The organism is Steroidobacter agaridevorans (assembly GCF_009932555.1).
Classification (GTDB): Bacteria; Pseudomonadota; Gammaproteobacteria; order Steroidobacterales; family Steroidobacteraceae; genus Steroidobacter; species Steroidobacter agaridevorans.
Window position 1 is genome coordinate 193081 of sequence record NZ_BLJO01000011.1, and the last position, 41075, is coordinate 234155.

The 41075-nt window shown below is 62.7% G+C and carries 35 protein-coding genes (1 of these 35 running past the window's edge); 20 read left to right on the top strand and 15 right to left on the bottom strand.

Annotated features, from left to right (window positions below; translation table 11 throughout):
* The 3 genes in view from GYH35_RS32210 to GYH35_RS32220 are tightly spaced (at most 30 nt apart) and all read right to left on the bottom strand, a layout consistent with a single transcriptional unit that may run on beyond the window.
* Positions 1–1539: the 5' portion of a hypothetical protein gene (locus GYH35_RS32210; RefSeq protein WP_161830506.1), read on the bottom strand. Its footprint begins 903 nt before the window's first position; only the first 1539 of its 2442 coding nucleotides appear in the window; it begins with the start codon at positions 1537–1539; its stop codon lies off the left edge, out of view.
* Positions 1536–3596, bottom strand: a complete 2061-nt coding sequence (locus tag GYH35_RS32215) for a M13 family metallopeptidase (RefSeq protein ID WP_161830507.1) — start codon at positions 3594–3596, stop codon at positions 1536–1538. Before GYH35_RS32215 ends, GYH35_RS32210 begins: the two co-directional genes overlap by 4 nt.
* A 30-nt stretch (positions 3597–3626) precedes the next feature.
* Positions 3627–5375 carry a homoserine dehydrogenase gene (locus GYH35_RS32220; RefSeq protein WP_161830508.1) on the bottom strand — a complete coding sequence of 583 codons (1749 nt, stop codon included), beginning with the start codon at positions 5373–5375 and terminating at the stop codon, positions 3627–3629.
* A 274-nt stretch (positions 5376–5649) separates the two neighbouring features.
* On the opposite strand from GYH35_RS32220, the gene GYH35_RS32225 reads away from it, so the two are divergent.
* Positions 5650–6822 carry an AAA family ATPase gene (locus GYH35_RS32225; RefSeq protein ID WP_161815643.1) on the top strand — a complete coding sequence of 391 codons (1173 nt, stop codon included), beginning with the start codon at positions 5650–5652 and terminating at the stop codon, positions 6820–6822.
* A 123-nt stretch (positions 6823–6945) separates the two neighbouring features.
* Positions 6946–7152, top strand: a complete 207-nt coding sequence (locus GYH35_RS32230) for a CsbD family protein (protein ID WP_161815696.1) — start codon at positions 6946–6948, stop codon at positions 7150–7152.
* A 54-nt stretch (positions 7153–7206) separates the two neighbouring features.
* Here the strand turns inward: GYH35_RS32230 and GYH35_RS32235 are convergent, their stop codons facing one another.
* Both GYH35_RS32235 and GYH35_RS32240 read right to left on the bottom strand, forming a co-directional pair.
* Positions 7207–8742, bottom strand: coding sequence for a M48 family metallopeptidase (locus tag GYH35_RS32235; RefSeq protein WP_161815644.1), 1536 nt, complete (start codon positions 8740–8742; stop codon positions 7207–7209).
* A gap of 316 nt (positions 8743–9058) precedes the next feature.
* A complete protein-coding gene (locus GYH35_RS32240) occupies positions 9059–9607 on the bottom strand; it encodes an RcnB family protein (RefSeq protein ID WP_161815645.1) in 549 nt (182 codons plus the stop codon).
* A 168-nt stretch (positions 9608–9775) separates the two neighbouring features.
* Between GYH35_RS32240 and GYH35_RS32245 the strand changes: the two genes are divergently transcribed.
* A complete protein-coding gene (locus GYH35_RS32245) occupies positions 9776–11371 on the top strand; it encodes a glucan biosynthesis protein (RefSeq protein WP_161815646.1) in 1596 nt (531 codons plus the stop codon).
* Positions 11372–11411: 40 nt separating this feature from the next.
* Here GYH35_RS32245 and GYH35_RS32250 read toward each other — a convergent pair whose 3' ends face one another.
* Positions 11412–14288 (bottom strand): TonB-dependent receptor, encoded by a 2877-nt coding sequence (locus GYH35_RS32250; protein WP_202624927.1) that lies wholly within the window; start codon positions 14286–14288, stop codon positions 11412–11414.
* A gap of 153 nt (positions 14289–14441) precedes the next feature.
* Between GYH35_RS32250 and GYH35_RS32255 the strand changes: the two genes are divergently transcribed.
* Positions 14442–15044: an MEDS domain-containing protein gene (locus tag GYH35_RS32255; protein ID WP_161830509.1), complete on the top strand. Its 603-nt coding sequence runs from the start codon at positions 14442–14444 to the stop codon at positions 15042–15044.
* Here the strand turns inward: GYH35_RS32255 and waaA are convergent.
* Positions 15020–16309 (bottom strand): lipid IV(A) 3-deoxy-D-manno-octulosonic acid transferase, encoded by a 1290-nt coding sequence (gene waaA / locus GYH35_RS32260; protein WP_161830510.1) that lies wholly within the window; start codon positions 16307–16309, stop codon positions 15020–15022. The genes GYH35_RS32255 and waaA overlap by 25 nt on opposite strands.
* 21 nt (positions 16310–16330) lie before the next feature.
* Between waaA and GYH35_RS32265 the strand changes: the two genes are divergently transcribed.
* Positions 16331–17299, top strand: coding sequence for an LpxL/LpxP family acyltransferase (locus GYH35_RS32265; RefSeq protein ID WP_161830511.1), 969 nt, complete (start codon positions 16331–16333; stop codon positions 17297–17299).
* Positions 17299–18225, top strand: a complete 927-nt coding sequence (gene lpxL, locus GYH35_RS32270) for an LpxL/LpxP family Kdo(2)-lipid IV(A) lauroyl/palmitoleoyl acyltransferase (RefSeq protein WP_161815650.1) — start codon at positions 17299–17301, stop codon at positions 18223–18225. The genes GYH35_RS32265 and lpxL overlap by 1 nt, the downstream gene beginning before the upstream one ends.
* On the opposite strand, the gene GYH35_RS32275 is transcribed toward lpxL, so the two are convergent.
* The gene (locus tag GYH35_RS32275; RefSeq protein WP_161830512.1) at positions 18222–18956 is read right to left on the bottom strand and encodes a 3-deoxy-D-manno-octulosonic acid kinase; all 735 of its coding nucleotides are present in this window, start codon (positions 18954–18956) and stop codon (positions 18222–18224) included. The genes lpxL and GYH35_RS32275 overlap by 4 nt on opposite strands.
* Positions 18957–18966: 10 nt before the next feature.
* On the opposite strand from GYH35_RS32275, the gene GYH35_RS32280 reads away from it, so the two are divergent.
* From GYH35_RS32280 to GYH35_RS32295, 4 genes are all read left to right on the top strand, one after another.
* Entirely contained in the window at positions 18967–20034 is a 1068-nt protein-coding gene (locus GYH35_RS32280) for a glycosyltransferase family 9 protein (RefSeq protein ID WP_161830513.1), read from the top strand.
* Positions 20035–20077: 43 nt separating this feature from the next.
* The gene (locus tag GYH35_RS32285) at positions 20078–20914 is read left to right on the top strand and encodes a glycosyltransferase family 2 protein (protein WP_161830514.1); all 837 of its coding nucleotides are present in this window, start codon (positions 20078–20080) and stop codon (positions 20912–20914) included.
* A gap of 139 nt (positions 20915–21053) precedes the next feature.
* On the top strand, positions 21054–22085 hold the full coding sequence (locus tag GYH35_RS32290; RefSeq protein ID WP_161830531.1) for a CDP-glycerol glycerophosphotransferase family protein: 1032 nt from the start codon (positions 21054–21056) through the stop codon (positions 22083–22085).
* Between the two features lie 9 nt (positions 22086–22094).
* Entirely contained in the window at positions 22095–22487 is a 393-nt protein-coding gene (locus GYH35_RS32295; protein ID WP_161830515.1) for a DUF6165 family protein, read from the top strand.
* 280 nt (positions 22488–22767) lie between these two features.
* On the opposite strand, the gene GYH35_RS32300 is transcribed toward GYH35_RS32295, so the two are convergent.
* Positions 22768–23319: a phosphatase PAP2 family protein gene (locus GYH35_RS32300; protein ID WP_161815656.1), complete on the bottom strand. Its 552-nt coding sequence runs from the start codon at positions 23317–23319 to the stop codon at positions 22768–22770.
* Positions 23320–23570: 251 nt separating this feature from the next.
* Between GYH35_RS32300 and GYH35_RS32305 the strand changes: the two genes are divergently transcribed.
* From GYH35_RS32305 to aceK, 4 genes are all read left to right on the top strand, one after another.
* Positions 23571–24257: a response regulator transcription factor gene (locus tag GYH35_RS32305; protein WP_161830516.1), complete on the top strand. Its 687-nt coding sequence runs from the start codon at positions 23571–23573 to the stop codon at positions 24255–24257.
* A complete protein-coding gene (locus GYH35_RS32310; RefSeq protein ID WP_161815658.1) occupies positions 24214–25509 on the top strand; it encodes a sensor histidine kinase in 1296 nt (431 codons plus the stop codon). Before GYH35_RS32305 ends, GYH35_RS32310 begins: the two co-directional genes overlap by 44 nt.
* A gap of 124 nt (positions 25510–25633) precedes the next feature.
* Positions 25634–26935, top strand: a complete 1302-nt coding sequence (gene icd, locus GYH35_RS32315) for an NADP-dependent isocitrate dehydrogenase (protein ID WP_161815659.1) — start codon at positions 25634–25636, stop codon at positions 26933–26935.
* Between the two features lie 163 nt (positions 26936–27098).
* Positions 27099–28862 (top strand): bifunctional isocitrate dehydrogenase kinase/phosphatase, encoded by a 1764-nt coding sequence (aceK, locus tag GYH35_RS32320; protein ID WP_161815660.1) that lies wholly within the window; start codon positions 27099–27101, stop codon positions 28860–28862.
* A gap of 1 nt (position 28863) precedes the next feature.
* Here the strand turns inward: aceK and GYH35_RS32325 are convergent, their stop codons facing one another.
* A complete protein-coding gene (locus tag GYH35_RS32325) occupies positions 28864–29373 on the bottom strand; it encodes a hypothetical protein (protein WP_161830517.1) in 510 nt (169 codons plus the stop codon).
* 231 nt (positions 29374–29604) lie between these two features.
* On the opposite strand from GYH35_RS32325, the gene GYH35_RS32330 reads away from it, so the two are divergent.
* The 4 genes from GYH35_RS32330 (at position 29605) to GYH35_RS32345 (ending at position 34854) form a co-directional block, all read left to right on the top strand.
* Positions 29605–30978, top strand: coding sequence for a metal-dependent hydrolase family protein (locus GYH35_RS32330; protein ID WP_161815662.1), 1374 nt, complete (start codon positions 29605–29607; stop codon positions 30976–30978).
* A gap of 154 nt (positions 30979–31132) precedes the next feature.
* Entirely contained in the window at positions 31133–31999 is an 867-nt protein-coding gene (locus GYH35_RS32335) for a LytR/AlgR family response regulator transcription factor (RefSeq protein ID WP_161815663.1), read from the top strand.
* 147 nt (positions 32000–32146) lie between these two features.
* Positions 32147–34369, top strand: a complete 2223-nt coding sequence (locus GYH35_RS32340; RefSeq protein WP_161830518.1) for a xanthine dehydrogenase family protein molybdopterin-binding subunit — start codon at positions 32147–32149, stop codon at positions 34367–34369.
* A gap of 8 nt (positions 34370–34377) precedes the next feature.
* A complete protein-coding gene (locus tag GYH35_RS32345; protein WP_161830519.1) occupies positions 34378–34854 on the top strand; it encodes a (2Fe-2S)-binding protein in 477 nt (158 codons plus the stop codon).
* Between the two features lies 1 nt (position 34855).
* Here the strand turns inward: GYH35_RS32345 and GYH35_RS32350 are convergent, their stop codons facing one another.
* A complete protein-coding gene (locus GYH35_RS32350) occupies positions 34856–35188 on the bottom strand; it encodes a DUF962 domain-containing protein (protein WP_161830520.1) in 333 nt (110 codons plus the stop codon).
* Between the two features lie 59 nt (positions 35189–35247).
* Here GYH35_RS32350 and GYH35_RS32355 point away from each other — a divergent pair, with 59 nt between their 5' ends.
* Positions 35248–35466 (top strand): hypothetical protein, encoded by a 219-nt coding sequence (locus tag GYH35_RS32355; protein ID WP_161815666.1) that lies wholly within the window; start codon positions 35248–35250, stop codon positions 35464–35466.
* On the opposite strand, the gene GYH35_RS32360 is transcribed toward GYH35_RS32355, so the two are convergent.
* The 4 genes from GYH35_RS32360 to GYH35_RS32375 form a co-directional block, all read right to left on the bottom strand.
* Complete coding sequence (locus GYH35_RS32360; RefSeq protein WP_161815667.1) at positions 35463–36455, bottom strand: LLM class flavin-dependent oxidoreductase; 993 nt, start codon at positions 36453–36455, stop codon at positions 35463–35465. The genes GYH35_RS32355 and GYH35_RS32360 overlap by 4 nt on opposite strands.
* Before the next feature lie 70 nt (positions 36456–36525).
* Positions 36526–38757: an outer membrane protein assembly factor BamB family protein gene (locus GYH35_RS32365; RefSeq protein ID WP_161830521.1), complete on the bottom strand. Its 2232-nt coding sequence runs from the start codon at positions 38755–38757 to the stop codon at positions 36526–36528.
* Positions 38754–40004 carry a carboxymuconolactone decarboxylase family protein gene (locus GYH35_RS32370; RefSeq protein WP_161830522.1) on the bottom strand — a complete coding sequence of 417 codons (1251 nt, stop codon included), beginning with the start codon at positions 40002–40004 and terminating at the stop codon, positions 38754–38756. The genes GYH35_RS32365 and GYH35_RS32370 overlap by 4 nt, the downstream gene beginning before the upstream one ends.
* Positions 40005–40179: 175 nt before the next feature.
* Positions 40180–40422, bottom strand: a complete 243-nt coding sequence (locus tag GYH35_RS32375) for a hypothetical protein (RefSeq protein ID WP_161830523.1) — start codon at positions 40420–40422, stop codon at positions 40180–40182.
* Between GYH35_RS32375 and GYH35_RS32380 the strand changes: the two genes are divergently transcribed.
* Positions 40399–40866 (top strand): hypothetical protein, encoded by a 468-nt coding sequence (locus GYH35_RS32380; RefSeq protein ID WP_161830524.1) that lies wholly within the window; start codon positions 40399–40401, stop codon positions 40864–40866. The two genes, GYH35_RS32375 and GYH35_RS32380, sit on opposite strands and share 24 nt — an antisense overlap.
* The last annotated feature ends 209 nt before the right edge of the window (positions 40867–41075 follow it).

Consider the following 41075-nt stretch of genomic DNA (forward strand, 5'->3'; position numbering starts at 1 on the left):
CGAGGCGATATTCGGCGCCACCTCCAGGAAATATCGTTTGACGCTCGCGCCGGGCAGCGATGGCTCGCGATGCTCGACCCGGTAGTTGTTCGCCGCCGTGAACGGCTTCGCCGCGACGATCGTGGTCATGAGCGCGTGCACCGGCAACCCGCTCGCCTTATCGATCAGATACAACTGCGCGCTGTGAACGCCGACTTCCGCCGCCGAAATCTCGAGCGGGATTTCGACAGCCTGATTGAATGGCAGCGACACCTCTTCGTGGGTCGTCTTGAACGTGCCGTCGTTGCCTTGCCACTGCAGCGAATAAGTCAGCGGCGTGTCCGCGCCGCTCTGACGAAGCAAAGTGATGTTGCGCGTGTCCTTCTGGCGCGCCAGCCACCCTTCGCGTTCATACAAACCTTGTCCGACGCCGGGCTCTGGCAGGAAACGCGACAGATATGTCTTTACCGGCGCGCGCGTTTGGATATCGGGCAAATCCAACTTCCGATCGCGCAACTGCTTCAGCAGCTCCAACGCGCGTGCGGTATCGATGACCCCGAAGCCCTGCTCATGCGTTTGCAGACCGTCGACTCGCCGCGCACTCATACGAAGCGCCCAAGCGATATGACGCGCATCGGCAGGAAGGCTCTCGGCTCGCGCGGCGGCGATCAGCGCTTCGGCCTCGCTCGCCGCGTTTGCAAAGTCACCCGGCGAAAGGACATCGGGCTTCAACGCGCCATCCGCAGCTGGGCCGAGCGAGGCGGTCACCGGAACACGATTGTCTGCAACCTCGCCAACAGAGATCACGCGTCGCCCGCTCGACGCGCCAGTCACACTTTCGACACCGCCAAACGCGCCGGCGGCAAATAACAGCGGCGTGCTGTGAACTTCGAAAGCGCGGTTGGCCATGAGCGCGAACAGATCGAGACCGCCGCCCGGCAAGCGCCCGCCGTCATCATCGCGCGCCAGAACTTTGTTTTCATTGCTGACCGCGGCAGTCAGTAACGATTCGATCTGGATGGAGAGTGAAGCAGAGGGAGAGCCGACGTCGTTGCCGAGCAAGGTGTCGGTGGACTGGCTGGGAGTTGGAGGCGGGGACGAGCCGCTCAAAGGATAGCGGACCCGATCGCGATCGTTGGCGTACAGGCCATGCGCACCGCCACCGTCGAGATGGGCCATCAGCACATTGGGTAACGCACCGACGTCGGCGAAGCGATCCAACGCGAGCCTCACTCGCAGATAGCCGACCTCGTCGAAGCGTGTCTGAATATCGCCGCCGAGCGCGACGATCGCGGCCGCCACGTCCTTGGTCTTGCCGACCTCGGTGGCCACCATGACCATGGCCTCGGTGTCGCCCTTGGCCGTGGCGTTGGCGAGCAGCAGGCGATCGTGCAGGTCGGGGCTCGCCGCTTTCCAGGAAGACAGCGACAACCCTTGTTTGCTGAGCGGCGGAGGCGCCGGCGGCGGTTCGGGAGGCGCTTTACTGCAGGCGGCCAGCGCGGCGATGCCTAGCATCGCCGCGGGCCAGGCCCGGCGCATCCACGCCGGGCGCAACCTCACCAGATCTTCACTCGCTGCTCCGGCGCCAGGAACAACTTCTCGCCAGGCTTCACGTCGAATGCGGCATACCATTCGTCCATGTTACGCACGGCGCCGTTGACTCGGAAATACGGCGGAGCGTGCGGATCCGACAGCACCTGCGCCCGCAGCGCCTCGTCGCGGATCTTGGTTCGCCACACCTGCGCCCAGGACAGGAAGAAGCGCTGGTCGCCCGTCAGGCCGCCGAGCACCGGCGCCTGCTTGCCTTGCAACGAGTTGTGATACGCCTCGTAGGCCATGTTCAGGCCGCCGAGGTCGCCGATGTTCTCGCCGAGCGAGGTGGCGCCGTTGACCTTCAGGCCGGGCAGCGCGTCGAACCCTGAGTACTGCTCGACCAGCACCTTGGTCTTGGCGCCGAACGCCTCGGCATCGGCCTTGGTCCACCAGTCGGTCAGGCTGCCGTCCGGCGCGTACTTGCGGCCTTGATCGTCGAAGCCGTGGCCGATCTCGTGTCCGATGACGGCGCCGATACCGCCATAGTTCACCGCGTCGTCCGCGGCCGGATCGAAGAACGGCGGCTGCAGGATGGCGGCCGGGAACACGATCTCGTTGTTGAGCGGGTTGTAATAGGCGTTGATGTCGGTGACGTTCATGAACCACTCGTCGCGATCGACGGGCCGATCCAGCCGCGCGACCTGCCGGTGCCAATCCCAGATCGACGCACGACGCACGTTGCCGATGACATCGTCACGCTTCACTTCCAGCGCCGAGTAGTCCTTCCACTTGTCGGGATAACCGATCTTCGCCACGAACGTGTTGAGCTTCTCCTCGGCGCGCTGGCGCGTCTCCGGGCTCATCCAGCTCAAAGTGGCCAGTCGTTCCTTCAGCGCGGCGCGCAGGTTGGCGACCAGCACTTCCATCTTGGCCTTGGAATCGGGCGGGAAATATTCCTTGACGTAAACCTGGCCGACCAGCTCGCCGAGCGCGTCGCTGGTTATGGCGACGCCGCGCTTCCAACGCTCACGCTGCTGCGGCTGACCGCGCAGCTGCTGGCCGTAGAACGCGAAGTTGGCTTGATCAAAGCGCTTCGGCAGGAACGGCGAATTCGTGCGCAGCATATGGAACGTGAGGTAATCCTTCAGCGTGTCCACCGAGGTCTTGTCGACAACCTTGGCGCTGTCACGGATCGCGGTGAGCGGACCGAGCACGAAGTTTTCACGAGCGCCGACATCGGACGCATCGAAGAAGGCCTGCCACTCGAAGCCCGGCGCATAAGCAAGCAGCTGAGCTTTGGTGCGCGGGTTGTAGGTCGCCTCGGCGTCGCGACGCTTTTCCAGCGGCCATTGCACTTTGGCCAGCGCCGTTTCGAATTCCATGATGCCGCGCGCCTTCTTCGCCGCATCCTGCACGCCGCCGAGCGTCAACATCTGCTCGATGAATGCCAGGTACTTGGCGCGATGCTCTTTGAGCTTGGCGTCGTCTTTCAGATAGTAATCGCGATCCGGCAGACCCAGCCCGCTCTGCCCGATGTCGATCGAATAGCGGCTGGGGTTCTTGCTATCCGGCGAGATGCCGACGCCGAACGCGGACATGAAGCCCGGCAAGCCGAACAACGTCGCGATGTCTTTCTTGGTCTTCGCGGCCTGGATGCGCGCGAGATCCGCTTCGATGGGCTGGAGTCCCCGCGCCTCGATGCCAGCCTCGTCCATGTAGCTCGCGAAGTAATCGCCGACCTTCTGCTCCGGCGTGCCGGCGGCCGGATTGGCCTGCGCAGCCTGCTCGATCAGCTTCTTGACCCGCTCTTCGGCCAGATCGTTGAGCTTGTGGAACGGGCCGTAGGAAGAGCGGTCCGGCGGAATCTCGAAGGTGTCGTACCACTTGCCGCTGGCGAACGCGAAGAAGTCGTCGCCAGGCTTGATCTGAGGATTGCCGGCGGTCAGGTCCAAGCCGAATTCTCCCAGCTCAACCTTGGGCGCGGCCGGAGCATCGGCGTTGGCGTCGGCCACCGGCTTCGGCTCCTGTTTGGCACAGCCGGAGCTCAGCGCCAGCGCCACGATCAGCAGCAATGATTTTTTCATGCCCTTCCAGATTCCTGTCAGTGTTATCCATCATGCATTCACCACCGCGGGCTGCACCTGCTCGTCCGCTACAGCGATGCGTCCATCCCGCAAGTATTCATGGACATCGCCCAGGATGGAAAGTGCGGTCGGCCAGCGGCCCGCGCCCTTCCCCGCCAGACGCACTATCTGGCCGTTTCCTGCCACGATCTCGACCCGATTCTGTTCGGCACGCGCCCCTGCCAGGAAATCGCTCGCCGGCAGCTCATGCAGTTTTACTACACCCCGGACGTGCCCTTCACTTCGCTCGCAGGCGCCGACCAGCTTCAGGCTCAGTCCTTCCTCGCGCACCAATGACGCCTGGCTGGCCGTCACTCCTACGATGCCGCGCACATTGAGCTCGAAGTGCGAGGCCTCGCCGAACGCCGCCCGCGCGATCAATTCCAGTTTGCGCGCAGCATCCAGTCCCACCAGGTCGTCATGCGGATCGGCTTCGGCAAAACCGTTGGCCTGCGCATGCGCGAGCGCGGTGTCGAAGTCTATCCGCTGCTCCAGGGCGTCGAGTATGAAGTTGCACGTACCGTTGAGGATGGCGCGCACCTGCACGACGCCAGCATGACGGGCCAACGCGCTCACTGTTTCGAGCACCGGCACGGCGCCGCCGACGGCAGCTCCGAATTTCAGGAGCGGCTGTTTGCCCGTCGCGAAACGCGCCAGCTTTTCCCACCAGCGGGACGCAATCAACGCTTTGTTTGCTGTGACCACCGCTCGACCGCGCAACAGCGCCGCATGCACGATCTCGCCGGCCGGCTCGAGGCCACCGATAGTCTCAATGACCAGATCTGCGGGCTGCGTGACGGCATCCCAAGGGTCGATCGACAACAGCGACTTGGGCGCTTCCAGATTGGCTTCGTCGAGCCGGCGCGGCTTGTCCAGATCCCTGACGACGATGCGCACGACCTGAAACAAATCCGGCCGGCGGAGCAAATGTGCATACACACCGAGCCCGACCGTTCCCAGGCCGAGCAGTACGACGCGCACCGGCTGGATGTTTTCGTGCAGAACGGTCGCAATCTCGTCCGGGCCATGATCGACCAGCGTGGACAAGTTCGAGCCGACACACGCGACTTCGAACGATTGCCCATGCGACTGCGCGAACTGCAGCGCACGCGGTTGAATGATCCGTCCGCCGATCTCCAGCGCCGTGCGCCAGCTCAAGCGATTGAAACGTTGCGCGTGATTCTCGACGACCGCCGGATCGCTTTCATACACACCGTCGACGTCTTTCAACAAGCGACAGCGCGCTTCCAGATTTTTGGCAAGGAACAACGCCGTGAGATCCGAGCCGCCGCGACCGAGCAAGACTGTACGCCCTTGAATGTCGTGCGCGATGAAACCGGGCACGACCAGCACCGCATGATCGCGCAGATGGTCGTGGAGATAACTGGCATTCAATGAAACCGGCGTGGACTCGTGCGGTTCACCATGCGCGCGCAGCCCCGCTTCCCGGGCATCGACGTAACGCGCCGACACACCGTTGGCGATCAACGCCGCAGCCAACTTTGTGCCGGACTCTTCTTCGCCGCCTGCGACCCACGCGGCCTGCTCATGCAAATCGTTCGTGACAGCGCGCGTCTGCGCAAAGCGCTGATCCGTGACGCCCGCAAACGCCGAGACGACAGCGATCACTCGCCGGCCAGCGCGCCACTCGCGGTAGATCTCATCGATCGCCTGCGGCAGATCCGCTTCGGTCTGTAACACCGAGCTGCCGAATTTGAGCACGACAATGGAAGGATTCACGCCATTCTCCAGCCTGTTCCGTTGGTCAAAGCGTCGACGAGCGCTGGCGGGAAAGAGACGGCGACCGGAGGTCCGGGGTCGGCGAGCAGGCATAAAAAAACCCGCTCGCCAAAGCTCAAGCAGGGTTTGCTTCGCTTTAGCCGTATTTCTTACGCGCCCGCAAGCTGAACTCAAATCGGCGCAAGGGCGAACGCTAAAGGCTCCGGGCGGGGCCTGTCAAGAATGCACTGGTCCGCTGCGCATCAATATGCCAGTCTGCCCGGCGAGGGACCTTATGTTGACCACGCTGGCCATCGCCAACTACCGCTCGCTGCGCTCCGTCATCGTGCCCCTGACCGAACTGAATATCGTCAGCGGCGAGAACGGCACCGGGAAATCGAATCTGTATCGCACGCTGCGGCTGCTCGCCGATGCCGCGCAGGGCAATGTCATTGCCTCGCTGGCTCGCGAAGGTGGATTGCCGTCGACGCTGTGGGCCGGGCCGGAAACGGTTGCCGCTTCGGTGAAGCGTGGCGAACATCCAGTGCAAGGGGGGCCACGGCGTGAGCCGGTGAGCTTGCGGCTGGGGTTCGCATCCGATGCCTTCAGCTACAGCATCGATCTCGGCATGCACAGCAACCCCAAGAACGACCCGTCCATGTTCGCGCTCGATCCGGAGATCAAGCGTGAATGTATCTGGTCAGGCCCCGTGTTCCGGCCATCGTCGCTGCTCGTCGATCGCCGCGGCCCTGTCGTGCGCACACGCGATGCTCACGGCGAATGGCGCATCATCGCTTCGAGCCTCGCGACGTTCGACAGCATGCTGACGCAAGTTCTCGATGCCGAACGCGCGCCCGAAATTCTCACGGTCCGCGAGCAGATCCGCTCCTGGCGCTTCTACGATCACCTGCGCACCGACGCCGACTCGCCCATTCGCCAGCCGCAACTCGGCACGCGGACCCCTGTGCTGAGTCACAACGGTCACGACCTCGCGGCCGCGTTGCAAACGATTCGTGAGATCGGCGACGTGGGGCAATTGAACCAAGCCGTCGCCGACGCCTTCCCGGGCGCGTCGATCGACATCGGTCAGGTTGGCAATGCCTTCACGGTGGAATTCCACCAGCACGGTTTGTTACGTCCGTTGAGTGCCGCCGAGCTCTCGGACGGAACGCTGCGATATTTGCTGTGGATCGCCGCACTCCTCACGCCGCGTCCACCGCAACTCATGGTGTTGAACGAGCCCGAAACCAGCTTGCATCCCGATCTGCTGCCCGCACTCGCCCGCCTGATTTCTGCCGCGAGCCAGTCGACGCAACTGTGGGTCGTCTCCCACTCCGCTCGCCTGCTCTCCGCGCTTCAACAAGACGGACGCTGCAACGCCATCCAACTCAGCAAGGATTTCGGCGAGACCGTCGTGCAGGAACAAGGCCTGCTCGATCGCCCGTCCTGGCATTGGCCCGAGCGCTGACTCGAGCGTCCGCAAATATCCCACAGTTGACGCAGTTGAACTTTGCGAGGTCACGGGTCGTTATTACGGCGCGCGGCGCATCAGTGCGGCGCGGACCAGTTGATACCGGAGACTATCATGGGCATGAACAGAGACATTGCAGGCGGCAACTTCAAGCAGCTGAAGGGCAAGATCAAAGAGCAGTGGGGCAAGCTCACGGACGACGAGATCGATCAGATGGAAGGCCACGCCGAGATTCTCGCCGGCAAGCTGCAAGAACGTTATGGGCTGGAGCGTGCCGATGCGGAACGCCAGGCGCGCGACTTCCAGACTCGCAACAATTGGCAGTAACCGTTTGGCGTAATGCGTCGACGCTTCGACCGCCGTGGTCGAGGCGCGACGCTGTCAATCGGTGAGCGAGTCCCGCATATGACGCGGGTTCTCGTATAGATCCTGCGCCTTGCCCCAGAAACGTTTCGCTTCTTTCTCCCGACCCCGGCGCATCAAGTAGACATAGCCGGCGCGACCCGCCTCGTCGGTCAGCTCCAGATCCTGCTCGATCGCGAGCAGCAGATGTTTCAGGCCGCGGTCGTCGTTACGATCCAGCAGCATCCGGCCCATCAACAGATGCGCCTTGGGGTACTCACCCTCCCGCGACAGGATCTGCTCGAGCGTCTCCATCGCCTCCATGTCCCGGTCGATCTCGAGCAGCAGCAGGACTTTTTCCCAAACCTCCTTGTCGTTGAGCGCCGCGTTCTCGGCATCCTCGAGCAACGTGAGCTTGGCCTTGGCTTCGGCGATTTCGGTGTGACGCTTGCGCCACTTCGGCGCCGTGTCCTGCTGCCATTCATCGTCGAAGAACTTCACCAGCGACGGCGTCGCCGGATTGAACAACGTCAATGCCGAACGTTCCGTGTCGTGCACCGGCGTGGCCGGCTCGATATCGAGTGCCGCCAGGCGCTCGGCGAGACTGGGATGGGTGTCGTCGTCGGCGGCATAGCGCCGCAGGCTTTGTTGTAACCAATCCGGCCGCGCCCACTGCTGCTCCGCTGCTTTGAACGCCCGCGGCATCAGGGCGTGCGGCTTGTAAGGTGGATCCGGCTGTCGCTCGACTTGATCGTACAAACGTTTCCAGAACACTTCGGACAGAAATCGCCCGGCCAGCTCCAGCTTGGTCAGCGCAGCGGCGATTGCAGCGGGGCTGGTAACGTTCGCGGCCGCGCGATCCGCAACGTATTCGTGATTGCGCGCGAGCACGAAGCTGTATGCATAAAAGTACGGCGCGTACCAACCATAGAACGCGCCGAGGATCTGGTCGAAGATCCCCACGGGATTGCTGAACTTCGATTCCAGCGCATGCCACGTGACACGCTGGCGATAGATCCACGCGCCGAACTTGCCATGCGCCTGCGACAAGTGCCCCATTTCGTGCGCGATCACCGCCTTCAGCTCATCGATGGTGAGCACCATCGCGAGCGGCAAGCCGATCTCCAGATGATTGCGATAGTTGCCGAAGATGCCCCAGCTCGGCGTCTGCACGATGCATGCGTTGAACTCGGCGCTGACGGACACGGAATCGACTCGCACGCCGCCGATCTTCGCGGCGACTTCATCGATGGCCTCGAACAGGCGAGGAGTTTCTTCGCGAGTGACACGCAATCCCGCGGGCTCGGCGATGCGTACCCACAGCGCGCGGATCATTCCAACCAATGTGACGAGGCCGACGGCGCAGGCGACCACGAGCGGCGCACGGAAACGCTCGCCCGAGAGCAAAGGACTGAAGGTGTACCAGAAGGTGACGAGGATGATGACGGCGAGAAGGAAAATCGACGCGTAGCCCAGCGCTGCGAGCGCGCCGACTTTCATCGCATAAAACTGCGGATTGTCGTCGGCCTGGCGTTCCAGGCGCCCGATCAGGGCCGAGAACTCATGTCTTTCCATAATCTGTCGCCAACGGCGGTGAACCGAGGCGAGGTTACGGAATTCGGTCACGTTTGCCGCGTGACGCGGTTCTCATTATTGCTTTATGTGTTTCAGCGGGCGGAAGACCCACCCCCTGCCCCCTCCCGTGTACGGGAGGGGGAAACTATTCTTATTTTTCCTCCTGCGGAGGGCCCGGAACATCCGATCTGTCGCCAAATTCTCTTGAAGCGAAATCTCCGGGAGAAAAAACTCTTTTTTTAAAAATTGAGTTCCCCCTCCCGTTCACGGGAGGGGGTTAGGGGGTGGGTCTTCCGGCGCGATGAGCCACACCGCGTTAGTAGAACAATCCGTTGACGACGCTCACCACCAATCCACTCGCGACCGCCGCAAGCACCACATCATTGTTCACCCGCACCCAATGATGCCCCCGCGGGGGCGCGTGCAAGTGATAGCGACCGTAGTCGCTCACGATGTACCGGCTCTCGCAATAAGAGCGCGGCAGGTACTCGCCATGTCGCCAAGAGCGGACATAGTAGCCACGCGGGGCGATGTAGCGGCCTCGGTCGTAGCGACGCTGGTCCGTGCGGCCGTTCCAGTAGCCGGCGCGATACGCATCCCGGCGGTCGTAGCGGGCGTGGTCACGACGATAGTCCCGGCGATCCCAATCGCGTCGATCATGGTCGCGACGGTCCCAGTCGCGGCGGTCATGATCGCGGCGATCCCAGTCCTTGCGGTCGTCGCGGTGGCCGCGATAGTCGCGCCGATCCTTGCCGTGGTCGTCGTAGCGACGCTCGTGACGGCCGCGATCGTTGTCCGCATACGCCGTGGCCGCCGTGCCCATCAGCATCGACACCGTAACCGCAGCAGCAAACAGGGTCTTCATCGCGATCTCCTCGTAACACCGGCAGTGCCGGGTTGGGAGACACTATTGACCAGCCCATCTGATCGGAAGCTGAACGACCCACCATAAATTATTGTCAGCTTGCGTTCAGCTGGTACTCTTCGGGCGCCTCAGACGTTGAGCCTTTCTCGTCAGCCACTTGGACCACTCATGATCCGACGCCGCGACTTTCTGCAATCCGCCGCCCTGCTATCCACGCTGTCTGCCTCAGGCATTGTCTCCGCCGCCGAACAGGCCTTCCGCGGGCCCGCCCGCCCCTTCGATTACGCCGTGCTGAAAGGCCAGGCGCGTGCGCTGGCGAGCAAAGCGTATGCGCCGCCGAGCAAGCTGGCGCCGAGGGCGCTGCAAGAGCTGGGCTACGACGAGTATCAATCGATCCGCTTCAAGCGCGAAGACGCGCTGTGGGCCGATGTCGAAGGCAACTTCCGTTTGGAATTTTTTCACATGGGCCGCGGCTTCAAGGAGCCGGTGCGCATGCACGAGATCGTCGACGGTCAGGCGCGCGAGATTCTGTACCGCCCCGAGCTGTTCGACCTGAGTCGCAGCGGCATCACTCCTCGGTCGCTGCCGAAGGATCTGTCGTGGGCCGGCTTCCGTATTCACACCGCCACCGATTGGGAAAGAGACGTGGCGTCCTTCCTCGGCGCGAGTTACTTCCGTAGCGTCGGCAACGATACGAGACAGTTCGGCTTGTCAGCCCGCGGCCTGGCGATCGACACGGCGCTCGATCCCGAGGAGTTTCCGCGCTTCTCCGAATATTATTTCGAGCGCCCGTCGCCGGACGCGCGCACATTGGTGATCTATGGGTTGATGGATTCGCCCAGCGTCGCCGGCGCCTATCGATTCGCACTGACGCCGGGCGCCCCGCAGATCGTCGAAGTGGATGCCGCAATCTATCCGCGCAAAGCGATTCGACGTCTCGGCATCGCGCCGCTCACCAGCATGTACCAGGTCGGCGAGAACGATCGCCGCATGGGCTACGACTGGCGGCCGGAGATTCACGATTCGGACGGCCTGTCGATGTATCGGGGCAATGGCGAATGGCTGTGGCGCCCGATCAGCAATCCGCCGCTGCTGCGGTTCAATTCGTATTTCGACGAGAACCCGCGCGGCTTCGGGTTGCTGCAGCGGGATCGCGACTTCAACAACTACCAGGACGACGGCGTGTTCTACGAGCGCCGCCCGAGCTTGTGGATCGAGCCGAAGTCGCCCTGGGGCAAGGGCTCGGTGCAGCTCACGGAAATTCCCACCGTGGATGAAACGTTCGACAACATCGTCGCGTTCTGGAACCCGGCAACGCCCATCCGCGGGGGTGAGGAGCTGCTGTACAGCTATCGCATGTATTGGGGCACGCAGATGCCGGTGTCTTCAAACCTCGCCGAAGCGGTCGCGACGCGCACCGGCCTCGGTGGTGTGGTGGGACAGCGGCGCCGATATTTCTCGTGGCGCTTTGCCATCGACTTCAAAGGCGGCGAGCTCGCAACGTTGCCCGAGCGAGCGAAGGTCGAGCCGGTCATCACCGTGTCGCGAGGCGAAGTCGAGATCACTTCGGCGCGCCCGCTCAAGGAGATCGGCGGCTATCGAGCGATGTTCGATGTAAAACTGCCCGACGAGAGCATGGACCCGGTGGACATCCGCCTGTTCCTGCGCATCGGCCACACCGTACTCACGGAGGTTTGGACCTATCAGTGGTCGCCGCCGGCGATGAAGGATCGCTTGCTTATGCTGCAGCAAGCTGGCCACTAAACCTGAAGGGGCCTCCAACTGGAGGCCCCTTCTTCTTGGATCAGAACGAATAACGGAAGCCCGTCTTACCCGTCCACGAGTACTCTTCATACTGCAGCAGTCGCTTGCGGCCGCCCAGGTTCTGATACGCCACGTACGGCTCGTCGCCGAGGTTCACGAACTCGGCGAACACCTGGAACTGCGGTGTCACGCGATACTTCGCGCTGAGATCGAACTGGATGTGATCTTCGACGAAACGATCTTGTTCGGGATCGTCGCCCAGCTCGTCGAGATATTTGTCTCGAAACGCCGCCGTCAGCCGCAAGCTCAGCGGCCCCTTCTCGTAGCCCAGCGACGCGTTGAACGTATTCTCCGCCGACGCCGGCAGCGAGATGGTCCGATCGCCAATCTCACCTTCCGCGTCCGTGTACGTGTAGTTGAAGCCGACGATCACCCCATCGAGCACGCCTGGCAGGAAGCTCAGGGCCTGCTGATAGCTCAGCTCGAAGCCCTTCACCTTGGCTTCATCGCCATTCTGCGGGATCGTCGCTTCGCTGAACTCGACGCCGAGGAACTCCGAATCCTCGAACACCACGTTGACGATGAAGTCCTCGATGCGCTTGTAGAACACACCCGCCTGCAGCACGCCGCTGTTGCCCAGGTACCATTCCGCGGACACATCGACGTTCCAGGCGTCGTAGGGTTTCAGCTCGGGATTGCCGAACTCACCCTCACGCAACACCACTTCCTCGCCGTTGTCGTCCTCGTCGGTCGTCTGCTCGACAACGAAGCGCGGCGCGAGCTGGCCGATCTGCGGACGCACGAGGCTGCGATACACGCCTGCGCGCAACAACACATCCTCGGCAGCCTGATAGCGAACATTCAGGCTCGGCAGCACATCCGTGTAGTCGCGTTCGAACCGGGTCGGCGTGACATTGACGTCGGTATCGTCCTCGCCTTCCACCATCTCGACGGCGTTCGCGCGAATGTCATTGCGCGTCTGCTCGACGCGCACGCCACCGATGAGTCGCAGCGGGCCCCGATCGAGTCGCCCGAGCACGTAGCCTGCGTAGATATCCTCGTCCACGCTGTAGTAGGCGATGTTCGATTCAAACGCCGTATCCACATCGTTCAACTCGAAGTCGGCGATGTTGCTATCGATGAAATCACGCACGGCGGGCCCGCTGGGCACCGGGCCGATGCCGGCCAGACCGTAGCTGGGCGAGCCCGCCACGTCGGCGAGCGTGAAGTCGCCATCGAAGCCGTCGAAGATGTCGGCCTGTTTGTCGTAGGTCTTCTCGCGCAGCCGGCCCTTGGCGCCGAACTGGAACGTGAACTGACCGTTGCTCAATGCAAAGTCGCGCGCGATATCGAAGCGCGCCGCGAACTCCTCATCTTCAGCCAGGCTGAAAGTAGTGCGCTCGATCTTGTCGAACTCGAACTCAGCGGGATCGCTGAACGCCGCGACGTTGTTGCCGCTCAGCGTGTAGCGCGGCAGGCGCCAGTCGCTGTAGTCGAAGCTCACATCGAGTTCGTCATCGCCATCGAACTCGCGCTGGAAATCGACCGGATCGAGCGAGCCGGCCTCGCGCTCCCTGGCGGCCGACCAGGAACCGTTGTACTTCAGCGTCCACGCACCGGCGAACGTTTCGCCGCCGAGATTGAGCGACGTAATGGTCTGCTTCTCGAAGCGATCCTTGATGTCGCGAACCGCCTGGATCTCGCCATCCGCATCCGAGAAGTTGGCCGTGTTCGCCTCGCCACTGTTCGGATCTTCGTCCATCTCGAAAATCAAGCGGCCGCGATATTCCTGATCCTCGAACTCGCTGCGCAGGAAGCGCGCATACAAGGTCGTGGTGTCGCTGGCGCGAAAATCGAGTGACAGCGAGCCACCGAGACGGGTCCGCTCCACATCGTAGTCGCGATACTCGACGGTTTCTGCAAACGCCACGTCGTCATCGCTGAGCTTCCAGCCGTCCATCTCGATGTTGTCGGTCGAGAACTCGCGCTTGTAATAGGACAAGCCGCCGGCGATGCCGAGACGGTCGTTGATCGTCGTGGAAAAATCCAGGCTGCCTTTCGGCGACCACTCGTTGTTCATATCGTTGAACGAGCCCTCGCCCGAGAACGACAGGAATGGCTCGTTGCGATCGAAGGCGCTGGTGGTGTTGATCTCGATGGACGCACCGATGGTGTCGGCATCCATGTCGGGCGTCAGCGACTTCTTGATCTCGATGGATTCGATCAGCTCGGCGGGAATCACGTCGAGCGCGACGGAGCGCACATCCGATTCAGGCGCCGGCACGCGCGCGCCATTGATGGAGGCGGCGTTCAGATCCGGCGACAAGCCGCGCACGGCGACGAAACGACCTTCGCCCTGATCGTTCAGCACATTGATGCCAGCGACCCGGCGCAACGATTCTGCGGCGTTCTGATCGGGAAACTGACCGATGCCGTCGCGGCTGAGCACGCTTTCGACACCATCGGCGGCACGCTGACGAGACAAGGCGCTCGCCAGGCTGGCGCGCTGACCGACGACCAGCACGTTGTCGATATAGCCGCCGTCGGCGCGAGCGGCGCGAGCGGCGCCGAGCAGGATGTCTTCGCTGCGCGTATCGCCGGCAACGTTAACTTTTATTTCGACCGGATCGGCGCCGACATACTGCGTGCGCAATGTGTACGAGCCGTCGGGAATATCGCTGAAACGAAACGAGCCATCGTTGCCGGTCTGCGCGCGACGTTGCAACTCGACGATTTCAACCTCGGCGCTCTGCAACGACTTGACGCCGGAAGCATCGCTCACGCGACCGGACAAAGAGCCCGCCAGCGCCGCCGACGTCACACACGAGCCGGCCACGACCAGGGCCGTCAAGCTCACCGGTGTGGACCAAATACCACGGCCATCTCTGCGCCAATCCGCGCCTTTGTTAATTTTCACGACATTGCTCCCCGATCTGTAGCGGCGATTCGCGGGAGGCTTTATGAAGCGCAGTCGTGACGGTTTCGTTGCACGCAGATGACGGTGCCGAGAAGCGACACCTGGCGACCGGAATTGTCACTTCGGAAAGCAGCACTGCTCGGGGCGACTGTCATGCAACTATCATCTGTACCGAGCCGCAAGGACAGCATGGGAATCAGCGGCCCGTCATACCCGGCCCCCATGAGCAACTCCGCCCACATCGTTCATTTTTTCCGCAGCGACGAGGAATACGTGCGCGCGGCAGGCTATTTCCTGCGGGAAGGCCTCGAGGCGCACGAGACCTGCGTGGCGGTCGCAACGGCCGAGCATCACCGCCAGCTCGACCGATATCTGCGTGAGAGCGGATTGGATCCCGACCTGCTCTCGGCCGAGTATCGTTACGTGCCGCTGCAAGCCGAACAGATGCTGCCGACATTCTTCGATGCACAGGCCGGTATCGACCAGGACCGTTTCCATCGACAGTTCAACCAACTGGTCATCCAGGCCGCCTCGCGCGGGCAACCGGTGCGACTTTTCGGCGAAATGGTCTCGCTATTGGCGGAGCAAGGCCGGCCGGCGCTGGCCATCCAGCTCGAAGAGCTGTGGAACGAGCTGAGCCGTCAGCACAGCTTCAGCTTGTTCTGTGCCTACAAGGTGTCGCCGTTCACCGAGAATCCGCGTTACCGCAAGCTCCTGCACAGCATTCACAGTCACGTGGTCTGCGAAGGCGCCTGAAGCAGCGGCTCGATCGACTCCATCACCCGACTCAGCGCGCCACGATTCGCGGTCACGATCGCACTCGCCTTCGCGCCCATGTCGGCGCGAGCCGCCGGATTCGCGCATAGCTCCAGAACGGCTGCGGCCAGTCGCTCCGACGAGCTCACCTCTCGCGCAGCGCCGCTCTCGATCATCAGTTGCGCAATGTCGGGCGCGTTGAAATTGTGAGGCCCGACCAGCACCGGACGCTCGAGCACCGCCGGCTCCAACAGATTGTGACCTCCGACGGTCGCAATCAAACTGCCGCCCACGAACGCGATGTCGGCTGCGGCATAAAACATCATCAGCTCACCGAGCGTATCGACCAGCAACACCGAGGTTGCCGGCGTCACCGATTCATTCCGACTGCGCGAAGCAAACTCGACCTGCTCGCTCTTCAACCAGGCGCGCACGGCGTCGAAACGATTTGGATGACGTGGCACGAGCACGAGCAACGCATCGGAGCGTGAAGCAGTCACTGCGCGATGCGCGGCGAGGATCTGTTGCTCCTCACCATCGTGAGTGCTGCCGGCGACCCAGACGGGACGATTTGCGAACTGCGCAGCTCGCAATGTTTCTCCCGCCTCGCGCGCTGCCTGCGGCACTTCGATATCGAATTTCACATTGCCCGTGACCAGGACTCGCTGCGCGCCGATCGAACGATATCGTTCGGCGTCCTGCGATGTCTGCGCCGCCACGGTGACGTTGCCAGAGAGTGCGTCACGAAACAGTGTCGCGAACTTCCGATGCCGGACCGCGGAACGCTCCGAGATGCGCGCGCTCGCGAGCAGGATGGGAATGCGGCGACGTTCGCACTCGCTGAACAGATTCGGCCAGATCTCCCGCTCCATCACGATGGCCAGCGACGGTCGCACACGATCCAGAAAACGACGCACCGCGCCCGGCAGGTCGTAGGGCAAATAGGCATGACGCACCGAGTCCCCGAACAATGCCCGCACACGCTGCGCGCCAGTAGGCGTCGCAGTCGTGATCAACAGCGAGTGCTGCGGGTATTTCTTCAGCAGCGCACGGATCAGAGGAGCGGCGGCCTGCACCTCGCCCACCGACACCGCGTGGATCCATAGCGGACGGATGCCGCTCCCCGGCTGGAATGCCTGAGTGAATCCCAATCTTTCCGACAGCCGGTCGCGATAGGCGGGATCGCGCAGCCCTCGCAAGGCGGTGGCCGCCAGCGCAATGGGCGCAAATACATAAAGGAGTGCGGTATAGACGGAACGCAGCATGTTGTGGTGTTCTTCTATAAGATGGTACCCGCAACCGCTGCCATCTATGAAGTGATGACTACATCACCGCCGGCTCCATCCACTCAAGGCGTCCCGCTCTACCGATTTCTCGGACCCAGGTTCTGGCCCATCTGGCTGGGGCTGGGCATCGTGCGCGCCCTGAATGTTTTGCCATTGCGCATGCAGCTGGCGGTGGGCCGCGCGCTCGGACGGCTGGCTTTTCGCTTCGCGCGCCGGGATCGCCGCATCGCTTCGATCAATATCGCGATGTGCCTGCCGGGCTTGTCCGCGCAGGAGCGTGACGAACTGGTCCGCGAGCACTTCGAATCGCTGGGCTGCACGCTGCTCGAGACTGGCCTGGTCTGGTGGGCCCGCGACGCGCGCCTGCGCAAGCTCATTCAGTTCGAAGGCGAGGAACATTTGCAGGCCGCGCTGGCCAAGGGCCGTGGCGCGCTGATGCTGAGCGCCCACTTCACCACCTTGGAAATGGGTGCGCGGGCGCTGACGCTGCTTGGCCCGACCAGCGTCATGTATCTGACGCCGAGCAATCCGCTGATTGCCGAACTGTCGCGCCGGAACCGCGAAAAACATACCGTCCAGGCGGTCACCAGCGAGCAGATCCGCGAGCTGCTGACCAATCTGAAAAACAATCTGCCGGTCTGGTACGCGCCCGATCAGCGCTACACCGGCAAGAACAGCGAGATCGTGCCGTTCTTCGGCGTGCCGGCGGCGTCCAACGTCGCCACTTCACGACTGGCAAAGATCTCCGGCGCACCGGTGCTACCCTACTTTCCTGAGCGCCGCGCGGACAATTCCGGCTATGTGATCGTGATTCATCCGCCGCTGAAGAACTTTCCTTCCAGCGATCCGGTGGCCGATACGCGCCGCTTTCACGAGCTGATCGAAGATCATGCCCGCCGCAATCCGGCGCAGTACCTGTGGACCTACAAGCGCTTCAAGCGCCCGGACTACGACCCGTATCGACGCTGATGAAGACCCTGTTGCCCCTGCTCCGCCCCCACTATTGGCCGACCTGGCTGGCCATTGGCACGCTCAAGGCGCTGCAGCCGTTGCCGGTTCCCGTGCTCACCGTGCTGGGTCGCGCGCTGGGCAGCCTTGCCGTGCGCCTGCCGCTTTCGTTCGTGCGCATCGCGCGAACCAACATGGGCATCTGCCTGCCGGAGCTTTCCGACGCACAGCGCGAGCTGCTGCTCAAGGAACATTTCAAGAGCCTGGGGCTGGGCATATTTGAAACGGCGATCGCGTGGTGGGGCTCGCAGCGGCGCATCGCCAAGCTCACGCAGCTCGAGGGCATCGAGCATTTGCGAACGGCGCTGGAACGAGGCAAGGGCGCCATCCTGCTCAGCGCGCATTTCACGACGCTGGAAATCGGCGGCCGCGTGTTGTGCGACCAGCTGGCGCATGAGGTGAACATCATGTATCGCCCCACGTCCAATGCCGTGCTCGAGCGGTTTCTGATGCGCAATCGCAGCCATCAGGCCAAGCGAGCCATCCCTCGCGATGACGTGCGCACCCTCATCACGTCGCTGAGGACCAATGAGCCGGTGTGGTATGCACCCGATCAGGCGTATCGCAAGAAGGGCGCGGAGATGGTGCCGTTCTTCGGCATTCCGGCGGCGACCAACACAGCGACTTCGCGCCTCGCCCGCATGACCGGCGCCGCCGTGCTGCCCTACTTTCAGGAGCGCTTGCCGAGCGGCAAGTACCGCATGGTGATCTATCCCATGCTCGAGGAATTCCCCAGCGACGATCCGGTCGCGGACGCGAAGCGCTTCAATCATCTGATCGAATTGCAGGTGCGTCGCACGCCCGAGCAGTACCTCTGGATCCACCGCCGCTTCAAAGGGCTCACGCCGGACTATCCGGACTACTACAAGCGCAAAAAAGCGAGCTAAACCGCGGCTCCGTGCAGCCACTGCCACTGCTGTTCGCCGAATCTCACATCGGCACGCTGGCCTTTGATCTTGTCCAGTGAGCGCCGCAAGCGCGCCAGCACCGCCTGCTCCCAAGCGCCGCGAGGCTCGATGCGGCCGCGGTCGAAGTCGAGCACATACACTTCGGGCTGGCTCCCGGCCAGCAGAATGTTGTTGGCGTTGAGATCGGCGTGATGCACGCCTTCGCGATGGAATGCCGCGATGGTCTTGCCCACTACGCGCCAGCCCGTCTCGGACAGATCGTTGCCAGTAATGACATCGGCGAGCGTGCGAGTGCCGGGCAGCAGCTCGGTGATCAAATCGGCGCGATACGTCACCCAGCCGCGAACGTAACGAGCTGCGACTGGCGCGGGCACCGGCAACCCTCGTCGACGCAGCTCGGCGAGCAAGCGCCATTCGGCAAAGGAGCGGGTGCGGGCGGCGCCAGTCCACAGGTAGCTGTCTTGCGACAGCTTGGCGATGAGGCCGCCGCGACGATAATGGCGCAAGACCCAGCGGATTCCCGTTGAATCGGCACGTGCCGCCGCGACGTTCAACACGGCAATCGAGCTGCGACCGCCGGCGATCTCCTCCAACGCGCCCAGCGACGCCCAGTGAGATCGCGAGAACAATTCTTCGTCCGGCTTACTTAGACGCGAGGCGTCGTATAGGATGCCGCCGCCGGCGGTGGCGATGAATTGCTCGTCGGTCATTCGGACAGCAATGTATAACGACACTCATCCACCTGCCAGCGTCTGCATCCTGCGGCTCTCGGCGATCGGCGATACCTGCCACGTGCTGCCGGTCATCCGCACTTTGCAGGGGGCCTGGCCGAACACCCGCTTCACCTGGGTGATCGGCCGTCTGGAAGCGAAGCTGTTCGGCCATCTGCCCGATATCGAGTTCATCGTGGTGGACAAGCGCGAGGGCACGCTGAAAGCACGCGCCAAGCTGAAAGAACAGCTGCGCGGCCGGCGCTTCGACGTGCTCATGCATATGCAGCTGTCGCTGCGCGCGAGCATTCTCTCGACCGCCATTCCCGCGAAAATCCGGCTTGGCTTCGATCGCAGCCGCGCCCGCGAGATGCAATGGCTGTTCACCAACCTGAGCATCGCGCCGGCAGCGCGCCAGCACGTGATGGACAGCTTGTTCGGCTTCGCCGAGAAGTTCGATGTTTATGACCGGCTGCTGCGCTGGGATATTCCCCTCAGCGACGACGCGGTCGCCTATGCCAACCGGGTCATTCCCGAGCCCGGCAACACCGTCATCATCAGCCCCTGCTCCAGCCATCAGCTGCGCAACTGGCGGCCCGAGTACTACGCGGAGGTCGCGGACTATGCAGTCGCGTCGCTGGGCTTGCGGGTGGTTCTGTGCGGCGGGCCTAGCGAAATCGAGCGGCGCACCGGCGAGCAGATCGTGAGCCTCATGAAGCAGCAATGCCTGAACACCATCGGGCAGGACACGCTGCTGCAATTCTTCGCGACCCTGGAACGCGCGACGCTGCTGATCACGCCCGATTCCGGCCCGGCGCACATGGGCACCGCTGCCGGCATCCCCGTGATCGGCTTGTATGCAGCGACCAATCCGGCGCGCAGCGGCCCTTATTTGAGCCGTCAGTGGTGCGTCGACAAATACGACCTCGCGGCAAAACGGTTGTTGGGCAAGGCCGCCGCCGAGATCCCCTGGACGACCAAGATCGAGCGGCCCGGCGTGATGGACCTGATCACCCCGGACGACGTGATCAAGAAAATGCACTCGCTGCTGCTGAGCCTGGCGCGGCACAAGAAATAACCCGCTTATTGCCCCACCTCACGCGCGCTGCGAAACTGGCGACATGGCCGTCGACCCCAGCCAGCTCCCGAAGCTGCCCATTACGCTCCTGATCATCGCGCGCAACGAAGCGTCCGCGATCGCCCGCTGCCTGGACAGCGTGCCGTTCGCTGCGGAAAAACTGGTGATCGACTCGGGCAGCACCGACGGCACGCAGGCAGTCTCAGAGCGCCATGGCGCCCGGGTGGTCCATCAGGACTGGCTGGGCTTCGGACCGCAGCGCAATTTCGCCAGCACCCAGGCCAGCCATGACTGGATCCTGGTGCTCGATGCCGACGAAGCCTTGTCGCCCGAGCTGGCCCGCGAGCTGCGCGAACGCCTGCCCCAACTCATGCAGTCGTCGAACGCCGGCGCGATTCTGCGGCGGCAGACCTGGTACATGGGCGCACCGATGCGCTGGTATCGACCGATGGTTGGCGAGCGCATGGGCCGCCTCTATCATCGCGGCCGCGCGCGCTGGACCGACGTGCGAGTGCATGAGTCGCTGCGCTTCGAAGGCCCTGCCGCGACCCTCAAGCACCCGTTCATTCATTTGAACAACCCGACCCTGGTGCACAAGCAGCTCAAGACGCTGCGCTATGCCGAGTTGAAGGCGCGCGACTGGCTGGATCGCGGCAAGCCGGTGAACATGTGGCTGACGCCGTTTGTTTATTTGAGCGCGTTCATCAAGGACTACTTCCTGCGACTGGCGTTCCTGGATGGCTGGCGCGGTTTCGTCGTGTCGCAGACGGCGGCGACGTACGCAGCGTACAAGCGCATGCGTTATTACGAGATGCGCCGCAATCCCGAGTCGAAAGACATGGCTGCGGAGCTGTTGCATGGATACGGACTAGACCCGTGAACCGAACATTTTCTACAGAGCACCACGGGTACATGGATGTACCCCGCCGCCATTGGCGGCGGCGAGCGACAAAAAGTCACGCCTTTTTGACCGCTCGCATGAGGGTCGTGGCAGGATGCCCGATCCCGAATTTTATATGATGAGCAAACATTACCTCTTATACGGTTCGGAGCGTTACGCGCTCGCCATCTTGCGCCCTCTGCAGGAAGCGATCTGGGCGCGCGGACACAAAGCCGCCTGGTTCTTCGACGGCCCGGGCGCCGAAGAGCTGCGATCGAATGAAACGTTCCTTCGCACGACGCGCGAGGTGCGTGAGTTCGCGCCGATCGCGGTGCTCACCTCCAGCAATGCCGTGCCGCATTTCTTTCCGGGCGTAAAGGTCGAAGTGTTCCACGGCTTCGATGCCGGCAAGCCGCGTCATATATACATTCGCGGCTTCTTCGATCTGTACTGCACGACCGGCGCGCGCGACACACAGGCGTTCACCGAGAAGTCGCACGAGTTGGGACATTTCGCCGTGAAGGAAACCGGCTGGCCCAAGCTCGATCCGTTCATGCGCGAGCATGGCTCGCCCGAGCCGCCGCCGGTGCGCGCACAGCCCGTGATCCTGTATCACTCGACGTTCTCGCCTTCGTGGAGTGCGGCGCCCATCCTTTACGACAACATCCGTGACATGTCGCGCACCGGACGTTGGCGCTGGATCGTGACATTGCATCCGAAGAGCGCGCCCGAGACGGTTGCCATGTACAAGGCGTTGGAGAACGAATATCTCCGCTTCGCCACCGAGGACAACATCCTCGACCTGTTCCCGCAGGTCGACATGATGATTTCCGACACCTCGTCCGCGCTCAACGAATTCCTGCTGACCTACAAGCCGGTCGTGACGTTCAAGAACCGCCGGCCCGGTCCGCAATTGATCGACATCGATTCGCCGGACCAGCTGCTGCCTTCCATCGAGCGTGCGCTGTCGCGGCCGCCGGAGCTGATGCAGGCGATCCGTGAATACGCCGATTCCATCCACCCGTACCGCGACGGCCGCTCCAGCGAACGCGTGCTCGACGCGGTGGACGACTTCATCGCCGCCGGCGCCCGCAATCGCAAGCCGAAACCGGGCAACTGGTGGCGTAAGATCAAAATCCGCAAGCGCCTGGGCTATTGGGGTCCGGCCTGAGAGTTCACCATGAGCACCGAAATCAAAGTTCCCATTTCGCCGGGCGAGCTGATCGACAAGATCACCATCCTGGAGATCAAAGCCGCCAACATCAGCGACGCCACCAAGCTGGCCAACGTCAAAGTGGAGCTGCAACTGCTCCAGGAGACCTGGCGCAATTCACCTCACGCCACGACTGACATCGACGCCGAGTGGAAACAGCTGCGCGACGTGAACAAGAAGCTCTGGGACATCGAGGACGACATCCGCGACAAGGAGCGTCAGAAGCAATTCGATCAGCAATTCATCGAGCTGGCTCGCGCCGTGTACATCAGGAACGACGAACGCGCGGCGGTGAAGAAGACGATCAACACCAAGCTCGGTTCGAAGATCGTCGAAGAGAAGAGTTACGCGAAGTATTGAGTTCCGTCCGAGAACGCCAAGAGGTTTCGCATGGGATGAAGAGCCATCCTCTTGGGTCGGAGCTGAGTCACGCGCCAATGCGCAGCTGACGTTTCGGCGGCGTCGGGAGCGACCTACCTCCTTCCGGCAGCTTTGTGGCACAGGGATGGGGCCACAACAGCAGGGCTCATCATGGACGTGACCCGAGGAGCGCACTGCGCTCCGGCGGGCGCCCGGTGCCGGAAGGAGGCAGGTCGGTCCCGGCGACGCGAGCCACCAAGGCTCCCATCCGAACTCTCAATCAAACGACCGGGAACGCCACCATGCTGACCATGGCCAGGGTCGCGCCGATGATGGCGCCAGCGGCCACATCGGTCGGGTAGTGCAGGCCCAGCACTACGCGTGACGCCGCCACCAGCGTGGCGAACGGCACCAACAACCAGGCCAGCTCCGGGAAACTGGAGATGGCCAGGATCGTGAAGCTCACCGCGTGCAGCGTGTGGCCCGACGGAAAGCTGTAGCGGTCCAGCGCCGGCGTACCCGGCACGATGCCGGCGAGCGAAATATAGGGACGCTCGCGCACCAGCCGCGACTTGAGATACTTGTACAGCAGCACGCCGACGATGCCGACCACAGCCATGCGCACGGAAGGCATCACGGCCGTTTCGCCGTAGATCGCCGGCAACAGGAAGATCAGGACGTACCAGAACACGCCGTCGCCGAGCTTGCTGACCGCGGCGAACAGGTCACGGACGAAGCGCCGCTGCTGGCAACCCCGGTTCAGACGCAGGCACCACGCGTATTCGTACGCGTCGACCCGGCGAAATATTCCGTCCACACGTGCGGTAGTCATGGCAACTGCTCCTATGATCGAAAGCGGCCGAGGCCCTTTCGATACGCCCATCAAAAGGCGTGACTTTTGCTGGGCTACTCGCGCGATACCTTCGCGCAGTGTCAATTTGCGCTCCGAGTGCTGCGAAGCCTTGACGCCGGCGTGACAGTTGTGTGATTTCGCAGCGGTTTTCTAGGTATTTCCCGGCAGCCGGCCGCGTTCCCGTACAATGTGACAGCTATGTGTCGTTGCAACCGCCGATATTTCGTCCCATGCGCCTGCTGCTGATCGAAGACCACCGTGACATCGCCGCCAACATCGCCGAGTTCTTCGAGGCGACCGGCGACACTGTCGAGCATGTGCTCGATGGCGATCGCGGGCTGCAACTGGCGCTGAATCAGCCGTACGACGCGATCGTGCTCGACCTGATGCTGCCCGGCATGGACGGCTTGTCGCTGTGCCGTCAGCTGCGCCAGGCCGGCCACACGCGCGTGCCGGTGCTGATGCTGACGGCGAAGGACACGCTCCAGGACAAGATCGAAGGCTTCGAAGCCGGCGCCGACGATTACCTGGTCAAGCCGTTCTCGCTCGCCGAGCTGGACGTGCGCCTGAAGGCGCTGCTCCGTCGCGCCAACGTGCCCCCGGCGCAGCGTCTGCTGACCGTCGGCGATCTCACATTCGATCTGGACACGCTCGAAGCCGAGCGCGGCGGCGAACGCATCAAGCTCAATCCAACCACCCGACGTTTGTTGATCGTGCTGTTACAGAACTCGCATCGCGTGGTCACGCGCCAGGAGCTGGAGAAGGAACTGTGGGGCGATCAGCCGCCGCAGGGAGACTTCCTGCGCGCCCACATGCATGCGCTGCGCACGGCCATCGACAAGAACTTCACGACCAAGTTGTTACATACCGTCCATGGCACCGGTTATCGACTTTCGGCGGAACCGCCTCGTCCGTAGGGCGGGCGAGTGGTTCGCGCAGCTCAGCCTGCGCGCACGCATCGCGGGGACGATGATCGCGCTGCTCGCCGGCGCGGGCTTGATCCTGAGCGCCTGGGCCTATCTCGCCGACGAGCGCCTCAAAAGAAACATCACGCTCGATCTGCTTTCCGAAGAGCTGACGCACTTCGAACAGCGCCTGCATGCGGATCGAGGCGCCGAGCCCCTGCGCTCCGCGCGCCTGAGTATTTATCGATCGAGCGATCTCGCCGAGCTGCCGCGGCACATCGCCATGCTCAAGCCCGGCGAAATGCATCGCGTGCGCTCGGGCAAACGTTTGCTCGACGTGCTGGTGCGCGATGGCAACTTCGGCCGGCTGTATATCACTTACGACGTGACCAGCTACGTCGTGCAGGAAAGGATTGCGTTGTTCGTGCTGGGGCTCGGCGTGGTCGGCGTCGTCATCGTGGCCGGCCTCGCGGCCACCGCGATCTCGCGCCGATTGGTGGAGCCGGTGACCGTGCTCGCCGATCGACTCACGCAGATCGATCCAGGCCAGCGACACGTCCGCATCGGCGCGCAGTTCGCGGGCAACGAGCTCGAGCCGATCGCCCGCTCCATCGACACCTTCATGGAACGGCTCGACGGCTTCGTCGAACGCGAGCAATCGTTCACGGCCACCGCCAGCCACGAATTGCGCACGCCGCTCGCGGTCATGCGCGGAGCGGTCGAGCTACTCGAAACGCAGACCGCCGGCCGGCCAGGCGCGGCCAAGGCCCTCGCCCGCATTCAACGCGCCGTGCGGGAGATGACTGAATTCACCGACGCGCTGCTGGCCTTGTCGCGCGAGCCCCAGCTCATCGCGCCGGCCGAGACGACTTGCGATGTCTATGCGGTCCTGGCGCGCGTGGTCGAGGACCAGCGCAGTGTTGCACCAGAAAAGCACATCGTCGTCGAGCTTCGTGGCGGGCCGTTGCGGGTCGCGGCCCCGGAAAGCATGGTCGCCATGACCCTGGGCAACCTGGTGCGCAACGCCGTCCAGCACGGCACGGGCAGCGAGATCCTGTGCCGTTCTCAGGGCCGCGAACTGGTGGTCAGCAACGCCGGCGCCCTGCCCGCCGGCCAGCTGGAAAACATCCCGCCGCGCTTTACGTCGCATCCCGGCGGCCACGGCATGGGCCTGTACCTGGTCCGGCGCATTTGCGAGCGCTATGGCTGGGCGATCCGACTGGAAAATGCCGGCAACGGCGTGACCGCGACCGTGAATTTCTGAATGTCAGCCTGAGCGCACACGGCCGTCCCGAGCCCGGCCGCGCCCCACCCGGTTGTGATAGCATGCCGGCCCCCAAAATACCGGCAACTATCCTTCTTACGAACCAGCTCCACGGAGTTCGTCGATGTCGACCGCAGTAAAACTGAACGTGCCCCCGCAGGGGCAGAAAATCACCATCCAGAACGGCAAGCTCAACGTTCCCGATCAACCCATCATCCCTTTCATCGAGGGTGACGGCACCGGTCCGGACATCTGGCGCGCCTCGGTGCGCGTGATGGACGCAGCCGTGCAAAAGGCTTATGGCGGCAAGCGCAAAATCCATTGGATGGAGGTGTACGCCGGTCAGAAGTCGAACGACATGTTCAATACCTGGCTGCCGGACGAAACCGTCCAGGCGTGCCGCGACTACCTCGTGTCCATCAAGGGCCCGCTGACCACGCCGATCGGCGGCGGCATCCGGTCGTTGAACGTCGCGCTCCGTCAGATGCTGGATCTGTACGTGTGCTTGCGCCCGGTGCGCTGGTTCAAGGGCGTGCCTTCGCCGGTGCGCACTCCGGACCGCGTCGACATGACGATCTTCCGCGAGAACACCGAAGACATCTACGTCGGCATCGAATTCGAAGCCGGCTCGCCGGACAACAAGAAGTTCCTGGAAGCCTTCAAGGCCGCGTTCCCGAAGCAGTACGCGAAGATCCGCTTCCCCGAGACTTCGGGCATCGGCCTGAAGCCGGTGTCGCAGGAAGGCACCGAGCGTCTGTTCCGTGCCGCCGTCGAGTACGCCATCGTCAACAAGCGCAAGAGCGTGACGATCGTGCACAAGGGCAACATCATGAAGTTCACGGAAGGCGCGTTCCGTAACTGGGCGTATGCGCTGGCGGAGAAAGAGTTCGCCGCCCAGACCTACACCTGGGATCAGTGGGAGCGCACCAAGGCCGCCAAGGGCGAGAAGGCCGCGAACGAAGAGCAGGATGCGGCCAAGAAGGCCGGCAAGATCATCATCAAGGACGCGATCGCCGACATCACGCTGCAGCAGGTGCTGACGCGCCCCGAAGAGTTCGACGTGATCGCCACCATGAACTTGAACGGCGACTATCTGTCGGATGCGCTGGCCGCGCAGGTCGGCGGCATCGGCATCGCGCCAGGCGGCAACGTCAACTATGTGACCGGCCACGCGGTGTTCGAAGCGACGCACGGCACGGCGCCGAAGTACGCGAATCTCGACAAGGTGAACCCGGGCTCGGTGATTCTCTCCGGCGAAATGATGCTGCGTTACATGGGCTGGACCGAAGCGGCCGACGCCATCATCAGCGCCATGGACAAGACCATCGCCCAGAAGACGGTCACTTACGACTTTGCACGCTTGATGGAAGGCGCCAAGGAAGTGAAGTGCTCCGAATTCGGCGACGCTTTGATTCGGAATCTGTGACGTCCCTATAAGCATCCCCTCGCAGGGGAATGCTTATTCCTCGCTTAAGGGTCGCCCTCTCCCACCGGAGAGGGCGCTTCCCGCCGGACTTCCCACCTAACCGGCTGTCGCGCCTGCATAGCGGCGCGCTAATATCTCAGACATCTTCAAGGACCCATTGAATATGTCAGCATCATCCGCTTCCGTTCTTTCTCGTGACGCATTGGTCGATACATGCGCAGGCGCGCTGGTCCAATCGTTCGCGGATTACAACGCGGAATACCGTTCCATCACGCGGCGGGCGCCCCAGAAGTTCGAAGCTCGCGACTGGCGCGGCAGCCTGCGCGATGCCGTCGAGCGTATTGAGCTCTATGACAAATGCGTCGATCGCGCCGTGCACCAGATGCAGGCACGGCTCGGCGACGATGTCACCGAGCGCGCGCTCTGGAGCAGCATCAAGCGCCGCTTCACCGAGCTGATCGACGCCCTGCCCGACCTGGAATTCGACAAGACCTTTTTCAACTCCGTCACCCGTCGCACGTTCGGCACGATCGGCGTCGATCCGGCGGTGGAGTTCGTCGCGCTGGATCTGGATCCCATCGCCTCCGTCACCTCCGCGATCGAAACAAACGTTTATGTGAACCGCGGCTCGCTCGAGCTGCTGTTTGAGGAAGTGCTCGCGGACTTCCGCTTCCGCACCCCGTATGTCGACTTCGACCGCAGCGTCCGCACGATCAGCAACGAAGTGCGCGCCCAATGCGAAGTGGATGCCGATGCCTCCAAGCCGCCGCTGCAGGTCGAGCAGATCGAAATCATCCGCACCGTGTTCTTTCAGATGACCCGTGCGTACCTGGTCGGCCGCATCTCCGGGCCGGGCTGGCAGCTGCCTTTCGTGCTGGCTCTGCAAAACACCGAGAGCGGCGTGCGCATCGATGCGGTGATGATGGACGAGAGCACCGTCAGCATCCTGTTCAGCTTCACGCGCTCGTACTTCCATGCGGACCTGGCGCATGTCGGCCAGGCCATCGTGTTCCTGAAGAGCATTCTGCCGCGCAAGCCGGTGAGCGAGCTGTACACAGTGCTCGGCCGCGCCAAGCAGGGCAAGACCGAGCGCTATCGCGAGCTCTTCAAACATTTGCAGAAGAGCGACGACCAGTTCGTGCACGCGCCGGGCGACAAGGGCCTGGTGATGATCTGTTTCACGCTACCGTCGTTCGACGTGGTGTTCAAGATCATCCGGGATCGCTTCGCCTATCCGAAGAACATCCTGCGCGAAGAAGTGCAGAAGAAATACGAAATGGTCTTCAAGCACGACCGCGCCGGCCGGCTGGTCGACGCGCAGGAATTCAAACGCTTGAAGTTCCCCGCGGCCCGCTTCTCGAAGGAGCTGGTCGCCGAGCTGCAGGATGAAGCCGGCAACACGGTGCACTTCGAAGATGGCGACGTGATCATGGATCACGTGTACATCGAGCGCCGCATGACGCCGCTCAATCTGTACATCCGCAATGCTTCGCGCGAAGACGCCGAGAAGGCCGTGCTCGACTACGGCCAGTGCATCCGCGACCTCGCTGTCACGAACATCTTCGCCGGCGACTTGCTGCTGAAGAACTTCGGCGTCACGCGCCACGCTCGCGTGATCTTCTACGACTACGACGAGCTGTGCGCCGTCACCGATTGCCGCTTCCGAGACGTGCCGCAATCGAAGTTCGACGAAGACGACATGCGCGCCGAGGCCTGGTTCCACGTCAACGACAACGACGTGTTCCCGGAAACGTTCATGCAATTCCTCGGCTTCGACGCACACCTCAAGGAAGTGTTCCTGAAGGTCCACGGCGAAATCATGACCGCCGAGTGGTGGCGCGGCATTCAACAGCGCCTGCGGGATGGCGAAGTGCTCGAAGTGCTGCCTTATCACCGCCACCGCGTGCGCGTGTTCAGCAGCATTTGAATCATTTGGGGTCGACGCAGTAGCCACTGAGCAATTCAGCGTGCTCCTGCGTCGACGTGCGCAGTTTCGCGCCCACGATCAGCTCGGCCATCCTGCAGGGCGAGTACTTGGTGACGGCGCGAATCTGCGAGCCGACGCGCACCAGGATGTGATCCGTCCAGCCGCGCTCCGACAACACGATGCGGATCTCATTCACCGGCGTGAACTGGTGTGTCCGGTGGTACGCCACCATCAGCTTCACGTCGCGCGCCGGATCGAACAAGGCGTGCACGAATCTGGGCTGGGAGAGCGTTTTCTTCCAACGCTTTTCGCACTCCACGTAACCGGTCGACTCGACACTCGCGGATTCCGCCAGGGCGATGACCTTGGCCGCCAGCTCCTCTTGCCGAGCGGGGGTTTCTTGCCGGGAATCGATATCGACCCCCTGCTGGACAACGTGGACTTCGTCGCCCTCGGCAGCGCCCAACACCAGCATTGCCGCGATGAACACGCACCCGATGAACAATTTCACGGTTGGACTCCATTCGGACGACGTCGGAACCCTGACTCGGATGTTCCCCCCGGGCCCAAGATCTGGCAAGCCAACGGCGGCGACCTGACCCGGCACGTCACAATTCACCGCGATCCGGCAGTTTCGTGCATGAGCTATGCAATCGCCAGGGACGGGTTCCGGCGAACTGGATGACCCCGCAGCCGTTGCCTAAGATCGGCCGCTTCGCGCTCTCCTACAAGGACTCAAAACATGCATCGATCGCTTCTGTCTCGATCCTCCCTGGCACTGGCCGGCGCCATGGCCCTGCTGAGCTCGGTGTCGAGCACAGCTCAGGCGCCGACCCCCATCGGTAAAGTTGTTTATATCCACGCTGGGACACTGCTCGATCGGCCGGACGCCGCGCCCCGCGGCAACTCGACGCTGATCGTGCGCGATGGAAAGATCGAAGCGATCCGCGATGGCTTCGTTGCACCGGAAGGGGGCGCGAAGCTGGTCGATCTGAGCAAACAGTTCGTGCTGCCGGGCCTGATCGACATGCACGTTCACATCTTCAACGACGATAACAAGATGCGCGCCCGCATCGAGCAGAACAATCGCGATGTGGAAGACAGCTTCGTCATCGGCATCGACAACGCACGCCGCACGCTCGAAGCCGGCTTCACGACGCTGCGCGACCTCGGCTCCGACGTCCACAGCGTCACGGCGCTGCGCGATGGCATCAACAACGGCGTGCTGGCCGGTCCGACGCTTTATGTCGCAGGACGCAGCATCTCCATCACCAGCGGCCACGGCGATTCATCCAACAACACCAATCGTGACATCGCCGAAATGGTGCATGAGCACGCCAACAACACCTGCAACGGTGCAGACGATTGTCGCCGCGCCGTCCGTGCGCAGATCTCTCAAGGGGCGGACGTGATCAAGTTCGCCGCGACCGGCGGCGTCAACAGCAACATCGCCGGCGGCCTGAATCAGCAAATGTTTGCTGACGAGATGAAGGCCATCGTCGACACCGCGCACATGTTCGGTCGCAAGGTGGCCGCGCACGCTCACGGCAATAACGGCATCAAGGCGGCGCTCGAAGCCGGCGTCGACTCGATCGAGCACGGCACGTACACCGACGCGACCACGAACGCACTGTTCAAGAAGCGCAATGCCTGGTTCGTCCCGACCATGGTGGCCCCGCACGCCGCTCTGGCTCAGGCGCAAGCCGGCGCTCGCTCGCAGAACACCTTGCTCAAAGCTCAGGAAGCCGTCGCCAGCCACGCGAAGAACACCGCGGCCGCGATCAAAGACGGTGTGAAGATTGCGTTCGGCACCGACTCGGGCGTCGGCGACCACGCGAAGAATGCGAAGGAGTTTGCGCTGCTGGTGCAGGCAGGCATGACGCCCGCCGCCGCGATCCGCTCTGCGACTCTCGATGCAGCCGCCCTGCTGGGACAGGAAGCCCGCATCGGCTCGCTGGCGCCGGGTAAGGACGCGGACATCATCGCCGTCGGCGCCAGCCCGCTCGAAGATGTGACCCGCCTCGAGAACGTCAACTTCGTCATGCGCCGGGGCGTCGTGCACAAGCTCGACGGCCAGCGCCAGGCGTTCCCCCCGGAACAACTTTCGAGCACCTGATGCTCCGGGTGGCGCTGGCCGCAACGCCAGCGCCACCACGACACGGAACAAAATAACGCCGCGAAAGTCATCACTAGCGACCGGTGCGTTGCTTCATCCGGCCGCCGGCTATGTTAATTTCGGCATTATTTCCGATCGGTCAGGGAGACTCGCCGTGTCGGCTCGAACGCTTCATCTGCCCCGTGACGCAGCCTGGCCGCTGCGGAGCGACTTCAAGACCTCGTTGATCGGCTGGGGCGGCTTCATCGCCCTGCTGACGTGCTATTGCATGGCCTACCAGGTCATCGTGGACAACATCCCGGCGGAGCGGGCATCCGCAATCTCGATTACCGAAGTCTTCAAGAACTGGGGCGTCTGGCTCGTGACCACGCCCGTGATCTTCGCGACGCTTCGTAAGTACTCCACCAAATGGCACGACCGGGCGGTCGAATTCGTCGCACTGGTCGCGATTGTGGTGTTCCTGTCGACCGCCGTGCCGGTCGCCATCGATTTGCTGACGAACGCACGGGATGCGGCGACCAGCCTGATGATATTTCTGCCCCGTTATGTGGCAGTCGTCGGCGTCGTGTATCTGGTCTGGCACGTCTTCTTGAGAGATCGGCGAGCGCTGACCGAGAGCGTCGATGTCGCGCCGGCTATTGAGCTCGAACCGGCGCCCCTGACGCCGGAGCCCGAGCCGGCCGCGGCCGGGCAAGACGCCCTGCTGGTCAGCAAGGGCGCCGACCAATGTTTGATCCTGATCAGTCGCATCGAGTGCGTCAGCGCCGCCGGCAACTATGTCGAGATCGTCGAGCGCGGTCAGCGCTATCTGATGCGCGCCACGTTGAAGCAGGTCGAGGACTTGCTGCCCGCCACCGATTTCATCCGCATCCATCGCTGCCATCTGGTCCGGCGGGACGAAATCGAGCGCATCAAGACCCAGCCCTCGGGCAACGGCACCGTGCAATTGCGCGGCGGCCAGGCTCTGCCCATGAGCAAAAAGCACAAACAAGCCCTGCAGCGCTACCGCCCGGCGGAATAACAGCCCCGGACGTTCGTCCCAAGGCCGGCCATTCGTCCCTCGGACGCCTCCCATTCGTCACATCGCGCCCTCGGTCATCACATTTCGCTCGCGGGCCTCGCGCGCCCTCGCTTCAATGGGCTCACCGCCAAGGAGAGCCCGCCCGTCATGCGCCCGCCGGCCACAGCGACTCATCTGGACCGTCGTAGTTTTCTGAAAGCGTCGCTCTCCGCCGCCGGCGCGCTGCTGATTTCGATCCCCCTGCCTCCCCGTTCGTCGCTGGCTGCGCGAACGGCGGGGGCGTCATCCGCCTGGTGCGTCTATTTGACGCTGCATCCGGACAACACCGCCGAGCTCATGTCGCCGGTCATGGAGATGGGCCAGTTCATGCGGACCACCGGCCCGATGATCCTGGCCGATGAAATGGACCTGGACTGGTCGCGGGTGACGGTCACCAAAGACGAGCCCGTCCGGATGATCCGGAACGACACAGGCGAGGTCGCCTACGAGTTCGGTCAATCCAGCGCCGGCGGCAGTCAGACCGTCCGAAACAACTGGGATTACATGCGCCGCGCAGGCGCGACTGTTCGCCGGATGCTGTTGGAAGAAGCGGCGGCCCGGTGGCAGGTACCGGCAGACACGTTGATCGCCCGGGATAGCTTTGTCATCGACCCGAACGGCGACCGTCGCCTCAGCTATGGCGAACTCGCCGCCAAGGCTGCCAGCCGCCAGGTTCAACCCGAGCAGATCGAGCTCAAACAACGCGCCGACTATCGCATCATGGGCAAGGACGCGGGCGTCGTGGACATTCGCGACATCGTGATGGGACGCCCGCTGTTCGCCATCGACGAGGATTATCCCAACGCGTTGCAGGCAGTGATCGAGCGCGCACCGGCGCTCCACGCAGAGATCGCGAGCTACAACAAGGATGCCGCGCTGGCGATTCCCGGCGTCCGCCACATCATCGAGCTGCCGCGCAAAGTCGAAGACCATTGGCCGGGCGGCGATGCGCAAGTCCTGGCAGCGGGAATTGCCGTGCTCGCGGACAGCCTGTGGGCCGCGATGCAAGGTCGCAAAGCGCTGCAAGCTCAATGGAAGAATGCCACCACCGACGACTCGACTCAGCAGATCCAGGAGTTTCATCGCCTGGTCGCCGGCAACGGCGTAGCAAACAAACTCGTCGATGACGGCGACGTGGACGCCGCGTTCGCCACCGCCGATCTGGTGCTCGATCACACGTACGAGAAACCGCTGTTCGCGCATGCGTGCATGGAGCCGCACAACTGCATTGCCGACGTTCGCAGCGATAGCGCCACTGTCATCGCCGGCCATCAGGTTCCGCATTGGATCGCCCGCGAGGTCGAACTCATCGCGGGCATCGATGCATTGAAGGTCAAAGTCATCGGCAAACGCATGGGCGGCGGCTTCGGCCGACGCAGCGAGCTCGACTTCATCCGCGAAGCCGTGACGTTGAGCCATCGGATCAAAGGGCCAGTCAAAGTCACCTGGACGCGCGAAGATGAGATTCAGCGCGATTTCTTCGATGCCGCCGCCGTAATGCGCGTGCGGGCAGCGATCAAGGACAAGCGCATCGTCGGATGGCAGCATCGCCAAGCCCAAACCCGCGGCCGACCCGAGGCCAGCGACTATTTTCCCGCGAAGGTCGTATCGAACTATCGCGTCGAGCAGTTCGCTGCTACTTCGAACATTCCCTGCGGCCCATGGCGCGCGCCCACTCAGTTGCAATGGGCTTTCGCAACCGAGTCCATGCTCGACGAACTGGCGCACGCAACTGGCCAGGATCCACTCGCGTTTCGTTTGCAATGGCTGCAACCGTATCGGGAATATGAAATCAAGAACTGGGCGGCGAAGAGCATTCATTCCGGCCGCATGGCGAAGTGTTATGAAGCCGCCGCACGGCTCGCGGATTGGAAACGTCCACGCCCCAAGGGCACGGGGCTGGGCATCGCCGGCCACTTCACATTCGGCACTTATGCAGCGTGCGTGCTGGAAGTCAGCGTCGGCGACACCGATGAGCTGAAGATCCTGCGCGCCTGGGGTGCGATCGACTGCGGTTTCGCCATCAACCCGAATCACATCCGCTCGCAAATGGAAGGCGGCTTCGTCGACGGACTGAACGCGGCGCTGTTCAACGATGTTCAGGTCAGCGCAGGCCGCGTCGTCAACGATAACTTCAACACCTTGCGCTGGATGCGCCTGCGCGAGGCGCCGATGTCCATCGAAGTCGAAATCGTCGACAGCGGTTACGACCCGACCGGCGTCGGCGAACCGCCACTCGCGCCCGCCGGCGCGGCGCTGGCGAATGCCATCTTCGCGGCCTGCGGTAAACGAGTGCGTCGCATGCCCATCGCGGCCAGCTTCAAAATCTGAGCGAACCCATGCCCATCGAATTCACCCTGAACCGCCAACCGGTCGCCGCGCCCGATGACAAGGCAGACATGCCGCTGTTGTGGTTCTTGCGCGAGGACTTGCGACTCAAAGGCACGAAGTTCGGCTGCGGCATCGGACAGTGCGGCGCTTGCACGGTGCTCGCCAACGGCAGCGTCGTCCGCTCCTGCCTGATGCGCCTGACCGACGCGAAGGGCCTGTCCATCGTCACCATCGAAGGCCTGGCGCGCGACGAACAACATCTGCATCCAGTGCAGCAGGCCTGGATCGAAACCGATGTGCCTCAATGCGGCTATTGCCAGGGTGGCCAGATCCTGTCCGCCGTCGCCTTGCTCGAACGCACGCCCCATCCCAGCGACGCCGACATCGACGCGGCCATGACCAACATTTGCCGCTGCGGATCCTATGTGCGAATCAGAAAGGCCGTGAAGGCCGCGGCCCTGCGGAGCAAGACGACTCAGCTGTAACTCAGATCTTGATTTTGCCGGCCCAGATATCCCGATACATCACCCAATCGCCGCGGAAGCTGTAGAGGGGGCGGCTGAAGCTCGCCGGCTTGTTCTTCTCGAAGGCGAAATGGCCGATCCAGGCGAAGCCGTACCCGCACAACAGACCCACCAGCAGCCAATAACCGTCGCCCGTGCCGATCAGCAGCACCAGGCAACCGAGCGCCAGGGTCGAACCGATGAAGTGCAACAGCCGACAGGTGCGATTGCTGTGCTCGCTGAGGTAGAAGGGATAAAATTCCTCGAAGGTCTGGAACGACTTCGGGTCGACGGCAGTCGCGGGCTTCGTGTCCATGCGGCTTCCCCCGGCAATCGATTTACCGCATACCTTGCGCCTCTGCGCGGCAAACAGCAATGAGTTACGACGATATCCCCGACGTCCGCGATGGCCTGACCCGCAAGGAACGAATCGTGCTGTATGTGCTCCACGAGACGCAGAAGGAGCGCGGCGACCACAACGTACCGACCCCGATGCTATGGGGTCGCGTTTGTGAGTATTTTTATATCAGCCCCGAAGAGCTGTCGAAGATGCTGGCCCGCCTCGGCGCGATGAAATACCCGGGCCAGCGCTAGCCCAGGGTCGCATTCGCCTCCGCTGCGATCTGATACGACCGCAAGCGCGCAGCATGATCGTAGACCATGGACGCGACGATGATTTCGTCCGCGCCCGTGACTTCTGCAAACGCCTTCAACTCACGACGCACCGTCTCGGGCGAGCCGATCGCCGAGCAGGTCAATACCTCGTCCAGAATCGACCGATCGTGCGGATGCAGATTTTCGTAATACCCCGGCACCGGCGGCTGTAATTTCTTCGGCGTACCGGAGCGCAGATTCACAAACGCCTGCTGCATCGAGGTCACGAGCACCTTCGCTTCCTCATCCGTATCCGCGCCGAATACATTGAACCCCACCATCGCGTAAGGCTTGTCCAGATACTGCGACGGCTTGAAGCGCGCCCGATAGATTTCCAACGCATGCATCATCTGCGCGGGGGCGAAATGCGAGGCGAACGCGAACGGCAGGCCCAAGGCCGCCGCCACCTGCGCACCAAACAGGCTGGACCCAAGAATCCAGAGAGGAACATTCAATCCCTGCCCCGGCACTGCCTGCACTCGCTGACCTTCCTGCAACGGCCCGAAGTACGCCATCAGCTCCAGCACATCCTGCGGAAACGCATCCGGATCCGAATTGAGCGTGCGGCGTAGCGCACGGGCCGTGGCCTGATCCGATCCTGGCGCGCGCCCCAATCCCAGATCGATCCGACCTGGGAACAACGATTCCAACGTGCCGAATTGTTCGGCCACCGTCAGCGGCGAATGATTCGGCAGCATGATGCCGCCCGCCCCGACCCGGATGGTCGACGTGCCCGCCGCAACGTGACCGATCACAACCGCCGTGGCCGCGCTCGCGATGCCCGGCATGCTGTGATGTTCGGCGAGCCAGAACCTGCGATAACCCCACCGCTCCGCGTGCTGGGCAAGGTCGAGCGAATTGCGCAGGGACTGCGCGGCGTCACTGCCCACCGGGATCGGCGACAGGTCGAGTACGGATAGAGTAGCCATGGCCGCAGAATACTTGAGCCGCGGCCCCCAGATTCAAGCCATGCAGGAACGACTGAAGTTCACCGCGGGGCTACCGTGCCGGCAAGCCTGCGACCACGAACGCGCTGATGTCCTGAATTTGCTTATCGTTCAGCAGGGTCTGCATGGGAGGCATCTGCACGCCGCCCATACGTACTTTGTACAGCACCTTCTCCGGCTCGTTCTGCCCGAGCAACGACGGCGCTCCATCGTTCACTCCTTCCCCCTTGGCGCCATGGCAGGCGGCGCAGTGCTGAGCGAACAAGGCGCGACCTCTGGCGACTTCTGCGCTGTTCATCACCGGGCGCGATGCTCCAGCGATCGTGGGAATCGGATCACTTTGTCCCTGGGGCTTTCGACCGCCTGGCAGCGCAAGCGCCACCAGTTCCGCCGGATGCTGCCGCGTCGACACTGCTATCACAATGTACTGCCGCCCCTTATGCATATAAGTCATCGGCGCACTCGTGCTCTTCGAGGGCAATTCAATCTCGGCCACGACCGAGCCGGTCGTCTTGTCGTAAGCACGGAACATCCTGCCGCCCGGATCGCCGCTCAACGAGCCGCTCTCACCGAGAAACAACAGGGATTTCGTTACCAACGGGCTAGGGCGAATGGACGTCTGCCCCATGCTGGAAAAATCCAATCCCAGTCCCTGCAGGTCTGGATGATTGCGGACGTGCTCCGGCGCCGGACCGATCGCGCGAGACCAGCGGTGCTCGCCGGTGTTCATATCCGTTGCAGTGACCTTGCTCCACGGCGGCCTCACGACCGGCAATCCTCGCGGCCCTTGCACCGTCGCCGTAGTTGCACGCACGTAGTCGAAGTTGGTGAGCTTGCGATCCGCCGGCGTGAGCGCAGCGATCATCGGAGAGTTCTTCGTCGGCACATACATCATGCCGCTCTCCGGATCGAACGCCGCTCCATTCCAATTGGAACCGCCGCCATACCCCGGACTCACCCATGTTCCCTGCGTGCCGCCCTCGATGACCCGACTCGTCGGCGTGTACATCGGCCCGCGCACATACTTCGACGCAATCGCAAGCGCCTCGCTCCGGAGCTGCGGCGTGAAATCGATGAGATCGTCTTCGTGATAACCCAGCCGCTCATACGGCGCGGGCTTCGTTGGGAATGGCTGCGTCGGTGACAATCGCTCGCCGGGCACATCGGACTGGGGCACCGACCGCTCTTCGATGGGCCACACCGGCTTGCCGGTCACGCGATCGAACACGAATGACATCGCTTGCTTGGTCACCAGCGTGACGGACTTGATACGACGGCCATCGACAGTGATGTCGCCGAGAATCGGCGCCGCAGGGGGATCGTAGTCCCACACACCGTGATGAACGATCTGGAAATGCCAGACGCGCTTGCCGGTCCTGGCATTCAGGCAGACCAGGCTTTCGGCGAACAGGTTGTCGCCCAGCCGGTGGCCGCCGTAGAAATCGTGCGATGGCGTCTCGACCGGCAGATACACATATCCCAGCTCGGGATCCGCACTCATCGTGGTCCATACACCGGTGTTGCCGCTGTACTTCCAGGAACCGTTCTCCCAAGTCTCCACACCGAACTCATCTTCCTGCGGAATGGTGTGGAAGATCCACAGCCGCTTGCCCGTGCGCACGTCGTAGCCGCGAATGTGACCCGGCACCGCCTCTTTGTTCACGGCTGTGACTTCGGAAACGACTTGCACCACGACTACATCGCCCACCACGATGGCCGGCGACGACGAGCCCACCATGGGCACCGGCCGATCGGTGAGCTGTTCCTTCAACAACACCGTGCCATTGACGCCGAACTTGGGATCGACCTTGCCCGTGCGCGCATCGATGGAAATCAACCGGCCGTCGAGCGTGTTGTGGAATAAACGTTTGTTCTTGCCATCGGTCCAGTACGCAAGTCCGCGCCCACTCGCAGGGACACCGCCGCGGCCTTGAATTTCTTTCGGCTCTGGCGTGAACACCCACAAGGTTTCGCCGGTTTCGGGATCGATGGCCGCCGCTTGATGCAAACCCGTGCTCGTGTACAGCACCCCGTCGACCATCAAGGGCGTGGCCTTCAGATTCGTGTCTGCAGACTTGCCGATGGGCAGCGACCGCCACCGCCATGCGATCTGCAGATCCTTCACGTTGGAGCGATCGATCTGAGACAACGGCGCGTAACGGGTCGAGCCCGCATCGCCGGCGTAGTGCGGCCACTCGCCGTCGCTCGTGCCTTGTTGAGCCATGGCGACGTGGGCTACGCCCAAGAGCGCCAGCGCGAGCTTTGCGGTGACAAATCGTTTCATGGCGTCGCCACCGTCGCGGGCCGCTCAAAGCCGGGCTCGAGCTGGACGCCGAAACTGTTGATGGCCAGGCCCGTCATGGTGTAGCCACCCACGGTGTAGATGATCTCGACTCGCTGCTTGGCGTCGTAATACTTCGACAACAACTTCCAAGTGTCGTCTCGAATGAACGCCTCGCGACGCAATTCATCCGCTGCCTGCAGCACGGACGCTTGCTCATCGTTCCAGCCGGTCGCCTGCGGCCCCTTCGCTATACGGCGAATGTCGTCATCCGATAATCCGGCCGCCTTGGCTGTCGCGACGTGATGTCCCCACTCGTAATCACTGCGAATCAGCCACGCTGTGCGCAGGATGAGCAATTCCCGCGTTGCCGGCGGCAATGAGGAGTCCCGTTGCACATAGCTGCCAAACTTGAGGCGCGGCCCATACAAGCCCGGGTGATGAATCAGCGTCGCATACAGATGGGGAAGCTTGCCGTCCTTGATCTGCGGTTGAACGATCTCACGTTGCTCCGGCGTCATCTCCGTCAGCGCGAGAGGCTTCAGGCGCGGCGCTGACAAACGCGGCGACTGCGGATATGAAGCAAGGCGCGGCGGCGGCAAGTCCTTGGGCAGGCGATCATCCAGCTCAGGATCGAGCTGCACACCGAGGCTGTTCAATGCCATCGATACCAACTGATACTGCGCGGCCGTGAACAGCGATTCCATTACTTGTTGCGGCGAATATTTCGTCAGCAACGCACGCCAGGTCGCATCGCTGATCATCGTGTCGTAGCGCAGCTCATCGACCAGTTGTATCAGCGCACGCTCGAACGGCGCCCAACCGGCATCCGGCCCTTGAGCAATGCGACGAATCTCGGCATCGGTCAGCCCAGGCGCGCCCTTCGCTATGCGAGCGTGTTGCGACCATTCGTATTCGGACTGGCACAGCCATCCCATCCGCAACATGACGATCTCCCGCTCACGCGGCGGCAGGCTGGAACCGCTCAACAGGAACTGCCCCAGAGGACTCCAACGGTTATAGAGATCGACGTGGTGCGCGAGCGTTTTGTATATGTTGTAGTCGGCCCGACGCGCCAGCATGGCCTGCTGCTCGGGCGTTGCTTTGGATTTATCGAGCGGGGCGAGCCGCGGCGCGCTCAAGCGCTTGGAGAATGTTTCAGGCGCGTCCGCCGCGACTGCAGGAATGCTGATCGCCGACACAGCAAGCATCATCGCGACCGCCAGACCGCGCATTCCATTTCTTTGCATTGTTCCTCCCCCTACTGCAGTCCATAGCATCGTAGGTCGGGCCGCGACAGCGCAGCAGTCAAGAAGCGTGAAGCGTTCCGTTCCGCAGCTCGGACCTGTAGCCGTTCCACGACGAAAAAAAGCCCGCGTCCTTCCGGAAGCGGGCTGGCTTAGCGTCGGGTCGTGACAGCGCGAATTACTGTCCGCGAGTCTCTTCGTTGTGCTTGGCTTCGTGGATGTCGCGGCTCTGCTGATTCATGTCCTGATGCAGGTCGATGCGCTCGTCCCGGGTCAATGTGCCATCGGCCTTGTACTGCTGTTCGGTCTGACGAATCTCCCGCCGCCCATCCCGCAGCTCGCGAGCTTCGTCGTGGGTCAACTCGCCTGTCTTCACGCCATTGACGATCCGACCGGTTTGATTCACCTGCCGATGATTCACGCCCGGATCGCGGGCCGCTACTGGTGTCGCTACGGGGCGATCCTGGGCGTCGTGCTTCTGTTTGTAGATGTCGCGGCTGGCTTGGTTCTGCTCATGATGGAGATCAACGCGCTCGGCACGGGTCAGCTGACCATCGGACTTATAAGCCCGCTCCAACTGGCGAATATCACGTTGGCTCGCCGCCAGGTTTCGAGTCTCTCGACGAGTCAGCTCCCCGGAACGAACGCCCTGCCGAACGCGCTGATGTTGATTCTGCTGCCCAGCATTGACGCCAGGACCCCGCACCCCGGCCTCGGCCTGACTCAAGCTGGCGACACCCAGAACGCCGGCAACCATCAACACCAAAGTGAAGCGACTCTTAGTGACGTTGAAGACCTGCATACGACCACCCTCGTGTTGTTCCCTGAGGCGTATAACGCGGGGCGCGCTGGCGGGTTGACGTGAGGTTTATGGTTAAGTGTTGCGGTGGCTCGCTGGCGACTAAGAGTGCGTTCGATGTGGCAGTGGCTCGGCGGGGGAAGCTCGCGCCTTGGCTGGTGACGTGACGTTTTCTTTAAGAGCGCGTTCGATGTGGCAGTGGCTCGGCGGCGGCTGCCGCGGGGGTCTCGGGAAACTCGCGAGCGTCTTCACTGTTGGCGGGCTTTGCGTTCGAT

Coding starts and splice junctions, on each gene's coding strand:
- GYH35_RS32295 (WP_161830515.1), top strand. CDS start 22,095: ATGAGCACCGAAATCAAAGTTCCCATTTCGCCGGGCGAGCTGATCGAC.
- GYH35_RS32365 (WP_161830521.1), bottom strand. CDS start 38,757: ATGAAACGATTTGTCACCGCAAAGCTCGCGCTGGCGCTCTTGGGCGTA.
- GYH35_RS32345 (WP_161830519.1), top strand. CDS start 34,378: ATGCCCATCGAATTCACCCTGAACCGCCAACCGGTCGCCGCGCCCGAT.
- GYH35_RS32230 (WP_161815696.1), top strand. CDS start 6,946: ATGAACAGAGACATTGCAGGCGGCAACTTCAAGCAGCTGAAGGGCAAG.
- GYH35_RS32355 (WP_161815666.1), top strand. CDS start 35,248: ATGAGTTACGACGATATCCCCGACGTCCGCGATGGCCTGACCCGCAAG.
- GYH35_RS32235 (WP_161815644.1), bottom strand. CDS start 8,742: ATGGAAAGACATGAGTTCTCGGCCCTGATCGGGCGCCTGGAACGCCAG.
- GYH35_RS32265 (WP_161830511.1), top strand. CDS start 16,331: ATGGTACCCGCAACCGCTGCCATCTATGAAGTGATGACTACATCACCG.
- GYH35_RS32305 (WP_161830516.1), top strand. CDS start 23,571: ATGCGCCTGCTGCTGATCGAAGACCACCGTGACATCGCCGCCAACATC.
- GYH35_RS32275 (WP_161830512.1), bottom strand. CDS start 18,956: ATGACCGACGAGCAATTCATCGCCACCGCCGGCGGCGGCATCCTATAC.
- GYH35_RS32280 (WP_161830513.1), top strand. CDS start 18,967: ATGTATAACGACACTCATCCACCTGCCAGCGTCTGCATCCTGCGGCTC.
- GYH35_RS32285 (WP_161830514.1), top strand. CDS start 20,078: ATGGCCGTCGACCCCAGCCAGCTCCCGAAGCTGCCCATTACGCTCCTG.
- GYH35_RS32215 (WP_161830507.1), bottom strand. CDS start 3,596: ATGAAAAAATCATTGCTGCTGATCGTGGCGCTGGCGCTGAGCTCCGGC.
- waaA (WP_161830510.1), bottom strand. CDS start 16,309: ATGCTGCGTTCCGTCTATACCGCACTCCTTTATGTATTTGCGCCCATT.
- GYH35_RS32340 (WP_161830518.1), top strand. CDS start 32,147: ATGCGCCCGCCGGCCACAGCGACTCATCTGGACCGTCGTAGTTTTCTG.
- GYH35_RS32290 (WP_161830531.1), top strand. CDS start 21,054: ATGAGCAAACATTACCTCTTATACGGTTCGGAGCGTTACGCGCTCGCC.
- GYH35_RS32370 (WP_161830522.1), bottom strand. CDS start 40,004: ATGCAAAGAAATGGAATGCGCGGTCTGGCGGTCGCGATGATGCTTGCT.
- GYH35_RS32310 (WP_161815658.1), top strand. CDS start 24,214: ATGGCACCGGTTATCGACTTTCGGCGGAACCGCCTCGTCCGTAGGGCG.
- lpxL (WP_161815650.1), top strand. CDS start 17,299: ATGAAGACCCTGTTGCCCCTGCTCCGCCCCCACTATTGGCCGACCTGG.
- aceK (WP_161815660.1), top strand. CDS start 27,099: ATGTCAGCATCATCCGCTTCCGTTCTTTCTCGTGACGCATTGGTCGAT.
- GYH35_RS32360 (WP_161815667.1), bottom strand. CDS start 36,455: ATGGCTACTCTATCCGTACTCGACCTGTCGCCGATCCCGGTGGGCAGT.
- GYH35_RS32225 (WP_161815643.1), top strand. CDS start 5,650: ATGTTGACCACGCTGGCCATCGCCAACTACCGCTCGCTGCGCTCCGTC.
- GYH35_RS32245 (WP_161815646.1), top strand. CDS start 9,776: ATGATCCGACGCCGCGACTTTCTGCAATCCGCCGCCCTGCTATCCACG.
- GYH35_RS32255 (WP_161830509.1), top strand. CDS start 14,442: ATGCAACTATCATCTGTACCGAGCCGCAAGGACAGCATGGGAATCAGC.
- icd (WP_161815659.1), top strand. CDS start 25,634: ATGTCGACCGCAGTAAAACTGAACGTGCCCCCGCAGGGGCAGAAAATC.
- GYH35_RS32350 (WP_161830520.1), bottom strand. CDS start 35,188: ATGGACACGAAGCCCGCGACTGCCGTCGACCCGAAGTCGTTCCAGACC.
- GYH35_RS32240 (WP_161815645.1), bottom strand. CDS start 9,607: ATGAAGACCCTGTTTGCTGCTGCGGTTACGGTGTCGATGCTGATGGGC.
- GYH35_RS32330 (WP_161815662.1), top strand. CDS start 29,605: ATGCATCGATCGCTTCTGTCTCGATCCTCCCTGGCACTGGCCGGCGCC.
- GYH35_RS32300 (WP_161815656.1), bottom strand. CDS start 23,319: ATGACTACCGCACGTGTGGACGGAATATTTCGCCGGGTCGACGCGTAC.